Origin of the sequence: Pedobacter terrae, assembly GCF_900100705.1 — a bacterium.
Lineage (GTDB): Bacteria > Bacteroidota > Bacteroidia > Sphingobacteriales > Sphingobacteriaceae > Pedobacter > Pedobacter terrae.
Window position 1 is genome coordinate 56290 of the sequence record NZ_FNCH01000011.1, and the last position, 57671, is coordinate 113960.

Annotated in this window: 61 protein-coding genes (2 of these 61 only partly in view); 30 read left to right on the forward strand and 31 right to left on the reverse strand. The window is 38.4% G+C overall.

Features of this window, described 5'->3' with window-relative positions; genetic code table 11:
* From rplR to BLR60_RS14690, 14 genes are all read left to right on the forward strand, one after another.
* Positions 1-186 carry the 3' portion of a 50S ribosomal protein L18 gene (gene rplR / locus BLR60_RS14625; protein WP_090501109.1) on the forward strand. The gene continues 168 nt to the left of window position 1, outside the view, so the window shows 186 of its 354 coding nt (coding positions 169-354); its start codon lies beyond the left edge, outside the window; it ends in the stop codon at positions 184-186.
* A 17-nt stretch (positions 187-203) separates the two neighbouring features.
* Positions 204-722 (forward strand): 30S ribosomal protein S5, encoded by a 519-nt coding sequence (gene rpsE, locus BLR60_RS14630; protein WP_010599893.1) that lies wholly within the window; start codon positions 204-206, stop codon positions 720-722.
* Positions 723-726: 4 nt separating this feature from the next.
* Positions 727-906 (forward strand): 50S ribosomal protein L30, encoded by a 180-nt coding sequence (gene rpmD, locus BLR60_RS14635; protein WP_010599892.1) that lies wholly within the window; start codon positions 727-729, stop codon positions 904-906.
* A 105-nt stretch (positions 907-1011) separates the two neighbouring features.
* On the forward strand, positions 1012-1458 hold the full coding sequence (rplO, locus tag BLR60_RS14640) for a 50S ribosomal protein L15 (RefSeq protein WP_090501340.1): 447 nt from the start codon (positions 1012-1014) through the stop codon (positions 1456-1458).
* A 7-nt stretch (positions 1459-1465) separates the two neighbouring features.
* Entirely contained in the window at positions 1466-2806 is a 1341-nt protein-coding gene (secY, locus tag BLR60_RS14645; protein ID WP_090501111.1) for a preprotein translocase subunit SecY, read from the forward strand.
* Between the two features lie 7 nt (positions 2807-2813).
* Complete coding sequence (gene map, locus BLR60_RS14650; protein ID WP_090501113.1) at positions 2814-3599, forward strand: type I methionyl aminopeptidase; 786 nt, start codon at positions 2814-2816, stop codon at positions 3597-3599.
* Positions 3600-3670: 71 nt separating this feature from the next.
* Positions 3671-3889 carry a translation initiation factor IF-1 gene (gene infA / locus BLR60_RS14655; protein ID WP_010599888.1) on the forward strand — a complete coding sequence of 73 codons (219 nt, stop codon included), beginning with the start codon at positions 3671-3673 and terminating at the stop codon, positions 3887-3889.
* Position 3890: 1 nt separating this feature from the next.
* Positions 3891-4007: a 50S ribosomal protein L36 gene (gene rpmJ, locus BLR60_RS14660; RefSeq protein ID WP_010599887.1), complete on the forward strand. Its 117-nt coding sequence runs from the start codon at positions 3891-3893 to the stop codon at positions 4005-4007.
* A 70-nt stretch (positions 4008-4077) separates the two neighbouring features.
* Positions 4078-4455 carry a 30S ribosomal protein S13 gene (gene rpsM, locus BLR60_RS14665; protein ID WP_010599886.1) on the forward strand — a complete coding sequence of 126 codons (378 nt, stop codon included), beginning with the start codon at positions 4078-4080 and terminating at the stop codon, positions 4453-4455.
* 148 nt (positions 4456-4603) lie between these two features.
* On the forward strand, positions 4604-4993 hold the full coding sequence (gene rpsK / locus BLR60_RS14670; protein WP_010599885.1) for a 30S ribosomal protein S11: 390 nt from the start codon (positions 4604-4606) through the stop codon (positions 4991-4993).
* Positions 4994-5054: 61 nt separating this feature from the next.
* Entirely contained in the window at positions 5055-5663 is a 609-nt protein-coding gene (gene rpsD / locus BLR60_RS14675) for a 30S ribosomal protein S4 (protein ID WP_029282720.1), read from the forward strand.
* An 85-nt stretch (positions 5664-5748) separates the two neighbouring features.
* A complete protein-coding gene (locus BLR60_RS14680; RefSeq protein WP_025145205.1) occupies positions 5749-6741 on the forward strand; it encodes a DNA-directed RNA polymerase subunit alpha in 993 nt (330 codons plus the stop codon).
* A gap of 96 nt (positions 6742-6837) precedes the next feature.
* A complete protein-coding gene (rplQ, locus tag BLR60_RS14685) occupies positions 6838-7362 on the forward strand; it encodes a 50S ribosomal protein L17 (RefSeq protein WP_090501115.1) in 525 nt (174 codons plus the stop codon).
* A gap of 85 nt (positions 7363-7447) precedes the next feature.
* Positions 7448-8302: a glycoside hydrolase domain-containing protein gene (locus BLR60_RS14690; RefSeq protein WP_090501117.1), complete on the forward strand. Its 855-nt coding sequence runs from the start codon at positions 7448-7450 to the stop codon at positions 8300-8302.
* Positions 8303-8329: 27 nt separating this feature from the next.
* Here the strand turns inward: BLR60_RS14690 and BLR60_RS14695 are convergent, their stop codons facing one another.
* Complete coding sequence (locus BLR60_RS14695) at positions 8330-8962, reverse strand: gluconate 2-dehydrogenase subunit 3 family protein (protein ID WP_090501119.1); 633 nt, start codon at positions 8960-8962, stop codon at positions 8330-8332.
* Between the two features lie 10 nt (positions 8963-8972).
* On the reverse strand, positions 8973-10709 hold the full coding sequence (locus BLR60_RS14700; RefSeq protein WP_090501121.1) for a GMC family oxidoreductase: 1737 nt from the start codon (positions 10707-10709) through the stop codon (positions 8973-8975).
* A 292-nt stretch (positions 10710-11001) separates the two neighbouring features.
* On the opposite strand from BLR60_RS14700, the gene BLR60_RS14705 reads away from it, so the two are divergent.
* A complete protein-coding gene (locus tag BLR60_RS14705) occupies positions 11002-12201 on the forward strand; it encodes a class I SAM-dependent methyltransferase (RefSeq protein ID WP_244155668.1) in 1200 nt (399 codons plus the stop codon).
* Positions 12202-12366: 165 nt separating this feature from the next.
* Here the strand turns inward: BLR60_RS14705 and BLR60_RS14710 are convergent, their stop codons facing one another.
* Both BLR60_RS14710 and BLR60_RS14715 read right to left on the reverse strand, forming a co-directional pair.
* Complete coding sequence (locus BLR60_RS14710) at positions 12367-12939, reverse strand: murein L,D-transpeptidase catalytic domain-containing protein (protein WP_090501123.1); 573 nt, start codon at positions 12937-12939, stop codon at positions 12367-12369.
* Positions 12940-13009: 70 nt separating this feature from the next.
* On the reverse strand, positions 13010-13369 hold the full coding sequence (locus BLR60_RS14715) for a DUF1304 domain-containing protein (RefSeq protein WP_090501125.1): 360 nt from the start codon (positions 13367-13369) through the stop codon (positions 13010-13012).
* Positions 13370-13857: 488 nt separating this feature from the next.
* Here BLR60_RS14715 and dnaK point away from each other — a divergent pair, with 488 nt between their 5' ends.
* Positions 13858-15768, forward strand: a complete 1911-nt coding sequence (dnaK, locus tag BLR60_RS14720) for a molecular chaperone DnaK (protein ID WP_090501343.1) — start codon at positions 13858-13860, stop codon at positions 15766-15768.
* Between the two features lie 694 nt (positions 15769-16462).
* On the opposite strand, the gene BLR60_RS14725 is transcribed toward dnaK, so the two are convergent.
* The 5 genes from BLR60_RS14725 to BLR60_RS14745 form a co-directional block, all read right to left on the reverse strand.
* On the reverse strand, positions 16463-17362 hold the full coding sequence (locus BLR60_RS14725) for a nucleotidyltransferase family protein (protein WP_090501127.1): 900 nt from the start codon (positions 17360-17362) through the stop codon (positions 16463-16465).
* Positions 17363-17474: 112 nt separating this feature from the next.
* A complete protein-coding gene (locus BLR60_RS14730; protein ID WP_090501129.1) occupies positions 17475-19049 on the reverse strand; it encodes a helicase HerA-like domain-containing protein in 1575 nt (524 codons plus the stop codon).
* 100 nt (positions 19050-19149) lie between these two features.
* Complete coding sequence (locus tag BLR60_RS14735) at positions 19150-19449, reverse strand: chaperone modulator CbpM (protein ID WP_090501130.1); 300 nt, start codon at positions 19447-19449, stop codon at positions 19150-19152.
* A gap of 5 nt (positions 19450-19454) precedes the next feature.
* Positions 19455-20351, reverse strand: a complete 897-nt coding sequence (locus tag BLR60_RS14740) for a DnaJ C-terminal domain-containing protein (RefSeq protein WP_090501132.1) — start codon at positions 20349-20351, stop codon at positions 19455-19457.
* A gap of 299 nt (positions 20352-20650) precedes the next feature.
* Positions 20651-23068: an alpha/beta hydrolase family protein gene (locus BLR60_RS14745; RefSeq protein ID WP_090501134.1), complete on the reverse strand. Its 2418-nt coding sequence runs from the start codon at positions 23066-23068 to the stop codon at positions 20651-20653.
* 387 nt (positions 23069-23455) lie between these two features.
* Between BLR60_RS14745 and BLR60_RS14750 the strand changes: the two genes are divergently transcribed.
* The 5 genes from BLR60_RS14750 to BLR60_RS14770 all read left to right on the forward strand — a co-directional run bounded on the left by BLR60_RS14750 (position 23456) and on the right by BLR60_RS14770 (position 27785).
* On the forward strand, positions 23456-24595 hold the full coding sequence (locus BLR60_RS14750; RefSeq protein WP_090501136.1) for a Gfo/Idh/MocA family protein: 1140 nt from the start codon (positions 23456-23458) through the stop codon (positions 24593-24595).
* A gap of 332 nt (positions 24596-24927) precedes the next feature.
* Positions 24928-26004: a PAS domain-containing sensor histidine kinase gene (locus tag BLR60_RS14755; RefSeq protein ID WP_090501137.1), complete on the forward strand. Its 1077-nt coding sequence runs from the start codon at positions 24928-24930 to the stop codon at positions 26002-26004.
* Between the two features lie 40 nt (positions 26005-26044).
* Positions 26045-26695, forward strand: coding sequence for a response regulator (locus BLR60_RS14760; RefSeq protein WP_090501139.1), 651 nt, complete (start codon positions 26045-26047; stop codon positions 26693-26695).
* 124 nt (positions 26696-26819) lie between these two features.
* On the forward strand, positions 26820-27338 hold the full coding sequence (locus tag BLR60_RS14765) for an RNA polymerase sigma factor (protein ID WP_090501141.1): 519 nt from the start codon (positions 26820-26822) through the stop codon (positions 27336-27338).
* Between the two features lie 75 nt (positions 27339-27413).
* Entirely contained in the window at positions 27414-27785 is a 372-nt protein-coding gene (locus BLR60_RS14770) for a response regulator (RefSeq protein ID WP_090501144.1), read from the forward strand.
* 151 nt (positions 27786-27936) lie between these two features.
* Here the strand turns inward: BLR60_RS14770 and BLR60_RS14775 are convergent, their stop codons facing one another.
* Both BLR60_RS14775 and BLR60_RS14780 read right to left on the reverse strand, forming a co-directional pair.
* A complete protein-coding gene (locus BLR60_RS14775) occupies positions 27937-28431 on the reverse strand; it encodes a hypothetical protein (RefSeq protein WP_090501146.1) in 495 nt (164 codons plus the stop codon).
* A complete protein-coding gene (locus tag BLR60_RS14780) occupies positions 28421-28879 on the reverse strand; it encodes a sigma-70 RNA polymerase sigma factor region 4 domain-containing protein (RefSeq protein WP_090501148.1) in 459 nt (152 codons plus the stop codon). The genes BLR60_RS14775 and BLR60_RS14780 overlap by 11 nt, the downstream gene beginning before the upstream one ends.
* 146 nt (positions 28880-29025) lie before the next feature.
* Here BLR60_RS14780 and xth point away from each other — a divergent pair, with 146 nt between their 5' ends.
* The gene (gene xth, locus BLR60_RS14785; RefSeq protein WP_090501344.1) at positions 29026-29802 is read left to right on the forward strand and encodes an exodeoxyribonuclease III; all 777 of its coding nucleotides are present in this window, start codon (positions 29026-29028) and stop codon (positions 29800-29802) included.
* Here xth and BLR60_RS14790 read toward each other — a convergent pair whose 3' ends face one another.
* From BLR60_RS14790 to BLR60_RS14820, 7 genes are all read right to left on the reverse strand, one after another.
* The gene (locus BLR60_RS14790) at positions 29803-30213 is read right to left on the reverse strand and encodes a PAS domain-containing protein (RefSeq protein WP_090501150.1); all 411 of its coding nucleotides are present in this window, start codon (positions 30211-30213) and stop codon (positions 29803-29805) included. It lies immediately after the preceding gene.
* Between the two features lie 404 nt (positions 30214-30617).
* Positions 30618-30878 (reverse strand): hypothetical protein, encoded by a 261-nt coding sequence (locus BLR60_RS14795; protein WP_090501152.1) that lies wholly within the window; start codon positions 30876-30878, stop codon positions 30618-30620.
* Positions 30878-31993 carry a M42 family metallopeptidase gene (locus BLR60_RS14800; protein WP_090501154.1) on the reverse strand — a complete coding sequence of 372 codons (1116 nt, stop codon included), beginning with the start codon at positions 31991-31993 and terminating at the stop codon, positions 30878-30880. The genes BLR60_RS14795 and BLR60_RS14800 overlap by 1 nt, the downstream gene beginning before the upstream one ends.
* A 91-nt stretch (positions 31994-32084) precedes the next feature.
* Entirely contained in the window at positions 32085-32492 is a 408-nt protein-coding gene (locus BLR60_RS14805) for a GNAT family N-acetyltransferase (protein WP_090501156.1), read from the reverse strand.
* Positions 32493-32495: 3 nt separating this feature from the next.
* Entirely contained in the window at positions 32496-33098 is a 603-nt protein-coding gene (locus BLR60_RS14810; protein ID WP_090501158.1) for a hypothetical protein, read from the reverse strand.
* A gap of 14 nt (positions 33099-33112) precedes the next feature.
* Positions 33113-34279, reverse strand: coding sequence for an MFS transporter (locus BLR60_RS14815; protein WP_244155669.1), 1167 nt, complete (start codon positions 34277-34279; stop codon positions 33113-33115).
* Positions 34280-34405: 126 nt separating this feature from the next.
* Complete coding sequence (locus tag BLR60_RS14820; RefSeq protein WP_208600646.1) at positions 34406-35947, reverse strand: acyl-CoA carboxylase subunit beta; 1542 nt, start codon at positions 35945-35947, stop codon at positions 34406-34408.
* A 587-nt stretch (positions 35948-36534) separates the two neighbouring features.
* On the opposite strand from BLR60_RS14820, the gene BLR60_RS14825 reads away from it, so the two are divergent.
* The 3 genes from BLR60_RS14825 to can all read left to right on the forward strand — a co-directional run bounded on the left by BLR60_RS14825 (position 36535) and on the right by can (position 39296).
* Positions 36535-36879 carry a hypothetical protein gene (locus BLR60_RS14825; protein WP_090501162.1) on the forward strand — a complete coding sequence of 115 codons (345 nt, stop codon included), beginning with the start codon at positions 36535-36537 and terminating at the stop codon, positions 36877-36879.
* Positions 36880-37029: 150 nt separating this feature from the next.
* A complete protein-coding gene (locus tag BLR60_RS14830; protein WP_090501164.1) occupies positions 37030-38637 on the forward strand; it encodes a SulP family inorganic anion transporter in 1608 nt (535 codons plus the stop codon).
* 2 nt (positions 38638-38639) lie between these two features.
* Complete coding sequence (gene can, locus BLR60_RS14835) at positions 38640-39296, forward strand: carbonate dehydratase (RefSeq protein WP_090501166.1); 657 nt, start codon at positions 38640-38642, stop codon at positions 39294-39296.
* A gap of 232 nt (positions 39297-39528) precedes the next feature.
* Here can and BLR60_RS14840 read toward each other — a convergent pair whose 3' ends face one another.
* Both BLR60_RS14840 and BLR60_RS14845 read right to left on the reverse strand, forming a co-directional pair.
* Positions 39529-40251, reverse strand: coding sequence for a DUF3667 domain-containing protein (locus tag BLR60_RS14840; RefSeq protein ID WP_090501168.1), 723 nt, complete (start codon positions 40249-40251; stop codon positions 39529-39531).
* A 2-nt stretch (positions 40252-40253) separates the two neighbouring features.
* Positions 40254-40511 carry a hypothetical protein gene (locus BLR60_RS14845; protein WP_090501169.1) on the reverse strand — a complete coding sequence of 86 codons (258 nt, stop codon included), beginning with the start codon at positions 40509-40511 and terminating at the stop codon, positions 40254-40256.
* 89 nt (positions 40512-40600) lie between these two features.
* Here BLR60_RS14845 and BLR60_RS14850 point away from each other — a divergent pair, with 89 nt between their 5' ends.
* On the forward strand, positions 40601-41362 hold the full coding sequence (locus BLR60_RS14850) for a response regulator transcription factor (RefSeq protein WP_090501170.1): 762 nt from the start codon (positions 40601-40603) through the stop codon (positions 41360-41362).
* A gap of 98 nt (positions 41363-41460) precedes the next feature.
* Here BLR60_RS14850 and pruA read toward each other — a convergent pair whose 3' ends face one another.
* From pruA to BLR60_RS14895, 9 genes are all read right to left on the reverse strand, one after another.
* Positions 41461-43095, reverse strand: coding sequence for an L-glutamate gamma-semialdehyde dehydrogenase (pruA, locus tag BLR60_RS14855; RefSeq protein WP_090501173.1), 1635 nt, complete (start codon positions 43093-43095; stop codon positions 41461-41463).
* 406 nt (positions 43096-43501) lie between these two features.
* Positions 43502-43957 carry a 4'-phosphopantetheinyl transferase family protein gene (locus BLR60_RS14860; protein WP_090501175.1) on the reverse strand — a complete coding sequence of 152 codons (456 nt, stop codon included), beginning with the start codon at positions 43955-43957 and terminating at the stop codon, positions 43502-43504.
* Positions 43944-44207, reverse strand: a complete 264-nt coding sequence (locus tag BLR60_RS14865; protein ID WP_090501176.1) for an acyl carrier protein — start codon at positions 44205-44207, stop codon at positions 43944-43946. The genes BLR60_RS14860 and BLR60_RS14865 overlap by 14 nt, the downstream gene beginning before the upstream one ends.
* The gene (locus BLR60_RS14870; RefSeq protein WP_090501177.1) at positions 44200-45477 is read right to left on the reverse strand and encodes a beta-ketoacyl-[acyl-carrier-protein] synthase family protein; all 1278 of its coding nucleotides are present in this window, start codon (positions 45475-45477) and stop codon (positions 44200-44202) included. Before BLR60_RS14870 ends, BLR60_RS14865 begins: the two co-directional genes overlap by 8 nt.
* On the reverse strand, positions 45470-45916 hold the full coding sequence (locus BLR60_RS14875) for a 3-hydroxyacyl-ACP dehydratase FabZ family protein (protein WP_090501179.1): 447 nt from the start codon (positions 45914-45916) through the stop codon (positions 45470-45472). The genes BLR60_RS14870 and BLR60_RS14875 overlap by 8 nt, the downstream gene beginning before the upstream one ends.
* Positions 45917-45941: 25 nt before the next feature.
* The gene (locus BLR60_RS14880) at positions 45942-46994 is read right to left on the reverse strand and encodes a type III polyketide synthase (protein ID WP_090501181.1); all 1053 of its coding nucleotides are present in this window, start codon (positions 46992-46994) and stop codon (positions 45942-45944) included.
* Positions 46991-47704, reverse strand: coding sequence for a methyltransferase domain-containing protein (locus BLR60_RS14885; protein WP_090501185.1), 714 nt, complete (start codon positions 47702-47704; stop codon positions 46991-46993). Before BLR60_RS14885 ends, BLR60_RS14880 begins: the two co-directional genes overlap by 4 nt.
* The gene (locus BLR60_RS14890) at positions 47704-48834 is read right to left on the reverse strand and encodes an NAD(P)/FAD-dependent oxidoreductase (RefSeq protein ID WP_090501187.1); all 1131 of its coding nucleotides are present in this window, start codon (positions 48832-48834) and stop codon (positions 47704-47706) included. The genes BLR60_RS14885 and BLR60_RS14890 overlap by 1 nt, the downstream gene beginning before the upstream one ends.
* Positions 48835-49234: 400 nt before the next feature.
* Positions 49235-50374 carry a sterol desaturase family protein gene (locus BLR60_RS14895; protein ID WP_090501188.1) on the reverse strand — a complete coding sequence of 380 codons (1140 nt, stop codon included), beginning with the start codon at positions 50372-50374 and terminating at the stop codon, positions 49235-49237.
* A 394-nt stretch (positions 50375-50768) separates the two neighbouring features.
* On the opposite strand from BLR60_RS14895, the gene BLR60_RS14900 reads away from it, so the two are divergent.
* The 4 genes from BLR60_RS14900 (at position 50769) to BLR60_RS14915 (ending at position 56093) form a co-directional block, all read left to right on the forward strand.
* Positions 50769-51875: a carboxypeptidase-like regulatory domain-containing protein gene (locus tag BLR60_RS14900; protein WP_208600647.1), complete on the forward strand. Its 1107-nt coding sequence runs from the start codon at positions 50769-50771 to the stop codon at positions 51873-51875.
* A gap of 361 nt (positions 51876-52236) precedes the next feature.
* Positions 52237-53298 carry a tetraacyldisaccharide 4'-kinase gene (gene lpxK, locus BLR60_RS14905; protein ID WP_090501192.1) on the forward strand — a complete coding sequence of 354 codons (1062 nt, stop codon included), beginning with the start codon at positions 52237-52239 and terminating at the stop codon, positions 53296-53298.
* Positions 53270-54085 carry a purine-nucleoside phosphorylase gene (locus BLR60_RS14910; protein WP_090501194.1) on the forward strand — a complete coding sequence of 272 codons (816 nt, stop codon included), beginning with the start codon at positions 53270-53272 and terminating at the stop codon, positions 54083-54085. The genes lpxK and BLR60_RS14910 overlap by 29 nt, the downstream gene beginning before the upstream one ends.
* A 1-nt stretch (position 54086) precedes the next feature.
* Positions 54087-56093 (forward strand): putative porin, encoded by a 2007-nt coding sequence (locus tag BLR60_RS14915; protein ID WP_167354746.1) that lies wholly within the window; start codon positions 54087-54089, stop codon positions 56091-56093.
* A gap of 78 nt (positions 56094-56171) precedes the next feature.
* Here BLR60_RS14915 and BLR60_RS14920 read toward each other — a convergent pair whose 3' ends face one another.
* Complete coding sequence (locus BLR60_RS14920; RefSeq protein WP_090501196.1) at positions 56172-56879, reverse strand: porin family protein; 708 nt, start codon at positions 56877-56879, stop codon at positions 56172-56174.
* Between the two features lie 279 nt (positions 56880-57158).
* A protein-coding gene (locus BLR60_RS14925) for an asparagine synthetase B (RefSeq protein ID WP_090501198.1) crosses the window boundary here: on the reverse strand, positions 57159-57671 show its final stretch. The gene runs 669 nt beyond the window's last position; only the last 513 of its 1182 coding nucleotides appear in the window; its start codon lies beyond the right edge, outside the window; its stop codon occupies positions 57159-57161.

Sequence of the window (57671 nt, forward strand, 5' to 3'; positions counted from 1 at the left end):
TTATCGAAAGATTTTACTGGTACTGGAAACAAGAGCGATCAGTCTGTTGCAGTAGGTAAATTAGTTGCCGAAAAAGCAATTGCTGCAGGTGTTAAAGAAGTTGTTTTCGATAGAAATGGCTATTTATACCACGGTCGTGTAAAATCGTTGGCAGAGGGTGCCCGCGAAGCTGGTTTAGTATTTTAATCTGAAGAAAAAGTAAGATGTCAACTATTAATATAAAAAGAGTAAAAACCACCGATATCGAATTAAAGGATCGTTTGGTTAGTATACAACGTGTTGCCAAAGTAACCAAAGGTGGCCGTACTTTCAGCTTCTCAGCAATTGTTGTGGTAGGTGATGAAAACGGTGTTGTTGGTTTCGGTTTAGGTAAAGCGAAAGAGGTAACTGAAGCAATTGCTAAAGGTGTGGATGATGCTAAAAAGAACTTGGTAAAAGTTCCAATTTTAAACGGTACTGTTCCTCACGAGCAAATCGGTAAATTCTCAGGTGGTTTTGTTTTAATCAAACCAGCTGCAGTAGGTACCGGAGTAATTGCAGGTGGTGCGATGCGTGCTGTATTAGAGAGTGCTGGCGTGCATAACGTATTGGCAAAATCTAAAGGATCATCTAACCCACACAACGTGGTAAAAGCAACTGTTGATGCATTAACTAAAATGCGTGATGCTTATACAGTAGCCCAAACCCGTGGTATAGATTTAAACAAAGTATTTAACGGATAATATCATGGCTAAGATCAAAATAACACAAGTAAAAAGCGTTATCGACAGAAGCGAGCGCCAAAAAAGAACCGTTCAGGCTTTGGGTTTATCTAAAATGAACCAGAGCGTAGAAGTAGAAGCTACTCCACAGATTATCGGTATGGTTCGTAAAGTGAACCATTTGGTAGCAATCGAAGCAATCTAGTAAAGTTTTAAAGGTAGTATGGGTATAAAAGCTGGTACTACCTTTATATATGTTTAATCGTTGTACCTGTTTAGTGAAAGCGAAGGGCAACACAAATTCAAAAAGATGAATTTAAGTAATTTAAAACCTGCAGTAGGTTCTACAAAAAACAGTAAAAGAATTGGTCGTGGTACAGGTTCTGGTCGTGGCGGTACTTCAACCCGTGGTCACAAAGGTGCGGGTTCTCGTTCAGGTCACAAAACCAAAATCGGTTTCGAAGGTGGTCAAATGCCTTTACAACGTCGTGTACCTAAAGTTGGTTTCAAACCAATCAACCGTACAGAATATGTTGGTGTAAACTTAGACGTTTTACAAGCATTAGCTGAAAAACATAGCTTAACAACTATCGATTTTGCTGCTTTACAAGCACATGGTTTAGCTTCAAAAAACGACTTGGTTAAAATTTTAGGTCGTGGTGAAGTTAAAGCAAAGCTAGATATTACAGCACATGCGTTCTCTGCAACCGCACAAAAAGCTATTGAAGCTGCAGGTGGTTCTATTGTAAAATTGTAATTATTAAATGAAGAAGCTATTTACTACTTTAAGTAATATCTGGAAAATTCAGGAATTAAAAGAGCGTATATTGTTTACGCTCTTAATTCTTTTGGTATACCGTTTCGTATCTCACGTGGTTTTACCAGGTGTGGATCCAACTGCTTTAGGCAATAACGAAAAATCAGGAATTTTAGGCTTACTAGATATGTTTGCCGGAGGTTCTTTCTCTCGTGTGTCTATTTTAGCATTGGGGGTAATGCCTTATATCTCTGCATCCATCGTGGTGCAACTATTGGGTATTGCTGTTCCTTCTTTCCAAAAAATGCAGAAAGAGGGCGAAAGTGGTAGAAAGAAAATGAACCAGATTACCCGCTACCTAACGGTAGCGATCACAATCGTTCAGTCTGTTGGTTACGTTAAAACGCAAGTTCCTGCAGAAGCTATTTTATTGCCAAATACTTTATTTTTAGTGTTGTCTACGTTTGTATTAACAGCAGGTACACTATTTGTAATGTGGTTAGGTGAAAAAATTACGGATAAAGGTATTGGTAACGGTACATCGCTAATCATCATGGTTGGTATTATTGCCCGTTTACCAGTTGCAATTTCTCAAGAGTTTAGTGCACGTGTGGGTTCGGCTAGTGAAGGTGGAGGTCCGGTTGCATTGGTTTTAGAGATCGTTGCTTTATTTGCCGTGGTAATGTTTACCATTTTAATTGTTCAAGGTGTACGCAAAGTGCCTGTACAATACGCTAAGAAAATTGTTGGCAACCGCCAGTTTGGTGGTGTTCGTCAGTACATCCCTTTAAAGGTTAATGCTGCCGGTGTGATGCCGATCATTTTTGCTCAGGCGTTAATGTTTATTCCAGGTGCTTTAATGCAGTTTGTTCCTTCATTACAAGGTTCTTGGTTAATCCAGTTTAGTAACACCACATCGTTGGCTTATAGCTTAACATTCGCATTTTTAATTATCGCATTTACTTTCTTCTATACTGCAATAACAGTTAATCCCACTCAAATGAGCGATGATATGAAGAAAAACGGTGGTTTTATTCCGGGTATTAAACCTGGTTTTGCAACATCAACTTTTATTGATGATGTAATTTCTAAAATCACGTTCCCAGGTGCTGTATTTTTAGCGATCATTGCTATCCTGCCTTCTATTGCGGTTAAGTTTGGCATTAAACAAGAGTTTGCACACTTCTTTGGTGGTACTTCTTTATTAATTTTAGTTGGTGTTGTATTGGATACCTTACAGCAGATCGAAAGTTATTTATTGATGCGCCATTATGATGGTTTGATGAAAACAGGTAGAGTTACGGGCAGAACAGGGGTTCCTGCTGCAAGTAGCAACGCAGCACTGTAGTGTAAGGATGTCTAAAATTTATTACAAATCTCTTGAGGAGATCGAGTTAATAAGAGAAAGTTCCATGCTTGTTTCTAAAACTTTAGCCGAGGTGGCCAAGGTGATAAAAGCAGGCATGACTACCATTCAATTAGATAAATTAGCCTATGAGTTTATTAGTGATCACGGAGCGATTCCTGCATTTTTAAACTACAATGGTTTCCCTTACTCATTATGTATTTCGCCGAATGAGCAAGTTGTTCATGGTTTTCCAAGCGAATATGTAATACAGGAGGGCGACCTCATTTCGGTTGATTGTGGGGTAATTAAAAACAATTATTTTGGCGATTCGGCATATACTTTCGCAATAGGAGAGATAGATGCTGAAAAACAGAAGTTGCTTACGGTTACTCAACGTTGCCTGGAATTGGGTATCGAAAAAGCTGTTGTTGGGATGCGTACCGGTGATGTCGGCTATGCAGTTCAGCAGTATGCAGAAGCTAATGGATACGGTGTAGTAAGAGAGCTTGTAGGACATGGCGTTGGGGTAAAACTTCATGAGAAACCAGAAGTTCCGAATTATGGGAAACGTGGTGCAGGACCAAAGCTGGAAGAAGGAATGGTCATTGCAATAGAACCCATGATCAATGCAGGCGTAGCCGGTGTTAAATTCCATAACGATGGATGGACGGTAACCAGTAAAGACAATAAACCATCGGCACATTTTGAACATACAGTAGCCATTAAAAAGGGCCAGGCAGACGTTTTATCAACGTTTTCTATAATAGAAGAAATTTTAGAACAAAAAAAATAAATAATTAAAATTTTTTGTTTAATTTTGCAACCCTGTTTAGAAGCAGCTAATTAAGTAACAATCAATAAAATATGGCTAAACAAGCCTCAATTGAACAAGACGGAGTAATAAGGGAAGCATTATCTAATGCCATGTTCCGGGTAGAACTCGAGAACGGTCATGAGATAATTGCCCATATTTCAGGAAAGATGCGGATGCACTACATCAAAATCCTTCCTGGAGATAAGGTTAAATTGGAAATGTCTCCTTATGATTTAACAAAAGGACGCATTACTTATAGATACAAATAAAATGAAAGTTAGATCATCAATTAAAAAACGTAGCGCTGATTGTAAGATTATTCGCCGTAAAGGAAAACTTTACGTTATCAACAAGAAAAATCCTAAATACAAGCAACGTCAAGGGTAATTAGAAAATATTGTAATTTACCGTACAACGGTGGCCCGCCGTTCGGAATTACTGCAAAACAATAACAAATATGGCAAGGATTTCAGGTATTGATTTACCAAGAAACAAAAGAGGAGAGATCGGTTTAACCTATATCTATGGTATTGGTAGAACAACTGCTCAACGTATTTTAACTACGGCAGGTATCGATTTAAACAAAAAAGTACAAGACTGGTCTGATGATGAGTTATCAGCAATCCGTACAATGATCAACGATGAGATTAAAGTAGAAGGTGCTTTACGTTCAGAGGTTCAGTTAAACATCAAACGTTTAATGGATATTGGTTGTTACCGTGGTTTACGTCATAGAAAAGGTTTACCTTCTCGTGGTCAGCGTACTAAAAACAACTCACGTACTCGTAAGGGTAAGAGAAAAACAGTTGCTAACAAGAAAAAAGCTACTAAGTAATAGATAGGTATGAGAAGTGAGATTTTAGATATGAGATCATATCTTTAACGCTGCTCAAATCTGGATTAAAGATAATAATTAGATATAAAGTACCGAGGTAGAGCAATCTCATATCTCAATTCTCATATCTAGCATCTAATAAAAAAAAATGGCTAAGAGTAAAAAAGTAACAAAAAAACGTATCGTTGTAATTGAGCCTGTTGGTCAGGCACATATCAATGCTACTTTCAACAACATCATCGTTACCTTAACAAACAACAACGGACAGACTATTTCATGGTCTTCTGCTGGTAAAATGGGCTTTAAAGGTTCTAAAAAGAACACACCTTATGCAGCTGGTCAAGCAGCTTCAGATTGCGGTAAAGTTGCGTTTGATTTAGGTTTACGTAAAGTTGAAGTATTTGTAAAAGGTCCGGGTTCAGGTCGTGAATCTGCAATCAGAACTTTACAGGTAGCAGGTATCGAAGTAACATCTATTAAAGATATTACTCCACTTCCTCACAACGGTTGTCGTCCTCCTAAAAAGAGAAGAGTTTAATTAATTTTAAAGCTAAGAATCTCCAGCTACAGGTTGGATGATACTTTAAAAACAGAAAAAAATGGCAAGATATACAGGCCCAAAATCAAAAATTGCACGTAAATTCAGAGAACCAATCTTCGGTCCTGATAAAGTGTTAGACAGAAAAAATTATCCTCCTGGGCAACATGGCTCATCAAAAAGAAGAGGAAAACAATCTGAATATGCTATCCAGTTAATGGAGAAACAAAAAGTAAAATACACTTACGGTGTATTGGAAAAACAGTTCAGTAACTTGTTTAAAAAAGCATCTTCACGTGCGGGTATCACAGGTGATAACTTACTTCAATTATTGGAAGCACGTTTAGATAATACAGTTTACCGTTTAGGTATTTCAACAACCCGTTCTGGTGCACGCCAGTTAGTTAGCCATAAACACGTAACCGTGAATGGTGAAGTTGTAAATATCCCTTCATATCAGTTAAAAGCTGGTGATGTGGTTGCTGTTCGTGAAAAATCTAAATCTTTAGAATCAATTAGTAACTCAGTTGCAGGCAGAACAATTAACAAGTTCGCATGGTTAGAGTGGAATGCCAGTGAATTAACTGGTAAGTTCTTAACTTACCCTCAACGTGATGAGATTCCTGAAAACATCAAGGAAAACTTAATCATCGAGTTGTACTCAAAGTAATAAATGATCTGGTTAATTACCTCAAAAGGGTAATTAACTTTTTTCATATTACTATATATTCAATAACGAATTTAAAAAATTATAAATGGCAATTTTAGCATTTCAGAAACCAGACAAAGTGATCATGCAGAAATCAACTGATTTCGATGGCACATTTGAATTTCGTCCTTTAGAGCCCGGTTTCGGTGTAACAATTGGTAATGCCTTGAGAAGAATTTTACTTTCTTCGTTAGAAGGTTATGCTATTACTACTATTCGTTTTTCAGGCGTTTCTCACGAATTTTCTACCATGAAAGGTGTTGTAGAAGATTTAACTGATATTATCTTAAACTTAAAACAAGTTCGTTTTAAGAAAACAGGTGATTCAGGTGATTCTGAAAAAGTTTTCATCATCGTTAATGGTCAAGACCAGTTTAAAGCTGGTGATATCACTAAATTCTCTAACAACTTTACAGTTTTAAACCCTGAGCATGTAATTTGCAATATGGATAAATCTGTTACTTTGGAGGTGGAATTAACCATCAATAAAGGACGTGGTTATGTACCTGCTGAAGAAAATAAAGTTGCTGATGCTGTTGTAGGTGTAATCGCAATCGATTCGATTTATACTCCAATGAAAAATGTAAAATACACGATCGAAAACTTTCGTGTTGAACAAAAAACGGATTATGAAAAATTGGTTTTAGATATCTCTACTGACGGTTCAATTCATCCGGAAGAAGCATTAAAAGAAGCGGCTAAGATTCTTATCCAACACTTTATGTTATTCTCTGATGAGAATTTAGTATTAGAATCTCAGGCAAAAGAAGAAACTAAAGAGGTTGACGAGGAAATTTTACACATGCGTAAAATCCTTAAAACTGAATTAGTAGATATGGATCTTTCAGTTAGGGCATTAAACTGCTTAAAAGCTGCTGATATCCGTACTTTAGCTGATTTAGTTTCTTACGATGTTGCTGATATGTTAAAATTCAGAAACTTCGGTAAGAAATCTTTAACAGAGATTCAGGAATTAGTAAAATCAAAAGGTTTATCATTTGGTATGAACCTGTCTAAATTTAAATTAGACGAAGAGTAAGCGCATGGCGCCCAGCGCTAAGTGTGAAATAAACTATTAGTTCACAGTGTATAATTCCCTCTGAGACAGAGACGGTATACACTTAATCAAAAAACAATGAGACACGGTAAAAAAGTAAACCACTTAGGTAGAACCGACAGCCACAGAAAAGCGATGTTAGCTAACATGGCTACATCACTAATTAAAGCAAAAAGAATTACTACAACTTTAGCTAAAGCTAAAGCTTTACGTACTTATGTTGAGCCATTAATCACTAAAGCGAAAAATGACACTACTCACTCACGTCGTACAGTTTTTTCTTACCTACAGGATAAAGAAGTAATCACTATTTTGTTCCGCGAAGTGGCTGAGAAAGTGGCTAACCGTCCAGGTGGTTATACTCGTATCATTAAATTAAACAACCGTCAGGGTGATAACGCTGAGATGGCTTTAATTGAATTGGTAGACTACAATACAGTTTACGGTAAAGATGTAGAAGTTAAAGAAGAGAAGAAAACAACTCGTCGTGGTAGAAGTAAAGCTGCTGCTGCACCTAAAGATGCTGAAGCTAAAGCTGAAGTTGCTGAAGAAGTTGCTCCTGCTGAAGAAGCTCCTGCTACTGAAGAACCAAAAGGAGAATAATTTTATTCAACTTAAGTATACGAAAGTCCTGTTCGAAAGAGCAGGACTTTTTTTGTTACCTTGAAGGAAATTTTTACTAACACTTATGAAAGTATTTGCCAGCCTATTACTTATTTTCTTTACTTGTTTATCTTCAGGTTATGCCCAGGATCTTAATCGCTATAACTCACTCACAGTGGCTGGTCAAACCTTGTCAATCAGAGGACATAAAATAGAGATCAATGCAGATGGTTTTTTAAAGCAGGTAGGCGGCGAAGGCTATTTGTCTGATAGTATTGCGAAACTCCATCAAATACTTTATGAGCCCATTCATTTTCACTATTATACCGATGCTAAAAAACAGTTCAAATTTATTCCAACTGTATTCAGGTTTTTAACAGTTGGAAAAGACTCTGTTACATGGCAAGCGCAAAGTACAGCAGACGGCGTGAAACAAGAGGTTTTTGGCAAAGCATATGCGAACGGGGTTATTCGCTTTAAAGTATATGTTTCTGGTGCTGAGGTTAAATTTCAAAATATCAATTTTCATATCCCTTTCAATATTGGCAGTTCGAACTATTTTGGTGGGTTGGGTCAAAAGGGAAATGCGCGCCCGGATACGGTAAAATGGAATTCAAGTAGTCGTTTAAAAACAAAACCAGCTTTTTGGGTAGGCAATGTTTGGCAGGGGCTTTATTTAAGATTGGATGATCAACCTGTAGTTAATGACCGTCATTTCATAAACGGTTGGCTCAATGAGAAAAATGAGGGTTTTCAAATTAATATCAAAGGAAGTTCTATGCTCTCGAATTTTACCACTGGAAGTATAGCGTTAGCTTCAGGACAAGAATTAACCTTCCATTATACTATTATCATTTCTGAACATGGGAGTTTGAAGTTACCCGTTAATTCAAAGCAGAAATTTAAACATTTATTGTATTTAGATCTGCACACCAAATAAAAAGGAGCGAATGCCCGCTCCTTTAAGTTAAATCTTCACGTTTTCCATTCCATACTGCTTGAGTACATCTGCAGGAACACCTGCCCATTGATTTGGTGCGTTACCCACATAACCAATATCTTTTACACCCATTTCTGTCGTGTAAAAACCCGATGCCGTTAAATTTCTCATTCTGTTGAAAAAGGTTACGCCTGCCTGCATTTCTGGTCGGGCTTTTTTAGGGTAAGCAATTTCATCTACGATCGAGATCTGCTGTTCTGCAGAGGCTTCAACAAAAGGTTTTTGAAACTTATTGAAGCTATATAGATCCAACCATTTCAGGCCGCCACGCATAGGTATTTTATGCTCTGGGATATCTTTTACGATAAACTCGATAAACTCCGGCACTTTTGCATCAGATGCACTGCCCGAAACTTCATCTTTAGGGATAATGATATCGGCTAAAACTGTAATCGTAGCCATCTCATGTTTGTTGAAAAAGGTTTCAGATTTCAGATTTTTATCACGCTCCAATTCCCATTGCTCTCTTCCTGCTTCTTTTGCGCTCTCTTCTGGTGCAGCAACTTCGGTTTTTGCTTCAGGCTGTTTACAGGCATCAAGCAACACGCTTGTACTGATGGCGGTTAAACCTAATGCTTTTAGTGAATCACGTCTGTTCATATGGTAATTCTTAAATGTTCTGTTTTTTCTTTTGAGCTAAAATATATTCTGCAGTACGCATGGATAGGGCCAGGATAGTCCAGGTGGCATTTTTATCGCCCTGTTGTACAAACGGACCAGCATCTACCACAAATAGATTTTTACAGTCATGTGCCTGGCAGTATTTATTAAGCGCCGATTTTTTAGGGTCATCGCCCATGCGTATGGTACCTACTTCGTGGATAATTTTGCCAGGGTTGAGTAAACCGTAATTGGTATCTGCACCCTGAATTTCTGAAGTGACCACCGCACCCATTTCTTTCATAATAGAAAGGAAAGTTTCCTGCATGTGTTTCGCCTGTAGAATTTCATCTTTATCCCAGTTATAGTTAAACCTTAAAACCGGAATACCATATTTATCTACCGTGTTCGGGTCAATTTCGCAATAGTTACTTTCTCTGGCAATGGCGGTACCTCTGCCGGCCATACCAACACCTGTTCCATAAAAACGGCGGTAATCATCTTTTAGTGATTTTCCATAACCTCCGGCTTCTTTCATTTTACCATCTCTGCCGGGTACCATGCCGTTCATTTGCGCCACACCGCCACCAAAACCATAAGCAGGCATGCCCATTCCGCCCCAATATTCGATATGATAACCTCGTGGGAAGTTGAGTTTGCGATTATCTAACCACCATGGCGAATAAATGTGCACACTGCCAACACCATCCTCATTATAACGTTTCCGATCCATTAATTGCGGTAGAAAACCCGAAACACTTGCCCCTGTAGAATCGTGCAGGTATTTACCCACTACACCACTGCTATTGGCCAGGCCATTTGGATGTGAAGTTGATTTTGAATTTAATAATATACGCGCTGATTCGCACGCACTCGCACCTAAAATAACCAGTTTGCCATTTACCTGATATTCCTGCAGATCTTTTCGGTTTACATAAGAAACTGCTTTAGCAGTCCCGTCCTTATCCGTAATCACTTCGCGTACCATTGCATCTGTAATAACAGTTAGGTTTCCTGTTTTTACCGCAGGGTTTACCAGGCAAGATGAAGATGAAAAATCGCCATAAACTTTACAGCTCCTGCCACATTGGCCACAGTAAAAACAAGGTGCACGATCATTGTTGTTCGGTAAAGCTTCTGTTAATACAGACCCACGACCAGTAATGACTTTAACTCCTGCTTTTTCAGCCCCTTTTTTAATGAAAAGCTCATTTAACCTGGGTTTAGGCGGCTTCATGAAAATTCCATCAGGTTCATTTTCTAAACCTTCAGCTGTTCCATAAATACCGATCATGCGGTCAACTTTATCGTAAAATGGTTTTACATCGGCATAGGTTATCGGCCAGGTATCGGTTAAACCATCTTTAGGTTTAAAATCATCCGGACCCATCCGTAAAGAAATTCTGCCCCAGTGGTTGGTACGGCCACCAAGCATGCGCGAACGGAACCATTCGAATTCACTTTTGTTTTTCTGGGTATAAGGCTCGCCTTCTAGTTCCCAACCACCATAAGAAGCATCAAAATCACCGAACGGACGGACAGTACCTGCCCCACGACGGGGTGATTCCCATGGCCATTTTAATTGATGTGAATCTAATCGCGGATCAAAATTTTGACCGGCCTCAAGCATTAAAACCTTTTGACCGGCATGCGCCAGCACGTAGGCTGCCATTCCACCACCTGCACCTGAACCAACAACAATGGCATCATATACGGTAGGCGATTTTTTTATCTGAAAGTCACTCATGTATTGTGATTAGCTATTTAAATACCCTAATCTAAAGTTTAATTTTTTGAAAAAAAAGCGTTCCGCTACTTTGGAATCAATATAGATAATGATGTTATGTCGTGTTTCTAAATCGTATTATGTTAATTATTTATTTAAATCAAGTACCCAACGATTTTTATAGTTGAAGATGACAGTCTATGTTACATTTTCCGTCTTCCATCTTTTTAAATAGTCGCTCTATTGTTACATTATGAGCTGGATGTTCAGCTCCGGATAAACTTGATTATCTTTGTATTTCAAATCCATTTCAGTGCAAGCATATATCAACTCATTTATTGCCGCTTTAAAAGCCAGTTTAAAAGACGAAACTTTTGTAAAAATTTCTTTAGGGAACTATAAAGGCACGGAGGAAGCCTTAAAACAACTGCTGATCCGTAAGGTGATAATCAAACGTGAAGATAAACTGGCTGTTACCTATCGTTACAAAACACGCGACGTGGTAAAAAACTATGCTGTTGAAGCGGCAATCGATTTAATTGAAGGTTATCTGGAGCAAGGATTTAAAATAGCTACGCTGTTTACCACAGAAAACGATCTGATCTTGGAAGAGCTGAACAATGGAAAAGTTGTGTTGCGGAAAGTTAAAGCATCGAGTGTGGCAACGCCATCTGCCAATCATGACAAGGAAAAAGCAAGGTTGATCAAACCTGATTCGAAATCATATTTAACCGAATTAAAGATTACGGATGCGGATGGTAAGGTTTTTAAAAATGCACAGGATAAATTCAGGCAGATTAACCATTACATTGAAATTCTTAGCACGCTGATAAAAGAACTGCCAGAAGGTACCATTAAAAAAGTGGCTGATATGGGTTCGGGTAAAGGTTATTTAACTTTTGCACTTTACGATTACCTGCATTCGGTTTTAAAATTAGACAGCGAAGTAATAGGAGTAGAGTACAGGCAGGACATGGTTGATTTGTGTAACCAGGTGGCCGTTAAATCTGCTTTTGATAAACTGAATTTTGTACAGGGAACTATTGAAGATTTTAAGGCAGAGGATGTAAACCTGTTAATTGCATTACATGCCTGTGATACCGCTACTGATGATGCCATTTATAAAGGTATTAAAGCTAATGCAGAGCTGATTGTGGTTGCTCCATGTTGCCATAAACAGATTCGCAGGGAAATTGAGCAAAATAAAGTGAAGAATGATGTTTCTTTTTTAACTAAATATGGAATCTTTTTAGAACGTCAGGCTGAAATGGTTACCGATGGCATACGTGCTTTGATTTTAGAATATTTTGGCTATAAAACAAAAGTTTTCGAATTTATCTCTGATGCGCATACGCCTAAAAACGTGCTTGTGGTGGGAGTGAAGAAAAGTCCGAAGTCTTTAGTCGGAAGTCCGAAGACAGAGGAGCAGACAGGGATTTTGGAGAGGATTAAAGCGAGTAAGGAATATTTTGGGATTGGCTATCATCATTTGGAACGGTTGTTGGAGTTGTAGGTTTCTAGTACGGCCGTCATGCTGAATTTATTTCAGCATCTATTATGCATTATAAAACAGATTGGGGGTTTTCGTTGGATAAGACACCGTCCATTGTATCAATCCTCCTTGTTAAGCAGACCCTGAAACAAGTTCAGGGTGACGATTGCCTCGCTAAGATGATCACTAAGAATAAATCCAGAGTAATACAGGTTTTTTTCTGTTCTTTAACAAAGTATCTACCTTTTTCATTGTAACATCTGATAAAACAGGGCAGCCAGCGCTTTGTCCGAACAAGGTTTGAGGGTAAATTTCCTGGCCAGGTACAGGACTGTAAGAATGTAAAACTACAATTCGATTAAAGGCGTTGCTGTTGGTTTTTTCTAAACCATACATTTTATAATGTACATGGATCCCCCAATTGCTATATGCGCGTCCTTTGACTTTATATTTACCTAAAGAAGTGCAATAACTGCCTTCTTTATTGCTGAAGACGGGTTTTATTGGCGTACTACCTCCACCAACGCCATGGGCACATAATCCTTCGATGGTGATTTTCTTCTGTTTAAAATCATAAACAAAAAACGTGTTTTTACCTGAATGGATACTCATATCAACCATAACGGCAATGGATGTATCCATGTTGTTTTTCTTGCAGAAGATTAAGGCTTCGCTAATTCTATCTATACTTATTTTATTCACAACAGGTTTAAACCAGAAGAGCATAAACAAGATAAGGAGAGCGTGTAGCTTTTGCATATACAATTAATAACGTATCGAATAATTCACTGTTTTGGTCGGTGTGACACCAACCAATAGGATGGACTAATTACAAATGCAATAAAATCAGCCCCACCAATGCCGGGATTGATTGCACATATAAAATTTTCTTACTCGCAGTTGCTGCGCCGTAGATACCGGCAACAATTACGCATACTAAAAAGAATATGGCCACATAAAGTTTCCATTGATGATCGCTGATACATAGCGACCAGATTAATCCTGCAGCTAAAAATCCATTATATAATCCCTGGTTTGCTGCTAATGTTTTTGTCGGTACGAATAAATCTTTTGGGATGGTTTTAAATACCTTGGGTGCTTTGGTTGTCCACGCAAACATTTCTAACCAAAGGATGTAGATGTGGATCAAGGCTACTAAGCCGATTACGATTTGTGCTGCTATTTGCATTTTTTGGTGATTAAAAGGATTTTTAGGTGATTACACAGAATTAAATGATTGCACCGATTGATTGTAATTTAAAGATATAAAACTTTGAGGGCATTTGAATGATCACTTAATATTTCTGCTTGTGTTTTTATGACCGAAGCGCGAAAAACGCTGTTCAATAAACCCGATAATAGCGAACACGAGTGAAACGAAGTAAAGCGGTTAGCGGGGCAAGTGCTCCCGACGAGATTCGAACGCTCATTTTCAAATCACTTAAAATAACTTCTCTTTAAGCTTTAGTTTTTCTGCTTTCACCTTTGGCCTCCCTTACTTCCATCTTCCATCCCACATATTCCATCGTTTTCTGTCATGCTGTCAGTATCGAATGGGATTTTTTTTTACATTTTATCAGTCTTTTGACCATAATCTCTGCCAAAAACCAATTGGCACAAGCATTGTTTAATAGCAGTAGAAATTATAATACTTTAAAAAGAGAAAATAAAAATACAATGGGAAAAATTATTGGAATAGACTTAGGAACAACAAACTCTTGCGTGAGCGTAATGGAGGGCAATGAGCCTGTAGTTATCGCAAACAGTGAGGGTAAACGTACTACACCGTCTATTGTTGCTTTTGCAGAAAACGGTGAGCGTAAAGTTGGCGAGCCTGCTAAACGTCAGGCTATAACCAACCCAACAAAAACGATATATTCAATTAAACGCTTTATGGGGAGCAGCTACGACGAAAGTGCGAAAGAGGCTGGACGCGTACCTTATAAAGTAGTAAAAGGTGATAACAACACGCCACGTGTTGAAATCGACGACAGAAAATACACTCCACAAGAGATTTCTGCAATGATTTTGCAGAAAATGAAAAAAACTGCCGAAGATTTCTTAGGACAGGAAGTAACTGAAGCGGTAATTACTGTACCTGCTTATTTTAATGATGCACAACGTCAGGCGACTAAAGAAGCTGGCGAGATTGCAGGTTTATCTGTAAAACGTATCATTAACGAGCCAACTGCAGCTGCTTTAGCTTATGGTTTGGACAAAGCACACAAAGACATGAAAATTGTGGTGTTTGACTGTGGTGGTGGTACGCATGACGTTTCTGTATTGGAATTAGGTGATGGCGTTTTCGAAGTAAAATCTACTGACGGTGATACGCACTTAGGTGGTGATGACTTTGACCACATCATTATCGATTGGTTAACTGCAGAATTCAAAGCTGAAAACAGCATGGATTTAGCTAAAGACCCAATGGCATTACAACGTCTAAAAGAAGCTGCTGAGAAAGCTAAAATTGAATTATCTAGCACAACTTCTACTGAAATTAACTTGCCATACATTACTGCTGATGCCAGCGGTCCTAAACACTTGGTGCGTACATTATCACGTGCTAAATTTGAGCAATTGGCTGATAGCTTAATCAAACGTACTATCGATCCTTGTAAATCTGCTTTGAAAAATGCTGGTTTAAGCACAAGCGATATCGACGAAATTATCTTAGTAGGTGGTTCTACACGTATTCCTGCTATTCAGGAAGCGGTTAAAGCTTTCTTCGGTAAAGAGCCAAGTAAAGGTGTTAACCCTGATGAGGTTGTAGCAATCGGTGCGGCTATTCAAGGTGGTGTATTAACTGGTGATGTGAAAGATGTATTGTTATTAGACGTTACACCTTTATCATTAGGTATTGAAACTATGGGTGGTGTAATGACTAAATTAATCGAGTCTAACACAACTATTCCAACTAAAAAATCGGAAACTTTCTCAACTGCAGCTGATAACCAGCCTTCAGTAGAAATCCACATTTTACAAGGTGAGCGTCCAATGGCTGCTCAAAACCGTACAATTGGCCGTTTCATTTTAGATGGTATTCCACCAGCACCTCGCGGTGTGCCTCAGGTAGAAGTATCATTTGATATTGATGCCAACGGTATTTTACACGTAAGTGCAAAAGATAAAGCTACCGGTAAAGAGCAAAAAATCCGTATCGAAGCATCTTCAGGTTTAACTGATGCTGAGATCAAAAAAATGAAAGAAGAAGCTGAAGCTAATGCAGCAGATGATGCTAAGCAAAAAGAAGAAGCTGATAAAATCAACGGAGCTGATGCTTTAATTTTCTCAACTGAGAAACAATTAAAAGAGTTTGGTGATAAATTATCTGCTGATAAAAAAGCGCCAATCGAAGCTGGTTTAGAGAAATTAAAAGCAGCGCACTTATCACGTAACTTCGCAGATATCGATGCGGCGCAAGCTGAATTGCAAAATGCATGGAACGCAGCGTCTGAGGAAATGTACAAAGACGGTGGTCAGCCTCAGGGTGGTGAACAGCCGCAAGCTGATGGTCAACCTCAGGGTGGTGGCGATAACGTTACTGACGTTGATTTTGAAGAAGTAAAAGAAGACGACAAGAAATAGTTTGGAGTCTTTAGTCCTGAGTCGGAAGTCTTGGGAGTAAAAATAAAAGCGTTCCTGATTAAGTTCAGGAGCGCTTTTTTGGTTTTAAAGCATTAATTGGGTGAGAATGTAAAGCCATCTAAGCTTATATGTTATAATTATGTATATGGTTGAGAATTTGGAAATGAACAGTTCTTTGCTTTTGGAGAACTTCAGCCCCGCCATTCGCTGTAGCCCTCATGAAAAATTCGGGGCTGCCGCTGTTGTCGGGTTTATGAAGAATGGTTGCTACCCTAGGTGCAATTTGAAATAGCGATAGGTTTCACGTTGGTCAAGATTTGCAATCTTGACTGAATGAATAACTGTCGTGCTAAGGTACGAAGCATCTTTTAATTGATATTCAAGCTAATATTTTAGAAATCCTAAATTAACCAAATGGCTTTAAGATCTTCAGTAGATATTCGACTCAGGATCTCTCCTGGCAGAAAGGATGCTGAACAAGTTCAGCATGACGATCGTATTTGGAGGAAAGAGGTAAAATTGATCGCAAAACATAATAGCTAATCGAATTAAAGTTAAAAAATGCTGCTATCTGCTTCTTGGGGAGGGCTAATTGCTATATTAGTTTATAAAAACGCCGCGGGCTTTGATAAACCCGCGGCGTTTGCTCTCTAAGCGATCGTTTTAATAATATCCTATAACTTCAGAACCTAAATTAACTCCATAGTTTTTCAGGGTATGTACCGTTCTTAACCAATTGATCAATACTATCCTGAACATAAGGTTTATCTTCTTTATAAGTTACGCCAAACCATTTGTTTGAAGTAGGTATTACTTTAAAGGTTGCGGTATTGTTTTTTACCAGGTTTTCGCCAATTAATGGGATAAAAAACTCGGCTTTAGGTTTGTCTTTATTTGCTTCTACAAATTCCCTGAATAATTCCTCAGTAATTTTGAAAACAGCAGGTGTGAAGCCCCAGAAATTCATGGAAACCGGAGTTTCAAAGCTTAAAGGGAATTCTTCACCATTTTCTTCATAAAAAATCTTACCATCTTTAGGGTAAACCTTGGTACGCTCTATAATTTCTTCGAGATTACCAGCTGCATCTACCTTACAAACACCGCGGGAAACTGCACCAAATTCTGATAAAGTTTTACCGATCTGGTAACCGATGATCGAGTAGTTGCTATCGGTAACTTCTGTGGTTAAGAAATCGACCATTTTTTTAAAGGCATCAAAACCATAATAGTCGTCAGCGTTAATTACACAGAATGGTTCTTTAACTACCTTTCTGCCCGATAAAATTGCGTGCGCAGTACCCCAGGGCTTTTCTCTGTAAATTTCTTCTTCTATACCAAACTGTTTTAAATCGAAATTTTGGAAAACATAATCCACTTCAATTCTTCCGGCAAGTTTAGGTTCAAAAATGGCCTTAAAGTTATCTACAAACTCTTCTTTAATGATAAATACAACCTTACCGAAACCGGCATTTATTGCATCATATATTGAATAATCGATAATGGTTTCGCCATTAGGACCAAATCCATCAATCTGTTTCATGCTTCCATAGCGACTGGCCATACCAGCAGCCAGTATTAATAGGGTGGGTTTCATTTGTTTATTGTTTTATTATGGGTTGAAACATTGATAGATAATAATACAATATCTCAGTTTCAACGTGCGAAATTAGTTATTTGAGCGCTTTGTTATGTTAATTAATAAGTTTTTAAAATCCAAAAAGTCCGCCACCGGTTTTTGAACGTGGTTTTTTACCGGTAAGCATGCCAAATATACCGCGGACAATTTCTTTACCAATTTGTCGGGTTATGGTTGCACCCATTACCTGTTCTACCAAGCTCTTTTCTCCCGGTTTGGCTTTGCTTTCTTTTTCGGCTTGTTTCTGAGCCTCAGCTTCTTGTTTCTCTTGTTCTGCTGCTACAGTTTGTTCGTTAATGCGTTTGGTTAAAATGTCATATGCACTTTCAGGATCGATAGGATCTTTATATTTAGCGTACATTGGGCTGGCATGAACAAGCTGATCGAAATCGGCGGCTGTAAGTGGTCCCATTACTGCCCTTGGCGGGGTAAGCATGGTTGCTGATACTTCAGTTGGAATGCCTTTTTCATTTAATACGGTTACCAATGCCTGTCCGGTACCCAATGAAGTTAATATTTTATCGATCTCATAGAAATCCGATTTCGGATAAGTATTCACCGCCTTTTTCAGGGCATCTACATCATTAGGGGTAAATGCCCGCAATGCATGTTGCACGCGGTTACCCAATTGGCCCAACACACTTTCTGGAACATCTGTAGGCGCCTGTGTACAAAAGAAAACACCAATGCCTTTAGAACGGATTAACCTGATGATGGTTTCTATCTGTTCTAAAAATGCTTTAGAAGAGTTTTTAAATAATAAATGGGCTTCATCAAAAAAGAATACCAGCTTTGGTTTGTCTAAATCGCCAACCTCAGGCATGGTATTAAATAACTCGGCCAATAAGCTTAATAAAAAAGTAGAGTATAATACAGGCTGATTTTGTACATCAGAAATATTCAATAAACTGATTATTCCTTTGCCGTCAACCCTTTCAAAAAGATCTTCAGTGTCAAATGATTTTTCTCCAAACATACCACCTAAGCCCTGTTGTTCTATTGCCACTATTTTCCTCAGCATGGTACCGGATGTTGCAGTAGATATACTACCATAACTGCTTTTAATTTCTGCTGCACCAGCACCTTCAGAAAGATATGATACCAGTTTTTTTAAATCATTTAAATCAATTATTGGTAGTTTATTATCGTCGGCATATTTGAAGATAACGGCTAAAACACCAGCTTGTGTATCGTTTAAATCTAAGATTTTTGATAAAAGTGTTGGCCCAAACTCCAGTACGGTTGCACGCATCTGAGCGCCCATTTTACCCGAAAGGGAGTAAATTTCAACAGGGAAACCTGTAGGCGAAAAAGGTTTGTTGAGCTGTTGTGCCCTTTCTTCTATTTTTGGATTAACAGGACCTGCTTGGTTTAAGCCTGATAAATCGCCTTTCACATCCAACATAAAAACAGGAACGCCAGCATCAGACAGCTGCTCTGCCACTAGCTGTAAAGTACGCGTTTTACCTGTTCCGGTTGCTCCGGCAATTAAACCATGTCTATTCATCATTTTTAATGATAAATTAACTTCGGCTTCGCTGCAAACCTGTCCATCTAAAATTCCAGCGCCTAAATAAATGTACGAGCCCGAAGGAGCATAAGATGCTTTTATTTTTTCGATGAATTTTGAAGAAAGATCGCTCATTTTTTAAAATTAGATTGCCAATTTAAGAAACATATCTTATAATGGTTATGTTTTTTTATTAGCATTTAATCCAAAATACCTGGCAAAGGGATGTTTAGTGTTACTGGTTAAGTTGCTTATAATAATTTAGCTCGTTCTGCAATAATGTTATTTCCTGTTGCATGTTTTGCAATTGATTAAGCAAATGTGAAACAGCATGAATGCCTTCTAAATTGATCTGCAGGTCGTTTGCTAAACGCAGATACTGTTCTAATTTAGATAATTCATCAATAGGCAAAAAGACAGATTGCTTTTTTACAGTCGTCTGGATCAGCCCAAAATCTTCGAGAGAGTGGATAAAGTTAATCTCTACATGATGATAAGCACAGATATCTTCTACCGGTATTAGATAAGTTTCCATAATGGTTAGAATTTGGAAAGTTTTTCGAATAGTTCTTTTTGTTCGGCATTTAAATGGGTAGGTATTTTAACCTGCCATTTAATATACAGATCGCCAAACTGGTTATCTTTTTTGTAAACAGGAAATCCTTTGCCTTTCAATCTTAAAGTGGTATCAGGCTGTGTGCCTGCTGGTACTTTAAGCTTGACTTTTCCATTTAAGGTTTCAACAATTTTTTCGCCACCTAAAATGGCGGTATACAGGTCTACTTCCTCCTGAATGTAAATATCGTTCCCTTTCCGTTTGAATTTGGGATCATCGCTAATATTAAATTTGATGTACAGATCGCCTGGCGGACCATTATTAACACCTGGTGCACCATAACCCGGAAGTTTGATCTTCTGTCCGTTTTCCACGCCTGCGGGAATGGTAATGCGTACTTGTTTGCCGTTAACGGTTAAGGTTTGTTTGTGCGTAGTGTAAGCATCAAGCAGGTTCAATTGTAAATCGGCACTGTAATCCTGGCCTTTAAATGGCGAATTTCTACTGCTTCTGCCGCCGCCCCCGCCAAACATAGAAGAAAAGAAATCAGAAAAGTCTTCGCCGCCAAAACCGCCTGAGTAGCTATTGCCGCCATAACCCTGGCCTTGCGATTGGTACTGCCTTTGTTGCTGTTGTTGGGCGTCTAGCTGATCGGCATGCTGCCAATCTTTGCCATATTTATCGTATTTTTTTCTTTTTTCGGGATCACTTAAAACTTCGTTAGCCTCGTTAATTTGCTGAAATTTTTTGTTGGCCTCTTCATTATTTGGATTGAGATCCGGATGGTGTTTTCGGGCTAATTTTCTATAAGCTTTTTTAATATCCTCTGTTGTTGCATCTTTTTTTAAATCGAGGATTTTATAATAGTCTATGTAGTCCATAATGGCTTAACAAATTAATAAAAGGAATGTTCAATTTTATTGTATAAATGTAAGGTTTAGTATGAAAATGTGCAAAAGCAAGCAGAAAAGCCATGGTGCGTAGCGTAAGGAAATTAGCGTTAAATCATGTAATGTGCCGTCAGCTGTTACCAGCTGACAGATGGGCACTGAAATATTGGATTTCAGAATGTGATCAGTGTCAGATGGAAATATCTGACACCACAGTAAACAAGTTAGAAGCACGATAAACAAAAATGCCCCATATCGGGGCATTTTGATTGATATAGGTAGAGAGATAATTATTTTTTGTTTTTGACATATTTTTCTAACCACTGGTCTTGCTCCCAAAGCATGTGCAGTAAGTTTTCTTTACCACGGTAACTATGGGCTTCGTAGGGTAAAAATACAAAACGGGTTGTGCCTCCCGCACCTTTAATGGCATTGAACAAACGTTCACTGTTAATGGGGAAAGTACCTGGATTATCGTCAGAATCGCCATGGATTAATAACAATGGTGTTTTAATTTTATCAGCATAGCTAAATGGGCTCATTTCGTAATATAACTGAGGGGCCTGCCAATAGGTACGTTCTTCATTCTGGAAACCAAAGGGCGTAAGCGTACGGTTGTATGCTCCGCTTCGGGCAATACCGGCGGCAAAAAGATTGGTATGTGCCAATAAGTTTGCAGTCATAAATGCACCATAACTGTGGCCGCCAACAGCCATACGTTTTTTGTCACCAACGCCCAAATCAGCAAGCTTATTAATAGCTGCTTCTGCATTTAACTGTAATTGATCTACAAAGGTATCGTTAGGCTTTTTACCATCTTTGGCCACAATTGGCATTTCTGCATTATCCAAAACTGCATATCCACGGGTTACCCAAAAAATAGGAGAGGCCCAGCTAATGGTTGTGAATTTATCTTTAGATCCACGGATCTGTGCGGCATCTGCTGCCGAATTAAATTCGCGTGGATAAGCCCAGATTAAAGCTGGTAGCGAACCGTCTTTATCTTTGTCATATCCTTTTGGTAAATACAGATCACCGGTTAAATCAACACCATCAGCACGTTTATAAGAAATTTTTTGTTTGGTAATGCCTTCTAAAGAGGGGTATGGGTTAGTGAAATTAGTAACTGGCTGGTCGGCAATCCGAAGCACCAGATTTTTAATAAAATAATTAGGTACTAATTTTTGACTTTCTTTACGGGTAAGTAAAATCAGTTTATCAGGATTAATTACATCACTTACATATTCGAATGTTCCTTCTGCGCTGCGCCAGATAATCTCATTCTTTTTAGTACTTAAATCAAATTTAGCCAGGAAGGGCAAATCTCCTTTTTCTGATGAACCCACCATATTGTTCATTAACAGTTTAGTGCCATTATCAACTGTTTTAATTACCTGTCTGCCATATTTATTTTTGGTTGTAACAGGAGTACCCGGATTGCCATATGCATCGGTTTGGTTTCGGCTGTAGAGTTCTTCTACTGCGCCTGTTGTAGGGTTATAACGGCTTACTTTACTGGTCTGCTTGCTGCGTAGGCCTTCCATAATAAGTGCAAGGTTGGCATCGCCCCATTGTACACTACGGTAACGGGTCTGTGTTTTAAATAATTCTTTCTCTGTACCGGTAAAAGGTGCACTTAACGCATAAACGGCATCGTGATAGGGAACGTTTTTTTTAATTAAACCACTATCCAAAGGCTTACTCCAAACCAGTGAAGCCGGTTCATCATCCCTCCAGTCGAAACCACGCGGTACATCCTGTACATTATCATAACCAGATGGTGTGCCTTCTGATGATGGTAGCTCGGCGATAACTTTGATCGTTTTACCCGACAAGTCGTTAATGCTTACTGTGGACGGAAAGCCATAAGCCGAAACGAGGTATGAAAAAGGTTTATGGATAGTTTCAACCATCATATAATTTTTATCGGGTGATAAACTGGTTAAGCCATAAATGGCCGGTTTACCAATTGGGGTTTCTACTCCATCCGTGTTTTTAACCAATTGCGAAGTAGCAAAAAAATCGAATAACTGCTCGTCAAACGGTGATTTAATCAGATCCTGAAAAGTGGCGCTAGGTGCAGCTTTTCCTAAATTCTGTTGGATGGTTGGCCCTTTAGGCATTAACGGTTTTTTTGGGGCAGCATTGGCAGGTCTGGTTACTGTACGGTAGATAATGGTATGATCGTTTAACCAGGTAAGACCACCACCTAAAACCACGTTTAAAAAAGCCTTATTGGTTTTAATGGCTTTTTTGGTAGCCAGATCAATGATGTAGAGATCTACTCCTTTTGGAGTGGTATTCGTAAAGGCAATCTTGTTTTCTGATGGATTCCAGCTAATGTTGCCAGCATATAATGGACTTGGCAAGCCAGTTATCTGAAAATTTTGGTTAGACTTAATGTTTTTTAAACTGAAATTGTTTATATAGGTTTGTCTGCTTGGCGAATAATTATTAGGGTTTAATCTTAAACCCGCAATTCTGTACTCGGGCATAGCCAGTTCTTCTACCGACGGGTACGAATTACGTTCGCTAAATAAGATCCATTCAGCTTTGCCATCTATGCTTACACCAGGAGTTGGTTTGGCCAGTAATAAATCGGCGATTTCTTTTGGGGGAGTTTGGTAGCCTACTGCATCTTGAGCGGCCGAATGAAACGACACGCAAGAGCTTGCTATCCATAAATAAAAGCTTAGTTTTTTAATCATTTCCGGTTTTTTGTTCGAAATAAGGAATGATCAAATATTGTAAAATTTAGCTTATTACTGCGTAACTTCTTAGTGAGGCATTTTGCCATAATCTGAATGCGATAGAGAATTTTATCGATGTAATTAGTTGGTCTTCGACTCCGCTCAGACTGAGAAACCGCTCGCAGTGATGTAACCGCAATGGCCGCAAAGATGACGTTTCGTCTGTTACTGTATTCAGAAAATCGATAACATTTAAATTGTTTTCTGTGCCATATTTTTTGATGATGAGTATAAAGTTTAAAGCAGCAATGGTTAACAACTTCCAATTTACTTTGTAATATTTTTAAGTGTTAGCCGTAAGCCTTTTATAAATTTATAATTTGTAAACAATAATTAGAAAACAGCATGAAAACAGTTAACCATAAAATTAAATATTTTTGTCGGTTCAATACTTTGATCGTTAGCTTTTTACTCATGTTTGTGAGTAGCAAGGCACAGCAAAAATTAAATGTGGCTATAGCAGGCCTAAACCATGATCATGTTTATCTGATTATGAACAGCTACCAAAAGGCTGAAGTTAACATCATTGGTATTGCAGAAAGTAACCCTGAGCTGGTTAACCGGTTTAAAGCCCGCTATAAAATACCTGATAGTATATTTTATAATAACCTTCCCGATCTATTAAAAAAAAAGAAACCCGAGGTGGTGCTGGCCTATAACGCCATCAGCGATCATTTAGCCGTTGTAGAAGCTGCTGCCCCGCTTGGCATATCGGTAATGGTAGAAAAACCTTTGGCGATATCGGTTAAGCAGGCAGCACGGATGGCAGAACTGGCTAAACAGTATAAAGTACATATACTAACCAATTACGAAACCACCTGGTATCCGAGCAATCAAGAGGTTTACAAAAATGTAAAAGAAAACAATACTATAGGCGCGATCAGAAAAATGATTGTGCATGATGGGCACCAGGGACCAAAAGAAATCGGCGTAAGCAAAGAATTTTTGAGCTGGTTAACCGACCCTGATAAAAATGGAGCAGGAGCACTGGTCGATTTTGGCTGTTATGGGGCTAATTTAATGACCTGGTTAATGGATGGCAAAGCTCCGGTTTCAGTTACAGCCATCACCCATCAAGTTAAAAAAGAGGTATATCCTAAAGTCGATGATGATGCAACCATTTTATTGGAGTACCCAAATGCTACAGGAATTATTGAAGCCTCATGGAACTGGCCCTTTAGTATAAAAGACATGGAAGTATTTGGCGAAACGGGATATATCCAGGCCATTAACGAAAAAAACATTAGGGCAAGGCAAAATACTAAAGACAATTATGAAATCTATCAGTCCAAAACTTTAGCATCTACTTATGCCAACCACTTGAGCTATCTGTCGGCTATTTTGAAAGGAGAAATCAAGCCTAAAAATGATCTTTCGTCATTGGAGAATAATTTAATTGTAGTAAGTATTTTAGAGGCCGCAAAAATTTCGGCTAAAACAGGTAAAAAAGTGATGTTAAATGGGCAGGCCCCAAAAACAAAATAGCCACCCTTTACGATGGCTATCGGTACGAAGAATGGTATATTCTTTATGGTGTGCCTGCCCTCCGCGGATCTCCCGCTCACAGGACTTTTTTATCTTTCTTTTATGCTTAACAATTTACGCAATAGTTGGTTTTATTTCGGTAAATAATTTTACACAATTTGTGGAGAATGTTAATATCTTTAAATATCATCAATCGTTGTCTATTATGTTTATGTGTTAAAAATAGTCAGAGGTCATATTTTGTACAAAACATTTTTACTCCGTCACTGTTTGAGATGTGACTGCTGATTAATTATTATATCGTTTAGTAGCAAATTATCAAACATTAAATCATGGTCGATTTGAATAAAGAGCTTTTTTGCAATATAGGCGACTGTTCAGTTGATGGATATTTTATTTTCAACTGTACAACGCAAAAATTTTCATATCTAAATAAATCGTTAAGTAACATCTGGGAGCTAGACGCTGATGAAGTTTTGGATCATCCAAAGTTACTTTTAAAACGGGTGCATCCCGAAGATTTGACGCATGTGAAATCTTGTTATAAAGAATGCCTGAAAGGAAATACGGAAAACAAATATGAATTCCGTTTACTGTTTCCAGGTAGAGAGAAGTATGTTCGGGCAATTATATTCTCTGTTACTGATGGGGCGGTTAAGTATTTGGTAGGTACCTTAGAAGATACTACAATAATGCGCCATAATAAAATTCACATCGAACAGATAAATGCCAGAAAAAATATAACCTTAGAAGTATTGGCGCACGATTTAAAAGAACCGCTGGGCATGATGAAACTAATTGCTTCATCTATGAAAGAGGGCATTGCGCAAACTGGCGACGAGCGGATGATCAATTCATTGGCTTTTATTCAGGACATGTGTGAACGTAACCTGCTTTTGGTACGTAGCATGGTTAATAAGGAATTTTTAAAATCATCGGTAGTAGAAATCCGCAAGGAGCGGGCAGATCTGGTTTGGGAACTTAGGGATGTAGTTCGTTTTTATAAGCGTTCCAAGCTGGGCAAAATAAAGCACATTAAATTTACAAGCTCCGCCGAACAGATTTATCTGCGCCTTGATAGCATGAAGTTTCTGCAAGTAATCAATAATCTAATCTCCAATTCCATAAAATTTACTGCCGATTATGGCCATATTACTTTGCATGCTGAAGAACATGAAGACACCGTTTTAATTACCGTAGCCGATGATGGAATTGGAATTCCGGAAGAATTGCAGGCAGGGCTTTTTAGCCATTTGCCCGAAACTTTAAGGCCGGGTCTTAAGGGCGAAGAATCGGGCGGGTTTGGTATGGGCATTATCAAAGCTATTGTTGATTTACATCAGGGCAAAATATGGTTCAAGAGTAAAATTGGTGTTGGAACCACCTTCTATATTGAGTTGCCTAAGTAGCCGTTTTTAATTTTAAAACGGCTTAAGTTATATTTGAATTATGATTAACATTATTCTTGCGGATGATCATCATATCATCCGGACCTCACTTAAAGCACTTATAGAAAAACACGAAGGCATCAATGTTGTTGCGGAAGTACCAGACGGTTTGGCGGTTTTGGAGCTTCTTGAAAAAGGAATAAAAGCTGATATTGTTTTATCAGATCTTGTAATGCCGAGGCTTGATGGAATAGCTTTAGCCAATACAATTAGAGAACGCGGATACGACTCAAAGGTGGTTGTTTTGTCTATTTTAGAAGATGAAAAGTATGCGTCAAATGCTTTTATATCAGGAGCTTTTGCTTACCTGTCAAAAGATATTGAAGAAGATGAACTGCTGTTTTGCATCAAGCATGTAATGAAGGGAAAACGGTATCTTTCTTCTAATTTATGCATCGCTATTTTGGAGCGTTTTAATACGCAGCTGAATATACTTTCGCGAAAAATGAATACCGAAATCAACTTTACAGAGCGCGAAATTAATGTTTTAAAACTCATTGCAGATGGGTTAACGAACCAGGAAATAGCTGATAAATTGTACTTAAGCAGGCGGACGGTGGAGAGCCAAAGAGAGGCTTTGATCAGTAAAACCGGCACAAAAAACTCCGCATCTTTAGTTCGTTTTGCCATGCGAAATGGTTATGTAGACTAGTGTTTTTGATCGTTTTGAGGTCCTTATTTAAGCGTTTTGAATAAACCGTAAAAAATCGGGTATTTCTACAAATAACATAAGGAGTTGCTGTTTGTTGAATATTTACATCAGCCTTAAACGAATTATGGAAACATTAAATTTTAATTGCGACATCTACCAATACAGACAACCGCTTTTCGACCGGGCATTAGCGTACACACGTGATGAAGACGATGCTGCTGATTTAGTTCAGGACACCTTTATGAAAGCTTTTAGGTTTTCGGGCAAATTTGAAATGGGCAGCAACGTGCGCGCATGGCTTTTCACCATTCTGAAAAACACCTTTCTTAATCATTATTATAAGGTAAAACGTAAAAACGAGGTGATCCAGCAGGAAGAAGATTTAACCTCTGTTCAGCTGGTTCCTAGCGCATCTTTAAATGGTGGTGCAACCAAGTTTATAATGGAGGATATACAGAAATCGCTGAATGCCTTACCGGAGGATTGTAGGTTCTGTTTTTGCCGTTACTTTGAAGGTTACAAATATCACGAAATTGCTGCAGAGCTTGATATTCCACTGGGTACAGTAAAAACCAAAATACATGTGGCCAGAGGCCTGCTAAAAAAGATGCTTAAAAATTATAAAGCAGGTTTAGCTGCCTAGTCATATCATTTATTCGGTAAATTCAGGTATAAATACGTTATATCAAATACTTCACTTCAACTAGATTTGTTGCAAATGAGCAACGCGCTAGTTAAGAAAATTCTTTTAGTTGATGATGATGAAAATATTCATGACATTATAAGGTTAATTTTTGAGGAAGAACATTATCATATAAAAGGTGTTTTAGATGGGGACGATTTGAGATTAGCGGAGATCATCGCTGATTTTCAACCAGATCTCATTTTATTGGATATATTTATTGGTAAACACGATGGCCGGGATATTTGCAATAGATTAAAGTATAATCCTGAAACATCATCTCTCCCTGTAATATTGCTTTCAGCCGTGAATATGGATAATCTGAACTGTTCGCCTGCTGATACCATTGAAAAGCCTTTTGATATCAAGGACCTCCAACTTAAAGTTAGGGCATTGTTGGATAAATAAAAATTTGAATCTAAAAAAGGGGATAGACTTACAGCCTATCCCCATATCTAAACTCAAACATGCGCTCAAACATGAATGAATCTTAACAACTAAACATTTCAGCTTAGTGTTGGTTTTAAAAAGACAGATTTATCTTTCATATTCAGCATATTTACCTGATCTTTTGTTTTAATTCTATTTTCAATTCTTGAATTTGTTCTTTCACCTGTCTGTTCTCCAGGTAAAAATAAATGGCAAAGGCTAAAAATATCTTGCCTAACACAAAAACAGCAATAAATACCCATTTCCAGGCTTTATTCACACGCATTTGATTAGATTCTGATTCTACTTCAATATATTTTCCACGTTTGTTTTCCTGGTGGGTTTTGTTATAACTGTATTCGGCTTCAACAGTAGTTTGGATGGTTTGGTTCTGGCGTTGTATTTCATTAATCTCATGCTCAATTTTGGTCAAAGTACCAGCAGGTGGCTCAATACCCATGCTTTGGGCCAGTAACTCCATATCATATTCGAGCTGTTCCAAAGCATCTTTAAATGCCGGATATTCTTTTTTTAGCGATAGGACCTTCTCTACCTCCTCTTCAGTGGCAATCCCCATTACATAGGTTTCCATTAAACCGCTCTCCATAATTTTATTAATTTCCACTTGCCCTCCTCATTTTATCAATTGATAATTTTAACTGATTGCGGATTTCGCTTTCATCACATCCAATGGTTGCCGCCAGGTACTGAATAGATTTTCCATGATAATATACTGCACAGAATATTCTCTTCTGCAGATCATCTAACAAATCCAGCCTACCTTTATTTACTGATTGATTAAGATTTAACTGATGATCTTTTGCTGTATACAAAGTTAATTTACTTTGTGCATATTGGCGTAATTCGAGCCAGGTATTTAACCTGCTTTTTTCTGGCAAAATAACTACATCCTTAACAAAGGAAGTAATAATAGCAACCAGGTGGTCTTCTGATTTTTGAGGATCTTGCACAATACCATTAATATAGCCCAGCAGCATGGGCGCATAATGGTCATAGAACCAACGGATATCTTTCGGTTCGGCAGAAAGATGGTTTGAGACTGCTTTGAACATGGTTATTTGAAACGGTTACGCTAAATGGCATGCAAGATAATGCCAAATTTTCAAATATCTTTAAATGTTGCATAAATGTTGCCATGGCTTTAAACCAAATCTATAATAAGCTTCTGTTTTTGGGTTTTAATGCTGAAATTTATAGGATGAAAATAGCTACTTATAATGTAAACGGTATAAATGGGCGCTTGCCTGTGCTCTTGCGTTGGCTGGAAGAAACCCAGCCAGATGTGGTGTGCCTGCAGGAACTAAAGGCCCCTCAGGAAAAATTTCCAGAACAGGCGATTAAAGATGCGGGTTATAATGCCATCTGGCACGGACAGAAAAGCTGGAACGGAGTGGCCATACTTGCCAGAAATTTAGAGATAACAGAATTGAAGCGTGGTTTAGATGGAGATCATGAAGATTTGCAAAGCAGGTACATAGAAGCCATTGTAAATGGTGTAGTTATTGGATGTTTATACCTGCCAAATGGTAATCCGGCACCTGGCCCCAAGTTTGATTATAAATTGAAATGGTTTGAGCGTTTTGCTAAACATACAGCAACTTTGTTGGCGAGGAATATACCTGTAGTTTTAGCAGGCGATTATAATGTAATTCCTACAGAAATAGATGCTTATAAACCTGAAAGATGGGTTGAAGATGCGTTATTCCGTCCTGAAACCCGATTGGCGTTTCAAAACTTAATGGCACAGGGCTGGACAGATGCGATCAGGAAATTATATCCAACAGAAACAATTTATACCTTTTGGGATTACTTTCGTAATGCTTATGGCAGAAATGCCGGATTAAGAATTGATCATTTTTTATTGAGTCCGCAGGTGAGCGATCGCTTAAAATCAGCAGGAGTAGACAGTAATGTTAGGGGATGGGAAAAAACAAGCGATCACGGACCCGTTTGGATTGAACTGAATGATCTGTAATCAAGATGAAGATTGTTTGAAATCGGTAACATCTAACGTTGTTCCGATCAATTTTAACGATTCGCCTTCTTTTTGGGACAGTATTCCATCGGCTTTGATCCATCTGATTTTCCCATCCGGACGGCGGATCCGGTACAATACATCATAACTTTTTTTTTCTTTGGTTACGGTAAGCTCTATTTCATCCTGAACATGATCGAGGTCTTCGGGCAGAATTAAGCCTAAAACCGTTTCATAACTTAAAACGCCATCTGGAGGATAACCAAAATTCTCTTTAAACGATCGGGTTGAACGAAGGATGCCTGTTGCTATACTCAACTCCCAAAAACCCAGGCCAAGGTGGTCGAATACTACATCCCAGTGATCATCGCAAATAACGGATAGATCAACATTTTTTTTGTTTGTGTTCATGAATATAAGGATAACTATGTAGGTAAATTACATAAACAATGTGAAGATATGCTAAGTATTAAAAAAATTAATCTACAGATTAGGAAGTTGATCAAAGATTATAACTACCACGAAGCTACAAACCATTAAAAACATGATAACGGTAAAGTAAATTCGAAGGCTATCATATGAGTATAATGATCGCATTATAAGTAGAAAGGGTAATTGGCGACTAGATGGGTGCTATAAATAGGTAAGGGGGAATAATGACTGTACTAACAGGTATTGCCTAAAGTAGCCTGCCAGCTGACTGCAATAACAATGGCAATTCATCTGGCAGGCTGAGTAAACGTTAGGCTTAAAATTGATAACCTCAGCGATTTTTTATAATAAAATCACTGAGGTGTTATTTGCAAAGCGTCACGCTAATTAGTGTTTTTTGACCTTTCGATCTGTTCTTTTTGATTGGTTAAATCTTTATAATAAAAGTAACCACCAAATCCTAAAATGAGGATGATGTTGCTTACTTTAAAACTATGATTTAGCCAATAATCCAAAGGCGGCACGTTACCGCTAAAACTTTGTTTGATGCTTGGCCAGGCGTTAATAATAAAGATAACAACAACCATGAGCAAAACTTTTAATAAGGTGCTGATGATGATTTTTTGGTGATTAACCTTTTTCATTATTTAAACGTCCTAAAATCCTGGCCGTTGCTAATGTTCAATAAACTTTCGTAAATCAGGCTGATTACATTGTCAACATCCTCTTTGTGCACCATTTCTACCGTAGTATGCATATAACGTAGCGGTAACGAGATTAAAGCTGATGGTACGCCACCGTTAGAATAGGCAAAAGCATCCGTATCGGTTCCGGTAGAACGTGAGGATGCCTGACGTTGGAATGGAATCTGGTTTTTCTCAGCCGTTTGAATTAATAGTTTATTTAAATTGGTTTGTACAGCCGGAGCATATGAAACAACCGGGCCTTTACCTGCCGATAAATCGCCTTGGATGTTTTTATTGATCATTGGCGTAGTGGTATCGTGTGTTACATCTGTAATAATGGCCACATTTGGTTTAATGCGTTGGGCAATCATCTCAGCTCCTCGTAAACCGATTTCTTCCTGTACCGAGTTTACAATGTATAAACCGAATGGAAGTTTTTTCTTGTTTTCTTTTAATAAACGGGCTACTTCGGCAATCATAAAACCACCTACACGGTTATCTAAAGCACGCCCAACATAATAGCGGTCGTTTAAAACCATAAATTCATCTTCGTAGGTAATTACACAGCCTACATGGATGCCTAATTGTTCTACTTCTTCTTTTGAAGTGCAGCCACAATCTAAAAAGATGTTTTTTAATTCCGGAGCCTGCTCTTTCTCACCATGGCGGGTATGGATAGCCGGCCAGCCAAATACTGCTTTAACCAGACCTTTCTCGGTATGGATATTTACACGTTTAGAGGGTGCAATCTGGTGGTCAGAACCGCCATTTCGGATTACATAAATTAAACCATCATTGGTGATGTAGTTTACATACCATGAAATTTCATCCGCGTGGGCTTCTATAACTACTTTAAAATCAGCTTTAGGGTTAATCACACCTACAGCGGTACCGTAATTATCAATAAAATGTTCGTCGATATAAGGTTTTAAATAATTTAACCAAAGTTTTTGTCCTTCCCATTCATAGCCGGTAGGGGCAGGGTTATTGATGTATTCTTCCAGAAACTGCAGCGATTTTTTGGTAACCACGGCAACATGTTTTTTCTTTTCGTCGTCTTTTTTCTTAGCCATAATATTATTCTGTAATTATTGGTCATCCTGAACTTGATTCAGGATCTGATTAATGAGATGCTGAACTAAATTCAGCATGACGGTTGGTAATTTAAAGTTCTTTTTCCATTACCACAAAATCGTAACCATCTTTAAAAAAGGTTTTATCCGTTTCGTGGAAGCCAAATTTAAAATAAAATTCCTTAGCATTTATACGGGCATTGCACCATAGTTTTGTCGCTTTTTGAATGTTACAAAAATCGAGGATATAGGCCATTAATTGTAAACCCAAACCTGCTTTCTGAGCACTGGGTAGAATGGCCAGTTTACGGAACTGATAAACATCCCCATCATGAAATAGGGAAACTACTCCGGTTAACTTATGATCTAGGTATAATCCAAAATGGATGCCGTCAAAATCATCGGGAAGTTTAACCGAATCAAAAGGTAATTCCGGATACATCGTCTCATGCCTGATTCGCCAGGTTAGCGAGGGAAATATTTGCTCAATCTGAACCATTATTTATAATAAAAAACTGAAGCCTATCCTTCCATCCACGCCATAATAGGTTTGATATTTATTAATACGCATATTTGGGCCCAATGAAAGCTCAAAATTTGTTTTCTTGCCAATGCTGCGTTGAAAACCCCATTGCGGGGTAATTCCGATCTCCCAATTTGCCACATCGTATTGATTGAGATTGCCACCTTTAATTAAAGGAGAAAAATAACTGCTTACATCCAGCCCAAAATAATTAGAAGCATTGTTGATGGTTTTTTTTCCTTTTTTAATCCTGTTTTCAAAATGATAATATTTTCTGATTCCTGCGTAAAGGTTTGGTGTCAGATCAAAGTAGGTTTTGGTTTTACCTCCAGCCATGTAATTATAATTGTATTCTATTAGAAAAGTACCAGCGAGTCCTGCACCGCCATAAACTGTGGTGAGTTTTCCTATTTTTTGTTCCCGTTCATAATGTAGTGAGAGAAGACTCAATCTTAGTTTATTAAGTGACTTTACTTCTGTTGGCTGTTCTACTTTTGTACTGTCCTGGGCTTTTACTTTCCCAAAAATGGCGAGAAAGATTAATAATACTGAAAGTGTTTTGATTGCGTTTTTAGATTCCATGAAATTTATATTGGTTATTTAAATTGTGATTTTTTCTTTCCGTAAAACTGATAAATTAGAATATTAAGGAGAATTATTCCCGTCATTCCATAGCAGAATAAGTTCCATCCGCCCTGGTCCCAAAGCCACAAACCTAGTGCCGAGCCACAGCTGGCACCAATAAAACTTACCGACATAAAAATGGTGTTCAGTCGGTTTCTGGCTTCTGGTATTAAAGTGTAAATGCGGGTTTGGTTGGTCACATGTATAGCCTGCTGACCGATGTCAATCAGTACAATACCGATTACAAACAGATACAAATGGTTATTTGTGAAATAAAACAGAGCGATACTGATAAGTTGTAATATAAAACCGATCATTAAGTTTTTGCGCGGATTGTTGCCATCGCTTAATCTTCCAACCAGTGGCGCAGCTAATGCGCCCGCAGCTCCGGCAATTCCAAATAGTCCAATCTGCAAAGTTTGAAAATTAAAGGGCGGGTTAGCCAGGAATAACACCATGGTTGTCCAGAATGCACTGATAATGGCAAAAGCCAGGAAATTAATGATCGAAGTTTCCCTTAAGGCGGGTTGGGTTTTGATGTAACCGAACATGGAATGCATAAGTTCTTTGTACGAGCCTTTAAAGTTAGGGTAACTTTGTGGAAAGCGTTTGGCCATTAAAAAAATAAGCAAGCCACAAATTGCTGCTGCCATATAATATACCGCTCGCCAACCCAGCCAAAAGCCTATGCTGCCACTCACTGCACGTGAAGCTAAAATTCCAACCAGCAAACCGCTCATAATTATCCCAATGTTGGCACCACGATTCTCATCGTTACTTAAATTGGCTGCCATTGGCAATATTAACTGAGGTACAATAGAGCAGGCACCAATTAAGATGGAGGCCAGTTCCAGTATAAAAAAGCTTTGCGAAACCGCAGCAACCAGTAAGGCCAAAATGGCAAGGCCGGTAATAACGAGGATCTGTTTTTTGCGTTCAAACATATCGCCCAGCGGTACTAAGAGGAAAAGGCCTAAAGCGTATCCGATCTGCGTAAGGTAGGTAATCTTCCCCGCCACGGGTTCGGTAAGCTTAAAATCTTTTGCAATCAAAATGACCAAAGGCTGGCAGTAATAAATATTCGCAACAATTAAGCCTGTGCAAAAAGCCATGAGGAGGATATCTGCTCGTTTTAACATGTAAGGTTAGGTAAGATGTAATAATGTAAAATGGATGATGGAGTTAAATAGATAAGATGTGTGATGTAAAAATGGATGATGGTAGAGTTACTCCATTTACCATCTTAATTCATCTATCTTTCATCCCTACAACGGTATATTTCCATGTTTCTTTCTCGGGTTATTTACTACCTTGTTTTCCAACATTTTAAAAGCTTTGATCAACTTTATACGGGTTTGGGCCGGCTCAATTACTTCATCAACGAAGCCACGTTCAGCAGCGCGATAAGGGTTGGCAAAGATATCTGAATATAATTTTTCTTTCTCCAGCCATTTTTCTTCCGGGTTTTCTGCTGCGTTAATTTCCCGTTTAAAAATAATTTCTGCCGCACCTTTAGCGCCCATTACGGCAATTTCTGCACTTGGCCAGGCGTAGTTCATATCCGCACCAATATGTTTGCTGTTCATTACATCGTAAGCACCGCCATAAGCTTTTCTGGTAATTACGGTAATGCGTGGTACAGTGGCCTCACTAAAGGCGTATAATAATTTCGCACCATTGGTTATAATGCCATTCCACTCCTGGTCTGTACCTGGTAGAAAACCCGGAACATCTTCAAATACCAGCAGCGGAATATTAAAGCAATCGCAAAAGCGGACAAAGCGTGCGGCCTTAGCTGATGAATTGCTATCTAAAACACCTGCCAGGTAGGCGGGCTGATTGGCTACGATACCAATGCTTCTGCCTGCAAGACGGGAAAAACCCACCACAATGTTTTCTGCGTAAGCAGCATGTACTTCTAAAAAACTATCGGTATCGGTTACACTTGCAATCACTTCACGTATATCATAAGGTTGTGAAGCATTTTCTGGCATAAGCGTGTTAAGTTCTGGTCGGCTTTCATCAGCTGCTTCGTAAGGTAAATGATCGGCCATCTCCTCACAATTTTGTGGCATATAGCTCAACAGTTTTTTAACATGGCTAATGGCTTCAATCTCATTTGCACAGGCAAAATGTGTAACACCCGATTTTGTAGCATGTGTATTGGCACCACCCAATTCTTCAGAAGTTACTTCTTCATGTGTTACCGTTTTAACTACATTTGGACCAGTTACAAACATGTAGGATGTATTTTCTACCATCAAAATGAAATCGGTAATGGCCGGCGAATAAACGGCTCCACCTGCACATGGCCCCATGATGGCTGATAATTGCGGGATTACACCCGAAGCCTGTACATTTTTATAAAAGATATCGGCATAACCGCCCAAAGAAACAACACCTTCCTGGATACGTGCACCACCGCTATCGTTTAAGCCGATTAATGGAGCCCCGTTTTTCATGGCCATATCCATTAACTTGCAAATTTTTTCTGCATGGGTCTCAGATAGTGAGCCGCCGAACACGGTAAAATCCTGCGAGAATACATAGGTTAATCTGCCGTTAATGGTTCCATAACCTGTTACCACGCCATCACCCAGATATTTTTCGCGCTCCATGCCAAAGTCGGTGCTTCGGTGGGCTACCATCATACCAATTTCTTCAAAGCTGCCTTCATCCATTAAAAAATGAATCCGCTCCCGCGCGGTAAGTTTACCTTTTTTATGCTGACTGTCGATACGGGCCTGTCCGCCGCCAAGATTGGCCTGGTTGATCTTATCTTTGAGTAATGCTATTTTTTTTTCCATTGCCATGCGATGAGATTTTAAAATTAAAAATTACTAGTGGTAATGCAAGGTATTATTTTATAAAAGCACTCGATGGTGAGTAAAGCAAATGGCGGGCTAGTGTATCTTATATCTATGAAAATTTACTTTTCATTTCCAGATAGAATAGGTTTGTATGATTAGGAAATGGTTGGTTCTGATCTTTTGGCAATTTCAGTCCCGCTTTTGGTACGAGTTCCGATGAAGGATCGGAAGCTCTTCCCGACAATCGGGTTTATTTAACCCGGGTCGGTGCTTGGAAAACAAACCGCTGCTAACTAAACCTGACAGAAGCGGTATCCTTTTTGGTTTAGATTGATTTTGAATTTACCGCTAATTTGCCAAAAAGATTTAGCGCCCGCCTGCAGTATGGGCAGGGATGGCAGGGGCTGAACTGACCGATAATAACAGAACCACTGTTTTACAAAGCTTATAAAAACCCCGATTTCTACCAGAACAATACCTACTTTTACCTAAATTACATTTTTTTTACAGCCCGATGCATTGAAAAACCAATTATCCGTTTATTTTTGTAAGCATAAGAATTAAAACAGCATTAGAATTTTTAAATGTTTTTAAGGAAATACAAGTATTTAATCGTTGCCACTTTTATGGTCATCTTCATGGCGAAGATGGGTATTTCTGGTGCACCGGTATTTTATACAAGTATCGACAAGGAAATTATGAATGCCGTAATCATGCAAATCGAGTTAGAGCATGAAGGCGGAAAAGATTCCGCCAAAGACACTGCAAAATTTACTGATTTCAAACTCGTCGAGCTGAATCATCCAATCCTTTCTTATGAGTTCTCTTCCAGCCATTTCTTTTTGAAGAGCAGTTTTATAGAACATTTTAAAAGATATGTAGATCCATATCATCCTACTGTTCCAACACCTCCGCCTAACTTTATCTAGTACTTATTATTTGGGGTAAAAATTACCTGCTCACTGTTATTGAGCGTTATTGCTATGCTTAAAAGGGTACAATACGCTGATGCTTTGTGTACTTGTTTTTTAATCCCCTACGATTTTATTCGTTAAAATTTACCAGATAATTATATTGTTATGCAAAAGTTTAACCCGGCCTTTTCAGGTTCGGATGTGAGAAAATATTTTCTTAAAAAGAATCTAAGGAAAGATTTACCTGCAAGTATTGTGGTGTTCTTAGTGGCCTTACCACTGTGTTTGGGTATTGCCCTGGCTTCTGGCGCGCCATTATTTGCTGGTTTAATTACCGGAATAATAGGTGGAATTGTGGTAGCCTCTTTTAGTGGCTCGCAATTAAGTGTTAGTGGCCCTGCGGCAGGTTTAACGGTTATTGTTTTAGGTGCAATAACCTCATTGGGGAGTTACCCTACATTTTTACTTGCTGTGGTATTGGCAGGTGTATTCCAGCTGGTTTTAGGCCTGGTTAAAGCCGGAACTATTGGTAATTACTTTCCTTCGAGTGTAATTGAAGGGATGCTTGCCGCTATCGGACTGATTTTAATCTTAAAGCAATTGCCGCATGCTTTGGGTGTTGATACTGATTTTACCGGCGATGAGGGTTTCTTTCAACAGGATCATGAAAATACTTTTTCAGCGATTACGGCAGCGATAAGCCATTTTAGTCTGGCTGCGGTGGTTATCAGTTTATTATCGATAGCTATTCTGATTGTATGGCCTAAGTTTCCAAAGTTGGCGGTTGTTCCTGCACCATTGTTGGTGGTTACTTTAGGCATTCTTGGAACCCTGGTTTTTGCCGGAACAAATTATCCGCTACGTGCCGATCAAATGGTAAAAATTCCGGTGGTAAATGGGTTTGGCGAATTTATGGGACTATTTACGATGCCTGATTTTTCTCAACTGGCTAATAAGAATGTGTACATAGTATCCATAACCATTGGAGTTGTAGCAAGTTTAGAAACTTTGCTCAGTATCGAAGCGGTAGATAAAATCGATCCGATTAAGCGTATAACACCAACAAACAGGGAACTGATGGCGCAGGGCATAGGAAATATTGCCAGCGGTATGGTTGGCGGTTTACCTATGACATCGGTAATTGTGCGGAGTTCTGCAAATGTAAACGCTGGCGGCAGAACCAAAATGTCGGCTATTTTTCACGGCATTTGGTTGTTATTATCGTTATTGTTTATTCCTGGACTCATTAATATGATTCCGTTATCTTGTTTAGCTGCAATTCTTTTAGTAACCGGATATAAACTAACCCGGATCAGCCTTTTTAAACATATGTACCACAAAGGCTGGGATCAGTTTGTACCATTTGTGGTTACCGTATTGGCGGTATTGTTTACCGATCTGTTAAAAGGTGTAGCTGTTGGGATGTTGGTTTCCGTTTTTTATTTATTGCGCACCAATATGCGTAATCCTTTTTTTTACCGGATTACAAACGAAGGCGACAAAAAGAATATCAGAATTAAACTGGCAGAAGAGGTTTCTTTTTTAAATAAAGCAGCGATACAGGTAGTTTTAACGAATATTCCAAAAGAAACGAATGTAGTTATTGATGGCTCAAATGCCCGGTACATCGATCCTGATGTGTTGGAAACCATTTATAATTATAAGCATAATGCTTATACTAAAGGCATTATTGTAACCCTGGAGAACATCCAAAAACATTATACAGTACCAAAATTAAATATTAAAGTAGAAGAAGAAATTAATAAATTATAATTATGTGCGCAAAAACGATAGAAACGAAAGATATTTCATACGATACCTTGTTACAAGGTAATAAAGATTGGGTTAAAGATACGATTGATAACGATCCTGAATTTTTCGATAAATTATCAGCAGGTCAAAGTCCACCGGTATTATGGATAGGCTGCTCTGATAGCCGTGTGCCGGCAAACCAGATCACAAATACTAAACCGGGTGATATTTTTGTACATAGAAATATTGCCAATGTAGTTGTGCATACGGATATGAATTTACTTTCCGTACTGGATTATTCTATTAACGTATTAAAAGTTAAACACGTTATTGTTTGTGGTCATTACGGTTGCGGCGGTGTAAAAGCTGCACTGGGTAATAAACAGGTTGGAATTATTGATAATTGGTTAAGAAATATCCGCGATGTATATCGTACCCACGAACGCGAAATGGTAACAATCGAAGATCCTGATCAGCGATTTGATCGTTTAGTGGAATTAAATGCAATTGAAGGAGCTGCAAATGTAACCAATACATCAATTGTACAGAGTGCCTGGGCCAATGGTCAGGAACTAGCTGTACATGCTTGGGTTTATAGCTTAAAAACAGGAATTATCAAAGACCTGAATGTAACTTGTACCTGCGTTGATGATGTTGCTCCTGCGTTCCAGGTAGAATAAAAGTACCGTTATATAGCCATTTTTAGTTGTTAGCAAAAGCCTGGAATTTATTCCGGGCTTTTATTTTGTTTGTGGTATTTTCCCTGCTTCAATCTTCATTGCTCGCTTATTTGGCTTTTTTATATCCAAAAACGGCTTGGTTTTAGCTATCTTATTTAAAAGGTCTGGCTTAAGAAATGTTCTTTTTAGGTTTAAGGTATGAAGTTTAATTTTTAAGAGCCAGAAAGTTATGTTAATGTTTGGTAATTGTGTGTATAAGTATTCCTAATATAAATATGCAAACCGTAAAAGTAATTACTCCAAAAATATAAACACCCAGGGCTTTCAGATAATTAATGTATTTGCTCTTTTCAAAAAACTGCCCTACAGCCCATGAAAAATAAACAATAAATAGCATACCCGAGTACTGCAAAAGGTGAGTATGGGTGATTCCTTCAATTGCTGCAAAAATCGTAAACATGAGCATACCCATTCCTTGAAGAAAGCACAATAGAATCAATAACTCGAAAAAATTATAGCCATATTTTCTAAAAAAAAGTTTCAGCCATAGCGACAAGAATACGCCCAATATAATATTGGCATAACCATAGTGGCTCTGGATCCAGTCATTAATCGGATTTATAGCTGCAGTTCCGGTTTGATCAAAGTTAAAGTAGCCTTTTTCAATATTGAAAAAATGATTAACCAGCGTGTAAATTAGAGAAGTTATTATCACAAATATAACCGGTTTTACCAGTCTGCTTCTATCGTTAGATATAAAATTGTGGATGGTTCGCCCGGGTCTGATCAATAATTCTTTAACGGTATAAAATATTCCCTTTTCTAAATGTAAAATGTGCTCTATTTCATGTTGGATATAATGCCAGTCAATTCTTTTAAGTGTAGCCGGTTCGCCACACCTGGTACAGTAATTTTCAGGTATATCCTGGTTGCAGCTGATACAGATTGCCTTCATTGTTAATTAATTTTATTGCGTAATTTAATTTCCTTATTAATTTCAATAAGGCTGTTAACAGCCGGTAAGAATGTGATAGGTATGGCAGTAAGAATGGCTATAAATGGAATAGCTGATTTCGATTTAAATAGGAACAGGTATATTATGCAGATCATCAAAAATAGCCAAACAATTGCACCTGCAAGGATTACAGCTTTTAATTTTGCTTTGTTTTTAGTTAATTCGGAGAAATTCAGCTTAGATAGTTTTTCTGTTGCCATAATGATTTGATGTTAAAGCAAACAAAATTCAGCAATGCAATCTAATTGACGTTTACACTTTAGTGTAATTTTGTTATTTTAGTGGTATCATGAAAGCTGATCAGCATAGCGGGTTACTGACCAAAAACAGAATAGATAATATAACTTCCCAAGATATAGTCCAGCTGGATAATTATCTGGAAGCTATAAGTGCTTTCGAAAAACTAACTTATCAAAGTGTGTATGTGATCGATTATACTGCAATGAAATTCGAATACGTATCCAGCAATCCACTTTTTCTATGTGGCCATACGGTAGCCGAAGTAATGGCTTTGGGTTATGGGTTCTACATTCATAACGTGCCTGAAAAAGATCTGCGCCTACTGGATTTGATTAACGAAACCGGATTTAATTTTTTTGAGAAACTGCCCCTTAACGAGAAAAAGTTGTACAGTATCACTTACGATTTTCATTTGCTGAACAAGGGTGGGAAAACGACCTTAATTAACCATAAGCTTACTCCGCTTTTCCTGAATGCAGAGGGGAAGATGTGGAAAGCTATTTGTGTGGTATCCATTTCGTCAAATAAAACGGCAGGTAATGCAGCTATTCATAAACACGGCTCCGATCAGATCTGGAGTCTTGATGAAAAAAAGCAGGTCTGGAGCAAACAATTCAAACCTCAGCTTAGCGAGCGCGAAATCGAGGTTTTACGATTATATGCACAAGGCTTAACCATTAACCAAATCGCTGACAAAATATTTGTTTCTCCAGATACCGTAAAGTACTACCGACGAAAAATATTCGAAAATTTTAATGTTGGTAATATTGTAGAAGCACTTTCTTATGCGGTAAACAATAAGGTTATTTAGTTCTCTCAGGATGATAATGCCAATAACGTAGTCAACCCTGTAAAAAAACAAAACCCCCGGGTGTTTCCGGAGGTTTCGATATAACGTTTATTACTATATTAATCTTCTGCTAAAAATGGGTAACGATAATCAGTCGGAGGATTAAAAGTTTCTTTAATGGTACGTGGAGAAACCCAACGCAATAAATTAATCATTGCCCCGGCTTTATCATTGGTACCTGATCCTCTTGCTCCACCAAATGGTTGTTGTCCAACTACAGCACCTGTACATTTGTCGTTAATGTAAAAATTACCAGCAGAGTTGCGTAAGGCATAACTGGCTTTTTCTATAGCATATCTATCTTGTGATAAAATAGCTCCTGTTAAGGCATAGGGTGAAGTGGTGTCGATTATTTCTAAAATCTGGTCAAATTTCTGATCTTCATATACGTAAACAGATAATACCGGACCAAAGAGTTCTTCACACATGGTGGTATATTTCGGATTGTCAACCACTAAAACAGTAGGTTCGATGAAATAACCTTTGCTCTTATCATAGTTGCCACCGGCAATAACTTCTACTCCTGTGTCTTGTTTAGCCTGATCGATATATTTAGCCAATTTATCAAAAGAACGCTCATCAATAACGGCATTAATAAAGTTACCGAAATCTTCTGTTCCACCTATTTTAAATGATGCTAAATCTCTGATCATTAATTTTTTAATCTCCGGCCACAGACTTTTCGGGATATACGTACGGCTGGCTGCAGAACATTTTTGACCCTGATATTCGAAAGCACCCCTCACAATTGCAGTAACCGAAGCAGCAATATCTGCACTTGGGTGAACCAGGATAAAATCTTTACCACCAGTTTCTCCAACAATGCGTGGATATGATTTGTATTTATGGATGTTTGTTCCGATGGTTTTCCAGATTTCCTGAAAAACTTTTGTCGATCCGGTAAAGTGGATACCTGCAAAATCAGCATGATTAAAAACTACATCGCCAACTTCAGGTCCGTCTGCAAAAATAAGATTAATTACGCCGTCAGGTAAGCCTGCTTCGCGGAAAACCTGCATAATTACATTAGCGGCATAAACTTGCGTATCGGCAGGTTTCCAAACCACAACATTGCCCATCATGGCTACACAAGCAGGTAAATTACCAGCAATGGCAGTAAAGTTGAAAGGAGTTAAAGCAAATATAAAACCCTCTAAAGGTCGCTGTTCCGTTCTGTTCCACATGCCATTTGGGGATACCGGTGGCTGCTGACCATAAATATCCTGCATATAACTTACATTAAAACGTAAGAAATCTACCAGTTCGCAGGCAGCATCAATTTCAGCCTGATAAGCATTTTTACTTTGCCCAAGCATGGTTGCCGCATTAATTTGGTAGCGGTATTTCGTAGCAAACAAATCAGCAGCTTTCATAAAAATAGCAGCTCTATGTTCCCAAGCTAAAGCTTCCCAATCTGCTTTGGCAGCCAAAGCAGCATCTATGGCTTCTTTTACATGGCCTTTATCGCCATAACTAAAGGTAGCCAGTACATGTTGATGATCGTGTGGAGCTACAACTTTCTTTTTATTTTTAGTATGTACTTCTTTTCCGCCAATAAACATCGGTATATCCAATTGTTTAGCACGCGCCTCGGCAATAGCCTCTTTTAAAAGCGAACGCTCTTTTGTGCCTGGTGCATAGCTATTAATGGGCTCGTTAACCGGGGTAGGTACGTTAAAAAATCCTTTAAGCATATTTTATTTTTTATGATTTGTGCAAAGATAACGCTTTTTGGGGAAGGCCATTCCATTATTCTGTAAAGAAAACGGGGTAAACGCTCCACTGTTTAATGGAACGATCATATAAGTTGATGATAGATTTATTATGGTTAAACTTTGGTTGTTTTAAGTTGTGTCTGTTATTACTAACTGTTTGTGGTGTCAGTTGTTGCTAACTGACACTTATTCTTCTCTTTTTCAATAACTTGTTAAGTTTTTCATGGAACTAATCCTAACCTTTAATCAGGATCTATTTTGTGTATAGGTTTTAAGATCCCCGCCTGCGCGAGGATGATGGATGAAGGAAGAACAGTAAATTTATTGTGGTTTCGGTTGTTACCAACTGACACTTATCTGCCATTACAAGGAAAAAAAGTAATTTTTAATACACCAAAGCCAAATACTGCCCATGATGGCTCACACTACCAGGTTTGGTGCTTTTGTAATCATCTGGGTGATCAGGTAATTCGTAAATAGCTACTTTAATTTTTTCCAATTTACCATAAACAGGAGCAGCTATCGTATGTATAAAAGCTGTTTGCAAATTGCTTTTAGTGAAATAGATGCTATCGTTGATGTTTACCGCTCCATAGCTGTTTGTATGGATGGTACAGCTTAAACTTTTGGGTGCAAAATCCCGGATGCCCGTTTTGCGGTTATGAATTTTATAGGCCGATTCTTTCATGCTCCATAACAGCCAGACCATTTCATCAGGATTATTTGCCGAGGTAATCAATAACTGCTCTCCAATAGTAAAAATTTTATCTAGGTAATTTTTACGTCGCCAGTTGCTTTGGATTTTAGCCAGATTTAGGTCAACAATATCATTGCCCAGCATTCGCTTCCAGTTTTTGGGCTATAATTTCAGTCGTAGCTTTTACCGTAAGCATTTTAGCCATCGAATCATTATCTATTTCGATGTTGAATTTTTCTTCAACATCCAGCACAATATCAACCAGGTTGGCCGAATTTATTTTTAAATCATTTATAAAATCGGTGTTTTCATCTATATGCGCCAGGGCAGTTACCTCTTCACTGTAAGGTTCGATAATTGTTTTCAGGGCTTCAATAATTTCTTCTTTATTCATGGGGATACTTTTTAAAAATAACACAGGCGTTAATGTCGCCAAAACCAAAACTGGCTTTCACTAAAATATTAATAGGTTGATGAATTAGGGTTTGCGGAATGCATTTAGTATCAATTAAATTGGTAATTTCAGGGTTTAAGTCTTCACAATTAATATTGGGGAAAATAAAGCCCTCCGAAAGCTCCAGTATCGAAGCCACACATTCTATACTTCCTGAGGCTGCAATACAATGGCCAATCATACCCTTTAAAGAGTTGATATATGGAAAACTATCATCTGGTAACGCTAAGGCTACTTTCCAGTTTTCTATTTCGAGTGCATCTTTGCTTGTTGCGGTAAGATGGCCGTTAATCACGTCGATTTCATGTGCCTCAATACCCGCATTTTTCAATGCAACCTGGATACAGCGTTGTACTGCAGTAGGGTTTGGTGCCGTCATAGTGCCTAAGCCTCGTTGACCGCCCGAATTGACATGACCGCCACACACTTCAGCATAAATTTTAGCTTTTCTAGCCAATGCGCTTTCAAGCGATTCTAATACCAAAGCACCAGCGCCGCTTCCGGGTACGAAACCACTTGCTGTGGCACTCATTGGCCGGCTACCTTTTTCAGGATCGTGGTTATGTTTAAACGTGCAAACCTTCATGGCATCAAAACCACCCCAAATATAAGGTCCGCTGTCGCTGGTACTCCCGGCCAGCATTATGGTGGCCTGGCCTGTTTTAATTCTTTCGTACGCCATCAATATACTTTCAGCGCCTGTTGCGCAGGCAGAAGAATTGGTACTTACCTGGTTGCCCAAGCCAAGTTTACCGCTGATAAAAGCGCTTACGCCACTGGCCATGGTTTGTATCACAACTGAACTGCCCAGTTTTTTAATTTCGAGCGCATCTATTTTGTTAATTGCCCATCTAAATTTATCAATACCAGAGGTACCGGTTCCGAAAATGGTGCCACTATCCCAATCGGGTTCGTTATTATTTTCGATGGTTAAACCTGCATCCTGCCAGGCATCCAAACCAGCAATAACGCCATATATAATGCCTGTACTGTTTAGGTTTCGTAATTCTAGCGGTGTAAAATATTGGCCGATTCGCTCATCGCTAAGCAGTGGCGTACCAGCTATCTGGCAAGAGAAGTTTAAGGCTTCCAGATCCGGCTGATGGCGGATGCCCGAAATGCCATTTTTTATGGCATCCGAAAACTCATTAACAGTAGTGCCATTGGGTGCACAAACGCCTAAGCCGGTAATGACCACTCTATTATCCATTTTCTTTCGGAATTAACATGCCGGAAATATTTCCTTTGCAAACTACTTCTCCAGCTGCATTTTCCATTTTCACTTTGCAACTGAGTTTATTGAACCTAAAATACACTTTCTCGCTGGTAACCGTTACCTGTTCGCCTGGGCCAACTGGTTTTAAAAAATCAATAGCATTTGAAGTCATGGCTATGGCTATATTTTGATCAGTTTTAACCGCTCTGAGCAGGTAAATACCCAAACAAACCAACCCGATCTGCGCCATGGTTTCAGTAAGAATTACTGCTGGTGTAAGCGGATAGTTTTTAAAATGCCCTTCGTAAAAAGGGAGGTCTTTAGCATAAGTATAAGTTCCCTTTACGCCATTTTCATCAAGGTGCAGCAACTCATCAACAAAAAGAAAAGGTTTGCCATAAGGCAATTGATCTAATATTTCTTGTGTAGTCATGAGTGGGTGATCGAATGCATAAGTGTTACCATTGTAAAAGTATGCGTTGTGCTGAAAAACCCGGCCCAAAGCTTAACATCAGTCCTTTTTCTCCAGGCATTGGCTTTTTATCCATCATCCGCTCCAAAACATAAAGAACCGTTGCACTGCTCATGTTTCCATAAAGCCTTAATACTTCTTTTGTATCGTTTATATTTTTGCCGAGCTGCCCAAACAATTCCTCAACAGTTTGGATAATTTTTTTTCCTCCCGGATGGAAGATCAAATGATCTATATCGTTAATTTCGAATCCGTTTTTTTTCAAAAATGGGTGGATGATAGTGGGGAAATGATTGGCAATGGTTTCCGGAACGGCCACATCCAGTACCATTTGCAGTCCGGTATTAGTGAGTTTAAACCCCATCATCTCTTCCGCATCATAAAAGTGGTACATTTCTTCGGCCAAAATTTCTGGTCCGCTATCTCCTTCATCCGAGCTTAATAACACACAGGCAGCGCCATCGCCAAATATGGCCGCACTTACAATGTTAGCCATCGAAAAATCGTTTAACTGAAAGGTTGCTGTGGGCGATTCTACCGCAATCACTGCTGCGCGTTTGCCTGGATTTGCTTTCAGAAAATTCTTGGCGTAAATCATACCCGATACACCAGCCGCGCAACCCATTTCGGTTACGGGTAAACGAATAATATCCTGACGGAGTTTGAGCAGATTGATCAGATAGGCATCTAAAGAAGGGATCATAATTCCCGTGCAGCTTACGGTAATAATGTAATCCAGATCCTGCGCCTGCCAGTTGGCTTTTTCGAGCGCAGTTTCCAGGCATTTGGCTCCCAGCTTTATGCTTTCGCGCACATAAATATGGTTTCGTTCCTCAAAGCTTAAATCACTAAAAACATCTTCGGGCGACATGATCGAGTATCTTTTATCTACTGCGGCACCTTCGAAAATCTTTTTCACCTTTCTGATAAAACGATCGTCCTGGTCTTTTAGCCAAACATCTAAAAATGGCAAAATGTCTTCGGTTGACCGCCAATACTCTGGTAAGGCTTTACTTACTGCTTTTATGGTTACGCTCATGTTATTTTAATTATCCATTGGTAGCGGAAAGCCCATTTCCATTTTATTGAACTTGATTTTACGCCTAATTGTTTGGTGTATTTTAGCAAGTCTGCTCTTTTAAATCCACGTAAAATGGAGATTAGTCCATCTTCTCTCGACATATCATTTAACCGAAAAACATAACACAGCGCTTTAAACAGGTAATAGGCTATTGCACTTCGTTGCAGGTCGTTTATTACGATGCCCATTGTTGCCGATCTTTTAAAATTGGTTAACAGATCAATAATTTCGTCATCTTTAAAATGATGGAGCGTTAACGTACAAAGCATAATATCGCAAGGTTCTGTTTTACTTAAATCATCAAAAATGTCGGTACAGGCATAAGTGATATTAGGGTAATTGGTAGATAAACTTTGCGCATGATTGATGGTGAAGTTATTGGCATCTATTCCTTTTAAAATAAAATGCAAACCTTGTTTTTTTGCATAATCGGCCAGGGTGCGTAACATATCTCCGTTTCCACAACCAATATCGGTAATACGTATAATCTGATCGGATGGTTTGCTGTCTATTAAATTTTTGACACCTTCGACTGTAACCTTATTACCACCAAGAAGTTGGTTAATACTGGCTATTTTATCAAGGGCATCGCGTAAAATTTCACCTTCCATGGCGAAATCATCCATAATTTCTGGTGCTGTGCTTCTAAATGTGGTATCTACTGGCATTATGATGAAATTGTGATGGGCTTGCCATGTGTTTGTTTAATTATGGTTTGGAGGAGGAAAGGCATTTTTATCAATGTATTGATCGCTAAACTTTCAAATCTGGTGTTCCTCAGCAAAGTGGCTAACATTCTTCCCATTTTTAACCGGTTTCTAAATTCGTTGTTCCAGTTTGCAGTATAAATTTCTTCCAGTGCCTCTCGAGAACTGATTTTGCCTTTAATCTTTTGATGCAAAAGTTCTGAAGCGATTTTGGCCGCTTGAATGGCCATGGCCATACCGTTACCGCAAAGCGGATGGATTAAGCCTGCAGTGTCGCCAACCATTAAAATTTGGTTATACACAGGTTCTTTACGCTCAAAAGAAACCTGACTGATGGTTAACGGAGCATCAAATAAACTGGTGGCATTTTCTAAAATATTCTTCAAATACCTGTTTTTATATAATACGTTCTCCTGGAATGCGATTAAGTTTTTATGTTTTTTGAACCGCTCATAATTCGCAAGATAACAGACGTTCACACGATTATCTTCAACTTTTGAAACGCCACAATAACCGCCTTCAAAATTGTGCAGGCTAACGAGATTATTTGGAAAGGTAGTCTGGTAATGTGCTTTAACGGCCAGATATGGAGATTGCTTGCCCATAAAACTCCGGTTTAGCTTCATATCAATGGACGATCTTTTTCCATATGCACCAATCACGTAAGGGGCATTAAAGGTGTGGTTTGTAGTGGCTACTGTAAATTGGCTATCGGCAAAATTTATTTCAACCACGCGATCATGAACGATGTTTACCTTTCTCCTGATCAGTTCGGAATACAAATAATAGTCAATAGTATACCTGCTCAAACCAAAACCACCCAGTGGCAATGTAGTCTGTATGCTTTTGCCAAGATTTGAAGTAAAAAGCAGTTCGCTGATAGACGTCGGTGCAAGGCTTTCAATATCCAGACCAAGCCATTCAAAATAGGGATTTACCTCGTTCGAAATATATTCACCACACACTTTATGGTGGGGATAAGTATCTTTCTCGATTAACGTAACCACTAAACCCAACTTATTGAGGTGAAGTGCGGCTGTTAATCCTGCCAATCCACCCCCAATAATTAAAATTTCTGTTTCGGCCTGCATAAAATAAGATGGAACACTAATATAACGAATTAATAAGGGCTTTGTTCCGTGTGTGTGTTTTTAACCACAGCGGGAGTGGAGAAAAAAAACTGAGGATACCGTGTCGGCTGTGCGATGTGCTCGCGTGGTGTTGGGTGTTACCCTCTGGTTCAGCGTACTATCTGATGTTACCATTTGAAAGGAATATTATCATTTTAGGTTCAAAACCTTTAATAGCAGCAGTGCCAGTTTTGATTAAACGGGATCCGATAGTTATCGAATGCAGCGGTATACTTTTGTTTTCCTTCAAAACCAAAAGATTTAGCGGAAAGTCCGACTCACATTAATAATAGTTACAGACACTGCTTTCCTCATAACCTGATGAAATTTAATCAGGCTTAGGTTTCATATAACCGTTAGCTTACCTGTCACTTCTTTCTTCCATATTCAAATCCGTATCAAACGGACTTTTTGTAAAAGGATAAATGGTCTGTTTAGCAAAACCTTTCGGATAAGAAGCTTCGTGCACACCCGTTCCGGCAGGCCATTCTTTGCCTGGCAAATAATAGGTGCCGAACATCATATCAATAAAAGGGAATATCGAAGCGAAATTATGACCATAATATTTAGGGTCTTCGCAATGGTGCCAATGGTGGTATTGTGGCGTGGTGAATATGTATTTTAACGGACCAAAGTTAATTCTGGTATTCGCATGGATCAGTACCGCATGGATGGCTATAAAAATAATGTATACATTGAAAACGGTAGACGAAAACCCTAAAATATACAGCGGGATAAATGTCATGGCTCTGGTAAAAAAGATATCAATAAAATGGGTACGGCTTCCGGCCAGCCAATCCATATTTTGTGTAGAGTGGTGGATGGAATGAAAACGCCATAAGGCCACCCTGGTATGGAAAAAACGGTGTGCCCAATATTGAAATAGATCGGTACTGAAAAAAGCTAAAAATAGTGCTACCGCAAAAGGCAGACTTTGTACCCAGGTATGCAGTTTATCTAAACCCATCCAGCCAAAAAAGAGTACTGCAGGTTTTTGAGTTATAATGCCAAAAAACTGAATAAACAAATGGCTCACTACAAAATAGGTTAAATCAGTACGCCACTCCTCGTGAAATTTAGTTTGGCTGGTGTTTTTAGGAAAAAATAATTCTAGTGGAACAAAAATGGCCACCATCAGCAGTAAATCCAAAATCATCCAATCTAAACCAAAATGCCAGCTTGATTTGGCAACATCCCTACCTTCAACAGTTACCGCACCTAATAAAACGGCCAAAGCGGTGAGTATAAAACCTGGCCAGGCCCACTTTAATTTTTTGCTCAAAACAATACTCAGTGCCGAAAAGAAAAGGGCCGCAATAACACCGCCCAACATTAAAACTTCTACACTTTCTTTGGTATAAACTTCACGAAATTCTGGTGTAGTAAGCTTCTCGGGATAGTGAAAACAAAGGATGCCGAGTAAAGCCAAAACGGCTAAAAATATAGAAATGTAGCCACTAATCTGACCCTGACCAACTACTAATCGCTTATTTGGAGACATTAAAGTATATTTTTGGTAAATGACAATAATAATAAAAAAAACGTAATAACTATTAACTGGTTTAGTCGGCGAATTGTTTGAATCGGTTAATTGATCCTAACATATTGCTTGTTAACCTGAGTTCGTGGCGCCATGATTCAGGTATTAAAGTTTAAATTGAAACTGCTAAATGACGCTAGATGCCGTGGCAACTGCAAACTGTAAATTATCAACTGTCAACTGGGTAAATCAGTTAACTGACTTCAAACCTCCAGCGTAACAGTATATTTTTATTATTTAAATAGAATAACTAAATTACACTTAAAATAATCAAATATTACTAAATAACGCCTCCAGTTTCTTTATGTTTTACCGAGCAAAAATCATTTTATTAGTTATAATTGGTAGCTTTTTCGTGTTTCCACGGGCATGGTCGCAACAGCTTATTAAAGGGAAAGTGCTTAACGAATCGAATAAAGGTATCTCATCCGTATCTATTTACAACAAGCAGAAATTAATTGCCCTGAGTGATCCTGATGGTAATTTTAGCTTTAAAATAGATTCCTTAAATAAAGGTCAGTTGCTATCTTTCAGTTCGGTGGGTTACGAAAGCCGTTCTGTTGAAGTTGATGAGCGCAGCATAACCAGCGAGTTCACGGTTAGGTTAAAAGATAAATACATTAAATTGGACGATGTGCATATTTATGCCGCCAATTTTGCTGCTACTTTAATGAAGAATGCGGCTGCCCACCTTGCCGATACTGGCGTGGTAAGCGAAAAATTGTTGTGCAGGCAGTATATGTTAAAAGATGGCAAATATTATAGTTATGCCGAGGGATTATTTAATCTTCACACTGATGAATATAAAAATGATATCAGGTTACAGCTTGAAGGGTTAAGAAGGCTTAAGGAACTTAAAAGAACAGGAAGTATAAAAATCAATTATGCAGTTGATTTAAGAGTTGAGCTCAAATCTTATTTTGTAAGTAATCTCAATGAGAATATGCTCAGCGGGGATAATGATTATGAAATTGAAGGGCAGGTGGAATATGAAGGGACCAAATGTTATAAAATCGCGTTTAATAGGACAAAGAATGTATTGTACAAACGCCAGAATGGCTGGGTTTACATCACGGTAAATCAACACCTGATTAAAGGAATGGAAAGCAATATTGCCACAGTAAACAAAAGCATGATCTGGATTAACCGGCAGAACTATATCATCGAAAATGGTTTATCGAAGTTATCTTCTACATATTTAAAGTGTAATGTAGTGGCCGGATTATTTTCTGAAGGGGAACCTTCAGCGGAAATGGAACTAATCTTTCTGGAAAATATTGATCCGGAACTAAAAAATAGCGATAACTATTCTACCCTAAAAGTAAGACAGGATTTTTATCAATACCCTAAAAAGAACAATGAAGCACTATGGACAGCACTCTATAAAAAGCATAACCTAATAATTCCGAAGGTAATTGTCGAGACCTATAAATCTGATAAGGATATCTTGGAACAGTTTTAAATTTAAGATCATTTGCCCTTAGTCAATCTAAACTGTAAATTGAAACTGTAACTGGGTTATCTGGTTAATTGATCCCAAACCTACAAGTTGGTTTACTATTAATTTATTTGTAACTGTAAACCGCAAATTGAAAACTGCAAACTTAAAACTGCAAACTGTCAACTGGTAATCGGCTCGGAACTTAAACAAGTCGATCTGCGGTTAGTTATTGGTCCTGTAACCGCAATTGAAAACTGCCAACTCCAAACTAAAACCTCCTCCTCCAAACCATTTCAGTTGCTCATGGGTTGCTTTAAATGGGTAACAGACCAGGTTATGCCTTTCTTTTTTAAATAATCAGTAATTTTGAAACCACGACACTATGCTAGTTAATTATTTACGTCTTTTGCTGCTCCCGTTTTCATTGGTTTATGCTATGGCCGTTACACTCCGGAAAAAGCTTTATGATTGGGGGATAATGCGCAGCGTATCTTTCGATTTACCCGTAATCTGTGTAGGCAATTTAGCCGTTGGCGGCTCGGGCAAAACACCAACAACAGAATATTTAGTGAGGTTGCTATCCGACTATAAAATAGCTATACTAAGCAGGGGATATGGGCGTAAAACCAAAGGGTTTATCATGGCTGATCATAATGCTACAGCCGAAACCATTGGTGATGAACCTTTACAATATTACCAGAAGTTTAAGCAGGTTACTGTAGCCGTATGCGAAGACCGTGTGGCAGGCGTAAGGCAGTTGCAAAACAACCATGATATCATTATCCTGGATGATGCTTTTCAGCACCGTGCCATTAAAGCCGGATTTAATATTTTGCTGTTTGAGTTCAGGAAATTAGGTACTTTGCAATTTTTGCTGCCTGCAGGTAATTTAAGAGATGTTTTCTCCTCACGCAAAAGAGCCGATGTGTTTTTGGTTACCAAATCGCCCGTGCCTTTATTGCATGTGGCCCAACAGGCATCGGTAAATGAATTACAGCCAAATGCAGATCAGCCTGTACTACATTCTTACTTAAAATATGGCGATCTGATCCATTTGTATCGGAACGAACGCCAAACGCTGGAGTCTGTTAAAAATTTCGAAATTTTTCTGCTTACCGGAATTGCAAATCCCGACCCTTTAATTGAAGAGCTTGAAAAATACGCCGCAAGCATTAAACACGAAAAATTTCCTGACCATTATGCTTTTAAAAATGATGATCTTAAGCAGTTTAAATCGGCTTTTATGGGCAGCAATAAAAAAGATAAAATCATCATCACAACAGAAAAGGATAGCAAACGTTTAAGAGCTACCGGATTTAAAGATTTACTGGTAGATTTACCTATATATTATTTACCCATTGAGGTTGAATTATTTGAAGAAGATAAGATTACCTTTGACGAACTCATTTTAAATTATGTTAAGAGCAATAGAAGAAACCGTTGAGTATATAAAACGTAAAACAGAGAACTTTAAGCCAGAAATAGGTATTATTTTAGGTACCGGCTTAGGTGGCCTGGTAAAAGAAATTGAAATTGAACATCAGCTGATGTATTCCAATATTCCCAATTTTCCAATTTCCACATTAGAGTTTCACAGCGGGAAACTGATTTTCGGAACATTAAACGGAAAGAAAATTATTGCCATGCAAGGTCGCTTACATTATTACGAAGGGTATAGCATGCAGCAAATCACCTTTCCGGTTAGGGTAATGAAAGGTTTGGGTATCGAAAACTTAATTGTTTCTAATGCTGCGGGCTCCTTAAATCCCGAATTTAAAAAAGGTGATCTAATGATTATAGACGATCATATCAACTTGCAGCCAGATAATCCATTGCGTGGTTTAATCGAGAGTGAATTAGGTCCGCGTTTCCCGGATATGAGTCAGCCCTATAAACGCGATATTATAACCAAAGCGTTAGAAATAGCTAAAAGTGTTGATATTAAGTGCCATAAAGGCGTATATGTTGCCGTTTCAGGGCCAAATTTAGAAACCAAAGCCGAATATAAGTACTTGCGTTTAATTGGCGCCGATGCAGTAGGTATGAGTACAGTGCCTGAAGTTATTGTGGCCAACCATGCCGGCCTGCCTGTTTTTGCCATTTCTGTATTAACAGACGAAGGTTTCCCGGAAGATTTGCAGCCTTTTGATTTAGACGAAATTTTAGCTGCAGCAGCTAAAGCCGAACCTAAGATGACTGAGATTTTAACCCGATTAATTTCTGAACTGTAAGATGCATAAAGCCATTAAAATCTGTTTTTTTTTCCTGCTGCTGTTAGGCATCACCAAAGCCTTTGCACAAGATTTAAAAACAAGTGTTGGTACCAATAAAGAACTCGATTCGGTTAGAAAGAAGCTAGATGGAAGTAAAGATTCCGTAGTTTTTACGGCCAAATATATCCGTTTTACCAAGCTGTCTTTAACAAAAGATAGCATTGTATTGTTGCCACTGGATACATCAACCGTTAACATTCAGAATTATAGTCCGCTTTTACAACCTACCCATCCCACCATTAGTAATGGTAACATGGGGCTTTCGGCCAGGCCCTTACTGTACGAGTCCAGTAAGCGAATTGGTTTCGACGTGGGCTTCCATTCACTCGATTATTATGCTTTAACGCCTGATGATATTATTTTCTATCAGGCCAGAACGCCTTTTACCAGTCTCTATTTTGTGAGTGCAGGCCAAAAGGAACAGCTTTTCAGGGCTATCCACACACAGAATATTAAAAAAAACTGGAACGTAGGGGTTAATTTTAACCGAGGCGATTCTAAAGGTTTTTATGCCAGGCAACGTGGCGATAATTTGAATGTTGCTGTATTTTCATGGTACCAATCGCCAAGCAAACGTTATAATATGTGGGCATCGGCCATTTTTAATACCATGCGTGCCTATGAGAATGGTTCTACAGTAGCTACAGGATTATTCGATCCAAATTATACTAAAATATCAAGAGATGCAGAGCCAATTAATTTATCAGACTCCCGAAATTTATACCGAAAGAATACCCTTTTCTTAAAGCAGACCTATTATGTAGGCAGAATAGATACTTCTGCTAATGTTAACAATGCGGTTTTACCTACCAATAAGGTTTCGTATACGTTTGAGTATAATAACGACAGTTATGATTTTTACAAAAATGGAACTGATGTGAACAATGTGCTGCCTCCGGGACTGGCGAGCACAACATATACCAACGACTCTACCCACGTAAAGCACATCAAAAATGAATTTATTTACAGTTTCTTTTTAAGACCAAAAAACAGTTCGGTTATTAAAAATGAATTAAAGGTTGATGCAGGGGTAAGGCACGATTACTACAAACATGAATATCTGGGTTTAAAACAAGATGGAACCAGTTACGAAAACAGTAACTTTACTTATCAGAACATTACCATTTTAGGCGCAGCAGGCTATCGGTTTTCGAACAACATCGATTTCAATTTAGATGTACAACAAATTCTGCAGGGTGAAAATGCAGGTGATTATTTGTACGAGGCAAAAAGTAAAATTCTTTTAGGTAAAAACATAGGTAGGATTGAGCTTGGCGCCTATGCACAGAACCAAACACCGGCAACCATTTTTAATTATTATCACGGCAATCATTATCGATGGGAAAACAACGATTTTAAGAATACTAAAATCGCCAATTTATCCTTTAACTATATTAATGATAAGTATGGTTTTACTGCTGGAGCCAACTATTATTTAACCAGTAATTACGTTTATTTTACTGCGGATTTAACCAATAATACAACTGCTATTTTACCAAAACAGGCTACTGCAGATATTAGCTTAATCAGGTTGGATGTATCGAAGAAAACCAGGTTTGGGAAATTTGTGATGGAAAACTATATCGCTTATCAAAAAACAGATAAAAATGCGGTATTAAGAACACCGGATCTGTACACTTATAACAGTATTTACTTTGATAATACCTTTTTCAAAGTATTAAAAGCCAATATTGGATTAGATGTGAGGTACAATTCTGAATATGCGAATTACTTATATTCACCAGCTACGGCCCAATTTTATATTGATGAGCGCAATCCAATAAAATTACAATCAAGACCGATAGTTGATGTCTTTTTTAAAGCAAATTTAAAAAGGGCCAATATTTTTGTTAAATATGATTTTGTAAATCAGGGTCTATTCCAACAAGGTTATTATACGGTAAACAGATATCCTATGCAAGATGCCTTACTAAAATTTGGCGTAAGCTGGAATTTCTACGATTAGGCAGTATATAATTAATAAGCATAAAAAAACCTTCCTGATTATACCAGGAAGGTTTTTTTATGCTGTGTTTTTTCTAGACTAGAATGAATAACCTACTGAAAATCCTAACACACGGTTAGTTAATTTACCATCTCCAGATCTAGAATCTTTAGGTACCAGGTTTGATAAACCTAAACCATAGTTCGCACCTACTAAAAATCCAGAATTTGTACGGTAAGCTAAACCAAAGTTGGCACCAAATTCTGTAGATGCATAGTTTTTATCCGTACTTGAACCAAATTTTAAATCATTTTCATTAGATACTGTTCCCGCAGTAGAGCCACCAGTTGTAACGGTTTCGAATTTGTTTTTTCCTGATATGTTAAATCCAACGTAAGGGCCTGCTGAAATTTGTACAGCACCGGCATCACCTGTAGGAATTCTGAAAACCGCATTTACAGGAACTTCAATAGCCATCAAATTTACTTTGCTTGTGGTTGTATTGGTAATGCCACCAATTGTTGTTGTTTCCTCGAATTTGCTACCTTTGTTCTGTAATGATACCCCTGGCTGAATGAAGAAATTGTTTCCTACACCGAAATCAGCAAATGCAGTAACATTAAAACCAACATTATCTTTTGCATTGTCATTGAATGATGTACTGCCATCAGTACCACTTGCGTGAAATCTTGCTAAGTTTACGCCGGCTTTTATTCCAAATCTCGCGTCATTACCAGTCATGGTGTTTTGTGCGAAAGCACCTGTTGCTAATAAAACGACTGAAGCACTTAATAATAACTTTTTCATGATATTTTCCTTTATAAAATTCTTGTTTAAATTTAGGTGTTACCCTGTTTGTTAATTGCCAGTGCTCATCCAAAAGCTGTGCCAAAGTATCAAGGGTGTTACAATTCGGGAGCTAAAATGTTGGTTATCAGTATAATTTTTATAAAAATCGGGTCTGGTAATGATCCGATTCGTAAAGGGCATGAGCAGCCATTTACTGTATACATAAAAGGAATACAGTAAAGAATAAGTTAATTTTTACGCTCAACGGAATAATACCACTCGTTAATTTTCGAAAGTTTAGGTTTTTTGAGGTTTCTTTTTGGCCGCAGGAAAAAGTACATTGTTTAAAATAAGGCGGTAGCCGGGCGAATTTGGATGCAAACTTAAATCTGTTGGAGGGTCGCCCACAGCATGCTGATAGTCTTCAGGGTCGTGTCCGCCGTAAAAAGTAAACTGACCTTTGCCAATTTCGCCGTGTAAATACCTTACCTCTGCTGCGCCTTTATTTTCGCCCAGAACAGTTACACTCGTTTTTACCAGGCTTTTTTTAAAGGCAGTGGTTTGCCCCATAAAACCTTTAATCACCTTGTCGTGATCTTGGGTAAGCATCGTTGGCACTAAGTCCCACTTGGCGGAAAAATCGAATAACGTAAAGTAATCATTCGCCTGGTTCAGCGCGCGTGTTTGCGTAACGTCAATATCCGAAAATTCATAATTCATTGGATTGGTATCAAGCCTGAAATTCTGAAAAGCGAGGGTTTTGTTAAAATCAAGTTTCGATTGTGCATTCGGGTCTGCAGGATCACCGTC

Bases quoted from the DNA above. Each gene is read 5' to 3' on its own strand.
- map (WP_090501113.1), top strand. From the start codon at position 2,814: ATGTCTAAAATTTATTACAAATCTCTTGAGGAGATCGAGTTAATAAGA.
- BLR60_RS14910 (WP_090501194.1), top strand. From the start codon at position 53,270: ATGTTAAGAGCAATAGAAGAAACCGTTGAGTATATAAAACGTAAAACA.
- rpmD (WP_010599892.1), top strand. From the start codon at position 727: ATGGCTAAGATCAAAATAACACAAGTAAAAAGCGTTATCGACAGAAGC.
- BLR60_RS14790 (WP_090501150.1), bottom strand. From the start codon at position 30,213: ATGAACACAAACAAAAAAAATGTTGATCTATCCGTTATTTGCGATGAT.
- BLR60_RS14695 (WP_090501119.1), bottom strand. From the start codon at position 8,962: ATGAACAGACGTGATTCACTAAAAGCATTAGGTTTAACCGCCATCAGT.
- BLR60_RS14780 (WP_090501148.1), bottom strand. From the start codon at position 28,879: ATGTTCAAAGCAGTCTCAAACCATCTTTCTGCCGAACCGAAAGATATC.
- can (WP_090501166.1), top strand. From the start codon at position 38,640: ATGTGCGCAAAAACGATAGAAACGAAAGATATTTCATACGATACCTTG.
- BLR60_RS14830 (WP_090501164.1), top strand. From the start codon at position 37,030: ATGCAAAAGTTTAACCCGGCCTTTTCAGGTTCGGATGTGAGAAAATAT.
- BLR60_RS14825 (WP_090501162.1), top strand. From the start codon at position 36,535: ATGTTTTTAAGGAAATACAAGTATTTAATCGTTGCCACTTTTATGGTC.
- rpsM (WP_010599886.1), top strand. From the start codon at position 4,078: ATGGCAAGGATTTCAGGTATTGATTTACCAAGAAACAAAAGAGGAGAG.
- BLR60_RS14725 (WP_090501127.1), bottom strand. From the start codon at position 17,362: ATGAAACCCACCCTATTAATACTGGCTGCTGGTATGGCCAGTCGCTAT.
- BLR60_RS14875 (WP_090501179.1), bottom strand. From the start codon at position 45,916: ATGACTACACAAGAAATATTAGATCAATTGCCTTATGGCAAACCTTTT.
- rpsD (WP_029282720.1), top strand. From the start codon at position 5,055: ATGGCAAGATATACAGGCCCAAAATCAAAAATTGCACGTAAATTCAGA.
- BLR60_RS14690 (WP_090501117.1), top strand. From the start codon at position 7,448: ATGAAAGTATTTGCCAGCCTATTACTTATTTTCTTTACTTGTTTATCT.
- BLR60_RS14800 (WP_090501154.1), bottom strand. From the start codon at position 31,993: ATGGCTAAGAAAAAAGACGACGAAAAGAAAAAACATGTTGCCGTGGTT.
- BLR60_RS14795 (WP_090501152.1), bottom strand. From the start codon at position 30,878: ATGAAAAAGGTTAATCACCAAAAAATCATCATCAGCACCTTATTAAAA.
- BLR60_RS14880 (WP_090501181.1), bottom strand. From the start codon at position 46,994: ATGAGCGTAACCATAAAAGCAGTAAGTAAAGCCTTACCAGAGTATTGG.
- BLR60_RS14870 (WP_090501177.1), bottom strand. From the start codon at position 45,477: ATGGATAATAGAGTGGTCATTACCGGCTTAGGCGTTTGTGCACCCAAT.
- BLR60_RS14770 (WP_090501144.1), top strand. From the start codon at position 27,414: ATGAGCAACGCGCTAGTTAAGAAAATTCTTTTAGTTGATGATGATGAA.
- BLR60_RS14715 (WP_090501125.1), bottom strand. From the start codon at position 13,369: ATGCAAATAGCAGCACAAATCGTAATCGGCTTAGTAGCCTTGATCCAC.
- BLR60_RS14850 (WP_090501170.1), top strand. From the start codon at position 40,601: ATGAAAGCTGATCAGCATAGCGGGTTACTGACCAAAAACAGAATAGAT.
- BLR60_RS14890 (WP_090501187.1), bottom strand. From the start codon at position 48,834: ATGCAGGCCGAAACAGAAATTTTAATTATTGGGGGTGGATTGGCAGGA.
- BLR60_RS14865 (WP_090501176.1), bottom strand. From the start codon at position 44,207: ATGAATAAAGAAGAAATTATTGAAGCCCTGAAAACAATTATCGAACCT.
- BLR60_RS14750 (WP_090501136.1), top strand. From the start codon at position 23,456: ATGAAAACAGTTAACCATAAAATTAAATATTTTTGTCGGTTCAATACT.
- BLR60_RS14805 (WP_090501156.1), bottom strand. From the start codon at position 32,492: ATGGTTCAGATTGAGCAAATATTTCCCTCGCTAACCTGGCGAATCAGG.
- BLR60_RS14895 (WP_090501188.1), bottom strand. From the start codon at position 50,374: ATGTCTCCAAATAAGCGATTAGTAGTTGGTCAGGGTCAGATTAGTGGC.
- BLR60_RS14680 (WP_025145205.1), top strand. From the start codon at position 5,749: ATGGCAATTTTAGCATTTCAGAAACCAGACAAAGTGATCATGCAGAAA.
- BLR60_RS14735 (WP_090501130.1), bottom strand. From the start codon at position 19,449: ATGGAAACTTATCTAATACCGGTAGAAGATATCTGTGCTTATCATCAT.
- BLR60_RS14745 (WP_090501134.1), bottom strand. From the start codon at position 23,068: ATGATTAAAAAACTAAGCTTTTATTTATGGATAGCAAGCTCTTGCGTG.
- rpmJ (WP_010599887.1), top strand. From the start codon at position 3,891: ATGAAAGTTAGATCATCAATTAAAAAACGTAGCGCTGATTGTAAGATT.
- rplO (WP_090501340.1), top strand. From the start codon at position 1,012: ATGAATTTAAGTAATTTAAAACCTGCAGTAGGTTCTACAAAAAACAGT.
- infA (WP_010599888.1), top strand. From the start codon at position 3,671: ATGGCTAAACAAGCCTCAATTGAACAAGACGGAGTAATAAGGGAAGCA.
- BLR60_RS14920 (WP_090501196.1), bottom strand. From the start codon at position 56,879: ATGAAAAAGTTATTATTAAGTGCTTCAGTCGTTTTATTAGCAACAGGT.
- BLR60_RS14915 (WP_167354746.1), top strand. From the start codon at position 54,087: ATGCATAAAGCCATTAAAATCTGTTTTTTTTTCCTGCTGCTGTTAGGC.
- BLR60_RS14815 (WP_244155669.1), bottom strand. From the start codon at position 34,279: ATGTTAAAACGAGCAGATATCCTCCTCATGGCTTTTTGCACAGGCTTA.
- secY (WP_090501111.1), top strand. From the start codon at position 1,466: ATGAAGAAGCTATTTACTACTTTAAGTAATATCTGGAAAATTCAGGAA.
- xth (WP_090501344.1), top strand. From the start codon at position 29,026: ATGAAAATAGCTACTTATAATGTAAACGGTATAAATGGGCGCTTGCCT.
- BLR60_RS14860 (WP_090501175.1), bottom strand. From the start codon at position 43,957: ATGCTGGGCAATGATATTGTTGACCTAAATCTGGCTAAAATCCAAAGC.
- pruA (WP_090501173.1), bottom strand. From the start codon at position 43,095: ATGCTTAAAGGATTTTTTAACGTACCTACCCCGGTTAACGAGCCCATT.
- BLR60_RS14760 (WP_090501139.1), top strand. From the start codon at position 26,045: ATGATTAACATTATTCTTGCGGATGATCATCATATCATCCGGACCTCA.
- rpsE (WP_010599893.1), top strand. From the start codon at position 204: ATGTCAACTATTAATATAAAAAGAGTAAAAACCACCGATATCGAATTA.
- BLR60_RS14845 (WP_090501169.1), bottom strand. From the start codon at position 40,511: ATGGCAACAGAAAAACTATCTAAGCTGAATTTCTCCGAATTAACTAAA.
- dnaK (WP_090501343.1), top strand. From the start codon at position 13,858: ATGGGAAAAATTATTGGAATAGACTTAGGAACAACAAACTCTTGCGTG.
- BLR60_RS14755 (WP_090501137.1), top strand. From the start codon at position 24,928: ATGGTCGATTTGAATAAAGAGCTTTTTTGCAATATAGGCGACTGTTCA.
- BLR60_RS14700 (WP_090501121.1), bottom strand. From the start codon at position 10,709: ATGAGTGACTTTCAGATAAAAAAATCGCCTACCGTATATGATGCCATT.
- lpxK (WP_090501192.1), top strand. From the start codon at position 52,237: ATGCTAGTTAATTATTTACGTCTTTTGCTGCTCCCGTTTTCATTGGTT.
- BLR60_RS14810 (WP_090501158.1), bottom strand. From the start codon at position 33,098: ATGGAATCTAAAAACGCAATCAAAACACTTTCAGTATTATTAATCTTT.
- BLR60_RS14885 (WP_090501185.1), bottom strand. From the start codon at position 47,704: ATGCCAGTAGATACCACATTTAGAAGCACAGCACCAGAAATTATGGAT.
- BLR60_RS14730 (WP_090501129.1), bottom strand. From the start codon at position 19,049: ATGAGCGATCTTTCTTCAAAATTCATCGAAAAAATAAAAGCATCTTAT.
- rplQ (WP_090501115.1), top strand. From the start codon at position 6,838: ATGAGACACGGTAAAAAAGTAAACCACTTAGGTAGAACCGACAGCCAC.
- BLR60_RS14820 (WP_208600646.1), bottom strand. From the start codon at position 35,947: ATGGAAAAAAAAATAGCATTACTCAAAGATAAGATCAACCAGGCCAAT.
- BLR60_RS14710 (WP_090501123.1), bottom strand. From the start codon at position 12,939: ATGCAAAAGCTACACGCTCTCCTTATCTTGTTTATGCTCTTCTGGTTT.
- rpsK (WP_010599885.1), top strand. From the start codon at position 4,604: ATGGCTAAGAGTAAAAAAGTAACAAAAAAACGTATCGTTGTAATTGAG.
- BLR60_RS14765 (WP_090501141.1), top strand. From the start codon at position 26,820: ATGGAAACATTAAATTTTAATTGCGACATCTACCAATACAGACAACCG.
- BLR60_RS14840 (WP_090501168.1), bottom strand. From the start codon at position 40,251: ATGAAGGCAATCTGTATCAGCTGCAACCAGGATATACCTGAAAATTAC.
- BLR60_RS14740 (WP_090501132.1), bottom strand. From the start codon at position 20,351: ATGGACTACATAGACTATTATAAAATCCTCGATTTAAAAAAAGATGCA.